Source organism: Arsenicicoccus bolidensis DSM 15745 (assembly GCF_000426385.1).
GTDB classification, from domain to species: Bacteria; Actinomycetota; Actinomycetes; order Actinomycetales; family Dermatophilaceae; genus Arsenicicoccus; species Arsenicicoccus bolidensis.
On sequence record NZ_AUFG01000029.1, the window covers coordinates 1 to 47,913 of the forward strand.

Sequence of the window (47,913 nt, forward strand, 5' to 3'; positions counted from 1 at the left end):
ACTTCCCGACCACCGCCGACTGGTCACTTCCCGACGACCGGGGACGTCCCTCACTGACCAGTCGGCAAGATGGGTGCGAGCGGGGACAACGAGAGGCCCGGCGCCATGACCCCGATCGGGGTGGCGCCGGGCCTCTCGGCATACGGCTGGTGAATCAGCCTGGGTTGGTCACATCAGCCTGGCGAACGAAGGCCGGTCGATGCCTCTACCCCCGGTAAAGGCATCAGCCTGGCGAACGAAGGCCGGTCGATGCCTCTACCCCCGGTAAAGGCATCAGCCTGGCGAACGAAGGCCGGTCGATGCCTCTACCCCCAGTAGGTCACTTGGCGGCGACGACGTCCAGCTTGACGTTGGCCGTGACGTCCGCGTGCAGACGCACGGTCGCCTCGTAGGCGCCGAGGGTGCGGATCGCGCCCTTGACCTCGAGCTTGCGACGGTCGACCTTGGGGCCACCGGCGGAGACGATCGCCTCGACGATCTGCGCGGTGTGGACCGAGCCGTAGAGGCGGCCGGCCTCGCCGGACTTGACCGGCACCTTGTAGGCCTTGACCTCGAGACGCTGCTTGGCGTCCTTGGCCTCCTCGATCGTCTTGTGCTCGCGCGCGGCGCGGGCCTTCTGGATCGCCTCGACCTGCTTCTCGCCACCCTTGGTCCACTGGGTCGCGAGACCGCGGGGCATCAGGTAGTTGCGGGCGTAGCCGTCCTTGACCTCGACGATGTCGCCGGGGGTGCCGAGGCCGGTGACCTCGTTGGTGAGGATGAGCTTCATGTCAGTTCGTCCTTTCCCGGGCTCAGCGAGCGGAGCTCGAGTAGGGAAGCAGCGCGACCTCGCGGGCGTTCTTGACGGCCCGCGCGATGAGGCGCTGCTCCTGGACGGAGACACCGGTCACCCGGCGAGCGCGGATCTTGCCGCGGTCGGAGATGAACTTGCGCAGCAGCGCGGTGTCCTTGTAGTCGATCGTCTCGATCTTGGCGGCCTTGAGCGGGTTCGCCTTCTTCTTGGGCTTGCGCACAACGGGCTTGGCCATTGTGGGACTCCTTGGGTTTGCGATGCGTGGTGCCGCTGGCCTGGGGCAGCGGCTCAGAGTGTGTTGTCGGTATGACGGGCGCGGGGCGCCGTCACCGACGGACGTGCTCGATCCGAGCGTGGTGCGAGGTGTCCGGGCCGATCAGAACGGGGGCTCGTCGTAGGACGGCGCTCCGCCGCCCCAGCCACCCTGACCGCCAGCCGCGGGCTGACCGCCGGAGGGCTGGCCCGAGGGAGCGGCGTTGCCGCCGCCACCGGAGCCACCGCCGGTCGACCAGGGGTCGTCGCCGGAGCCGGCGTTGCCGCCGCCCCAGCCACCGCCGGAACCGGCCGCGCCACCGGCGCCACCAGCCCCGCCCTGACCGCCGCCGAAGCCGCCACCCTGACCGCCGCCACCGCGCTGGGTGCGCGTGACCTTGGCCGTGGCGTAGCGCAGCGACGGGCCGACCTCGTCGACCTGCATCTCCATGACGGAGCGCTTCTGGCCGGACTCCTTGTCCTCCCACGAGCGGGAGACCAGGCGACCGGTCACGACGACGCGCATGCCGCGCTGGAGGGACTCGGCGACGTTCTCGGCTGCCTCACGCCACACGGAGCAGCGCATGAACAGCGTCTCGCCGTCCTTCCACTCGTTGGACTGGCGGTCGAACGTGCGCGGCGTGGACGCCACGGTGAAGTTGGCGACAGCCGCACCGGACGGCGTGAACCGCAGCTCCGGGTCCTGGGTGAGGTTGCCGATGATCGTCAGCGTGGTCTCTCCGGCCATGGATCTCTCCTCGTCGAGCGGGTGGTGGATCGAGCTGTGCGAGAACGACTCAGGCGCCGGGGCGCAGGAGCTTGGTCCGCAGGATGGACTCGTTCAGACCGAGCTGGCGGTCCAGCTCCTTGGCCGTGGCGGGCTCGGCCGTGAAGTTCACGACGGCGTAGTAGGCCTCGGCGTTCTTGTTGATCTCGTAGGCCAGGCGGCGCTTGCCCCACAGGTCGACGTTGTCGACGGTGCCCTTGTCCTTGGTGATGACGGTGAGGAACTTGTCCAGCGACGGCTGGATGGTGCGCTCCTCGAGAGCGGGGTCCAGGATGATCATCAGTTCGTACTGACGCATGCGTTAACCCACCTCCTCTGGTCTCGGCGGTCACGGAGTCTCCGTGACAGGAGGGTGTGCATGACGAACGTCCGGGCGCCCGCGACAGGCGTCACGAGCACACAGACGAGCCGTCCCAGCCTACACGACCTTGAGGAGGACCTGGTCGGGGGCGTTGCCGGCGACCCCCGCCACGGGGTCGCGCTCAGGACGGCCGGGTGCCTCGCGGTCCGGCGGCTCGTCGCGGGCCCGCCGGGTGACGACCCACGCCAGCCAGAGCCAGGCGGCGATGCGGGCCACGACCAGCACCGCGAACCAGCCTGCGGGCAGGCCCCGGTCGGGGTTGGTGCGGGCCGCGATGTGCAGCCACACCCCCACGAAGTAGGTCACCTCCACGGCGGCCCAGACGAGGTGGTCGCGCCACCGCACGCCGATCAGCGCCAGCAGCGGGCAGATCCAGAGGGCGGCCTGCAGGGGCAGGCTCTTGCCCGTGACGGCGACGAGCACGACCAGCAGGAGCGCCACCTCGGCGACGGTGGGCCGCCGGGCCGTGCCCAGGGCGAAGAACGCGGCGACCACGACGGCGACCACCCAGCCGAGCCCGGCGAGCACGGACGCCAGACCGGACGGGACCGCGACGCCGAGCGACGTGATGACGTGGGTGAGGGAGCCGTAGCCCGGCGCGGCCGACGCCCACCCGGTGTAGACGTCCAGCGCCTGGGGGCCGGACAGCGCGACCACGGTGCCCACCACCGCGACGAGGGTCAGCAGGGCCACGCCCGCGGTGAGACCCCAGTCGACGACGCGCCCGGCGCGCAGGCACACCAGACCGATCGCCAGGACGAGCAGGACGGCCGTGGAGCGGCAGCTGATCGCCAGACCCAGCAGGATGCCGGCCTGCACCGCGTGCCGTCGCCCCCACGCCACGAGACCGGCCACGCCCAGCGTCACCGCGAGCAGGTCGAAGCTGACCAGGCCGGCCGTCACCACGACCGGCGACAGGGCGAGGTGCGCCACCGCCCAGCGGGTGCGGGGCTGGATCCGGACGAGGAGGCCGACGAGCAGCACGAGCAGGATGGTGAGCAGCCCGGCCCAGGCCGCGACGTAGACCTGCGCGGCGGCCAGCGTGCGCCCCTGCTCGGGGCCGCCGGGGACGAGCAGCGACAGCGCCCACATCACGACGCCGGTGCCGGCCGGCTGACCCACACCGGACCCGTGGCCGTAGGCGAAGCCCCCGTCCGCCAGGCCGCTGCTCTGGTAGACGACGGGGATGTCGGAGTAGCAGGCGTGCCAGAACTGGTCCGCCGCGCGCCAGCCCCGCGTGAGGCAGTGGCCACGCACGAGGACGGACAGGGCCATCAGCACGGTCGCCGTGCAGGACAGCACGACCACGGCGGGACGCAGACCACGGCGACCGATGGCGGCATACCGCCCGACCGGACCACCCAGCCACTCGCTGGCGGCCCGGGCCACCGGGTCCTCGCGGGTGGGCGCGACGGTGCGGGTGGGGTCGCTCAGCTGCATGCGCCCATCATGCCCGGTCCGCGTCCGGTCAGCCGGTGCCCGCGGCGGTGGTCGCCCGGCCCGCCTGGCTCGGCGAGGGCGGAGCCGGCACCGACGGCTGCTGGCGCGCCGTCCGCGTGGGGACGGACGGCTGCGTGGGCTCGCTCGGCACCGTCGGGGTGCCCTGCGTCGGGGCGTCCGACGGCTCGGGTGCCGACGAGGTGGCGGTCGCGCTCGGGCGGCTGGTCTCGCCCGTGCCGGAGGTGCTGGGCGAGTCGGAGGAGCCGTCCGGGGTCGCGGTGGACGTCGACCGCGGGCGGGTGCCGATGTTCTTGCGGCTGTCGTCGTTGACGCCGACCCGCTCGGGGAAGTCCTTCTCCTCGACGCCGTCCATCACGGTGCGCATGAACTGCGTCCAGATCGGCACGCAGTACTTGTAGCCACCGACGTTGCGCCCCAGCGGGACGTTGGTCCTGCCGTCCTCGGACGGCTTGTAGATCGCGCACCCGGCGGCCAGCTGCGGCACGTAGCCGATGAACCAGACCTCCTTGTGGTCCTCGGCGGTGCCCGTCTTGCCGGCGGCCGGACGACGCACCCGCTGGGCGTATGACGCAGTGCCCTCGGTGATCGGGTGGGTCAGGGCCTCGGTGACGTCGACCGCGACGTCCCGGTCGATGGCCTGCGTGGTGCTCGTGGACGCCGTGTAGTCGACCTCCCCGTCGGTGCTCTTGACCGAGGCGATGATGTGGGGCGTCGCGCGCTTGCCCTCGGCCGCGATCGTCGCGTAGCCGTTGGTGTTGTCCAGCACGCTCGGCGTGGCGGTGCCGAGGGTGTTGGTGAGGTTCTCCTCGACGTTGACCTTGGTGTTGTCGGGGATCCCGGCGTCGACGGCGGCCTTCTTGGTCGCGGCGGGCGTGATGGCGTTGTTGAGGCGCACGAACGCCGTGTTGACGGAGTCGGCCGCGGCCTGGCGCAGGTCGATCCAGCCGTACTGCTGGTTGAACTCGTTCTCGATCTCGTCAGAGCTGCCCGGCACCTGGTAGGGCGAGGAGCCGCTCACGCGGGACCGCGTGGAGTAGCCGTTCTGCAGGGCACCCACCAGCGTGTAGGCCTTGAACGTCGAGCCGGCCGACAGGTGCGCGTCCACCGCGTTGTTGTAGGGACGCTTGGCGAAGTCGGTGCCGCCATACAACGCCTTGATGGCCCCCGTGCCGGGCTCGATCGCCGACATGCCGGTCTGCGCACCCTCGATGTCCTCGGCGGCGCCCCGGTCGGCGATCGCCTGGATCATCGCCTCCTGGTACTTCTGGTCGACCGTCGTGACGATGCGCAGGCCGCCCTTGGCGATGTCGTCCTCGTCCAGCTTGGCCCGGGAGACGAGCTCCTTCTTGGCCAGGTCGACCAGGTAGCCGTTGGTGCCGCCGGTGATCTCGATCGGCTTGGCCTTGGCCACGGTCGGATAGACGGCCTGGGACCGCTGCTGCGTGGTGAGCCAGCCCAGCTCGACCATCGCGTCGAGGATCCACGAGACGCGCTCCTTGCTGCGCGTCAGGTTGGTCGCCGAGCGGGAGGGGTCGTAGATGGAGGGCCCGCGGATGACCGAGGCGAGCAGGGCGCCCTCGGCCGGGGTCAGCTGCGAGACGTCCTTGCCGAAGTAGGCCTTGGACGCCGTCTGGATGCCGCTCGCGCTGCGCCCGAAGTAGATGGTGTTGAGGTAGTCCTCGAGGATCTGGTCCTTGCTCCGCTGCTCGTCCAGCTTGACGGAGATGATGATCTCCTTGAGCTTGCGCTGGATGGTCTGGTCGCTGGTCAGGAAGGTGTTCTTGACGTACTGCTGCGTGATGGTCGACCCGCCCTGGGTCGCACCGCCCTCCAGCGAGACCTTGATCGCGCGGGCGATGCCGCTCGGGCTGACGCCGTTGTTGGAGTAGAAGGAGCGGTCCTCGGCGGCGAGGAAGGCCTTCTGCACGTGGTCGGGGACCTTGGACAGCGGGACGTTCTCGCGGTTGGTGCCGCCGGTCAGCCGACCCATCTCGGTCTTGCCGTCGGCGAAGTAGACGGTCGAGATCTGCGCCTGCGACGCCGGGTTGGGCTCGGGGATGTCGATCGTCGCGTAGAGGTAGGCGACGCCCGCGGCGCCGAGCGCCAGCAGCGCGACGACCGCGAGGCCGAACCAGATCAGGAAGCGAGCCCATCCGCTGCGGCGGCGACGGGGCTTGCGCACCTTGCTCGGCGGGTTGCCCCCGGGGCCGACGCCGGCTCCGGCGCCCTGGGTCGTGGCTGGGCTCACGCGATCTCCTTGAGGGTCCGAGGTGGTCGATCCCACCTCCGGTCTGCCCTCCAGTATGACGACCCATCCTGGTCCTGGCCTGGAGCATCGCCGGGACCGGGCGTGCGGTGATGGGTCCGTGCGGACGCGCGGGTCGGGGTGACAACCTGCTCACCGACATGACAAAGTGCGTCTTTGTCATGTCGGTGACGGGCGGACGGCATACGAGCTGCTCCGGCCACGTGCCCCCGGCACCCAGCCATCCCCACGAGGAGCTCCCATGCCCGAAGTGCGCGTCGCCATCGTCGGCGTCGGCAACTGCGCGACGTCCCTGATCCAGGGCGTCCACTACTACGAGGACGCCAGCCCCGAGGACACCGTCCCGGGTCTGATGCACGTCATGCTCGGCGACTACCACGTGCGCGACGTGGCGTTCGTGGCGGCGTTCGACGTCGACGACAAGAAGGTCGGCAAGGACCTGTCGGAGGCGATCAACGCCTCGGAGAACAACACGATCAAGATCTGCGACGTCCCGACGCTGGGCGTCGAGGTGCAGCGCGGGCACACGCTCGACGGGCTGGGCAAGTACTACCGCCAGACCATCGACGAGTCGACGGCCGAGCCCGTGGACGTCGTCCAGGCGCTCAAGGACGCGCGCGTCGACGTCCTCGTGTCCTACCTGCCCGTGGGGTCGGAGGACGCCGACAAGTTCTACGCCCAGTGCGCGATCGACGCGGGCGTGGCCTTCGTCAACGCGCTGCCGGTGTTCATCGCCAGCGACCCGGAGTGGGCGGCGAAGTTCGAGGCGGCCGGGGTCCCGATCATCGGCGACGACATCAAGTCGCAGGTCGGCGCCACCATCACCCACCGCGTCATGGCCAAGCTGTTCGAGGACCGCGGCGTCGCCCTCGACCGCACCTACCAGCTCAACGTCGGCGGCAACATGGACTTCAAGAACATGCTCGAGCGCGAGCGCCTGGAGTCCAAGAAGGTCAGCAAGACCCAGGCCGTCACCTCCAACCTGCACGGCTCCCTGGCGGGCAAGACGAACGACCGCAACGTCCACATCGGGCCGTCGGACTACGTCGCGTGGCTGGACGACCGCAAGTGGGCCTACGTCCGCCTCGAGGGTCGCGCGTTCGGCGACGTGCCGCTCAACCTGGAGTACAAGCTCGAGGTCTGGGACTCCCCCAACTCCGCCGGCATCATCATCGACGCCATCCGCGCCGCCAAGATCGCCCTCGACCGGGGGATCGGGGGACCGCTGCTGTCGCCGGCGGCCTACCTGATGAAGTCGCCGCCCGAGCAGCGTCCCGACGACGAGGGGCGGGAGAAGCTCGAGGCCTTCATCGCCGGGTCCGAGCCGCGCTGACGACAGGGCCCGCGTGGCGCGTCAGCGACACGCGACCATGAGGAAGCGCGGCAGTCCGGTTCCGCCGCGCTGACCACAGGGCCCGCGTGGCGCGCGTCGGGCGACCGCGGAAACCTGGGCACCGAGGACGGTGCCCAGGTTTCCGCGATCACGGTGCCCAGGTCTCCGCAGCGTCCTGTGGCGGTCGTCTCGTTCGTCGCGTGGCACCGTCGCGAGGGGTCGCGCGGTGACCAGCTGGGGTCTACGGTCGAGCCATGCAGCTGGCCGAGGAACTCCTGCTCCTGCTCACCGACGACGAGACGGGCCGGATGAGCGTGCCCGAGCGCGTGCTGGACCTGGCCGTGGCCGGGGGGGCACTCAGCGAGCTGGGGGCGATCGAGCGCGTGCGCGTCGTCGATGAGGACGAGCACGTGGTCGGGTCGTTGGGCGAACCGATCCAGGCCGGCCGCCTCGTCATCGACGACGAGCTGACCCACGACGCCGATCCGGTGCTGGACGGAGCGCTCGAGACCTTCCGCGGGATGCAGGGGCGCAAGCTCACCAACGTCCTGCCGATCATGGGTCGCTCGCTGTACCCCGTCTTGCACCGTGACCTCGAGGCCAAGGGCGTGCTGCGGCGCGAGGCACCCACCCGGCGGTCCATGATCCCCAGCACGACCTGGGTGGCCGTCGACAGCAGCCACGAGGACTCCGTGCGCACGCACCTGGCGGACGTGCTGCTGCACGACGCCGAGCCCGACGACCGCGCGCGGCACCTCATCGGTCTGCTCCACGCGATCGGCGCCCTGACCGTGGCCATGCCCGAGCTCGAGGACGACCGCGAGCGCGCGCTGCAGACGGCGCTGGAGGTGCGGTCGCTGACGGACGTGCACGGGCCGTGCGGTCGCGTCCTCGCCGCTATCGACGAGCTGACGAAAGGGCGCGCGTGACGACGGAGTCGGCACGCGACCATGAGGAAGCTCGTCCACCAGCACAGCGCTGACACGAGAGGGCGCGCGTGACGACGGAGTCGGCACGCGACCATGCGCGGAGCTAGTCGGACGGGCCTGACTCGGGCTGGGTGGTCCACCACTCCTTGAGGCGCATCGCCGCCTCCTCGCGCCCGATCATCCCCTCGTCGAGGCGGACGGCGAGCAGGTGCTTGTAGGCCCGTCCGAGCACAGGTCCGGGCCGGATCCCCAGCACCTCGGCGATCTCGTTGCCGTCGAGCTCGGGGCGGACGGCGGCGAGCTCCTCCTGCTCCTGCAGCCGCTCGATGCGCTGCTCGAGGCTGTCATAGCTGCGTCGCAACCGGGCGGCCTTGCGGACGTTGCGCGTCGTGCAGTCGGCGCGGGTGAGCAGGTGCAGGCGCGAGAGCAGCGGCCCGGCGTCGGTGACATAGCGCCGCACCGCCGAGTCAGTCCACTCGCCGTCGCCGTACCCGTGGAAGCGCAGGTGCAGCTCGATCAGCCGTGACACGGCCTTGGTCGTGTCCTTGTCTAAGCGCAGTGCCTTGAGCCGCTTGGTCGCCATACGGGCGCCCACGAGCTCGTGGTGGTTGAAGGACACGCCCCCGTCCGGCTCGAACCGGCGCGTGGCGGGCTTGCCGATGTCGTGCAGCAGCGCTGCGAGTCGCAGGACCAGGTCGGGCCGTATGACGGGCCCGCCGTCGGCCGGGGCCGCCGACCCCGGCTGCTCCGACGTCTCGCTCGCCGACGCCTCGCTCGGCGACGACTCGTCCCCAGCCGACGGCAGCGGCCGCGAGGGGAGCTCGAGGTCGATGGCCTGCGCCAGCACGGTCAGCGAGTGCTCGTAGACGTCCTTGTGCCGGTTGTGCTCGTCGACCGTGAGGCGCATCCCGGACAGCTCGGGCAGCATCACGTCGGCGAGGCCGGTGTCGGTGAGAACCTCGAGACCGGGGCGGGGGTCGGGGGTGAGCATCAGCTTGACCAGCTCGTCGCGGATCCGCTCGGCCGAGATCATCTCGAGGGACCCGGCCCGCTCGCGCAGGGCGGCCTCGACCGCGGGGTCGAGGGTCAGGCCCAGCTGGGACACGAAGCGCGCCGCCCGCATCATCCGCAACGGGTCGTCGCCGAAGGACTCGGCCGGCGTCCCCGGCGTGCGCAGCAGGCCACGCGCGAGGTCGCCGAGGCCGTCGTGCGGGTCGACGAAGGTCAGGTCGGGCAGCCGCAGCGCCATCGCGTTGACGGTGAAGTCGCGACGGACGAGGTCGTCCTCGAGCCGGTCGCCGTAGGACACCTCGGGCTTGCGGCTGGTGCGGTCGTAGGCGTCCTTGCGGTAGGTCGTGATCTCGACCTGCCAGCCGTCCTTGCGCGCCCCGATGGTGCCGAACGCCCGCCCGACGTCCCACAGGGCGTCGCCCCAGCCCCGGAGCAGCCGCTCGGTCTCCTCGGGGCGGGCGTCGGTGGTGAGGTCGAGGTCCACGGAGTCGCGGCCGAGGAGCGCGTCGCGCACCGGGCCGCCGACGAGGGCCAGCTCGTGCCCGGCGCCCCCGAACCTCTCGCCCAGCTCGGTCAGGAGGCCGGTGACGGGCGCGAGCCGACGCGCCGCGGCGGCGAGCAGCTCGTCGGTGGTGGGGTGGGTGGTTCCAGGCACAGTTCCCCACCTTAGAAGACCGAGGGGGCCGACGTGGCACCGCGACCGACCGCAGCAGGTCTCGTTAGAGTGCTCAGGTGACCACTCCCCATCCGACCAGCCCGGCAGCGCGCTTCCCGCGTCGACTGCCTGCGGTGGAGGAGGTCTCGGCGGGTGGTGTGATCGTGCGGGTCGAGCGAGGTCTGGCGGAGCTGGCGATCATCGCGCGCCGCAACCGGGCCGGCCGCGTCGAGTGGTGCCTGCCCAAGGGCCACATCGAGGGCACCGAGACGCTCGAGGAGACCGCGGTCCGCGAGGTGGCGGAGGAGACCGGCATCGAGGGGCGGGTCATCGCCTCCCTGGGGTCCATCGACTACTGGTTCACCACCTCGGCCTCCCGCGTCCACAAGGTCGTCCACCACTATCTCCTCGAGGCGCTCGGTGGGCACCTGACGATCGAGAACGACCCCGACGCCGAGGCGATCGACGTCGCCTGGGTGCGCCTGGGCGACAACACGACCGAGCTGACCTTTCCCAACGAGAGGCGCATCGCCGCGGCAGCCTGGCAGCGCCTCGCGGGGGACCGGTGACCGGTCGGCTGGCTCGCGCCGGCGCGGCGGCTGTCGCCGCCTTCTCCCTGCTCGGCGGTATGCCGGGGGCGGCCGCCGCAACGCCGGATCGCTCTGTCGCCGCAGCCCCCGCACCCGCAGCCCGCCCCGGCGCGGGGGTACCGGACATCGCCGTGGCTGCGGCGCCGGAGGCTGCCGCGCCAGACGCCACGGTGCCTGGGCTCACCGTGCGGCTCGACGAGCTGTCGCCGGCCGTCGTCCGCCCCGACCAGGACGTCACGGTCCGGGTGACCGTCTCGTCCACGAGCTCTGGGGCGAGCGGGCCGCTGTCCGCCCGCGTGCTGCTGGGCGGCACGCCCTTCTCCCAACGACAGGCGCTGTCCGCGTGGCTGCACGACGCCCAGCCCCGCTCCCTGACCACGCGCGAGGTGGTGAGCCAGCCCATCGCCGCAGGGGTCGCCGCCCAGGGCACGACGTCGGTCACGCTGACCGTGCCCCGCGCAGCCCTGCGGCGCGGCACGCCGTTCGGGACCTACCCGCTGGCCGTCGAGGTGCGCAGCGGCAGCGACCGCGTGGCCCTGGCCCGCTCCGTGCTGCCCTGGGTCGGCGCCGACCAGGAGTACGAACCCCTCCGCCTCGCCTGGATCGCTCCCCTCACCCTCCCGGCCCGGCGCGACCTGTTCGCCGGCAGCGTCGACGAGGTGGGGCAGGCCTGGTCGCAGACCGTCGGCACGGGTGGCCTCCTGCGGCAGCGCCTGGACGCCGCGGTCGGCACACCCGTGACCTGGATGGTCGACCCGGCCGTCCTGACGCCCCCGAGCGCCACCGGTGGCCCCGTGACCGCGACCCCGCAGACGCCTGCGGCCACGACCTCCCCGAGCACGTCCCCCACGGCCTCGGGCGCCGCGTCAGCAGCCACGACCCCTGCTGCCACGACCCCTGCTGGGGGAGGCTCGACCTCCCCCGCGAGCCCGCCCACCGGCAGCTCCACGGCGTCGGCGGCGTCGTCGGCGTCGTCGGCATCCCCGTCGTCCACGCCCGCGAACCCTTCCGCTCCCGCGCAGACCCCCACCGCGCCGAGCGATCCGTTGGCCGCCGCCAGGACCGACGCGGACGCGCTCACCGCCCGCCTCGAGGCGCTCGGGGACGACCAGCCCGTCTGGTCGCTGCCCACCGGGGACCCCGACACCGCCGCGCTGCTCCGCGCCGGGCCCGATCCCGCGCTCAGTGCCGTCGTCTGGCCTGCGGGCACCAATCCCCTCACCAGGGCCGTCGGGCGCTCCGTCACCGACTCGATCGCCTGGCCGGCCGACGGCTCCTGGGCCGAGGGTCGGACCACCGCGTGGACCCGCACCACCGGTGGCTCGGCCCCCACGGCCGCCGTGGTGTCCACCGACGCGGTGGCCCCGCAGCGTCAGACCACGCCGGGAGCCGCGCAGCGCAGCCCGGACGGCACGCCGCTGCTCGCCTACGACGAGCGCCTCAGCGAGGTCACCGCGGGCGACCCCTCGTCCTCGGACACCCAGATGGTGCAGGAGTTCCTCGGCCAGTCGCTCACGCTGCTCGGCGAGCTCCCCGGCACGCGCCGCACGGCGCTGGTGGCCGTCCCGCGCCGCACCGCCCTGTCCGGACCGGCGCTGCGGCGGCTCTGGTCGGCCACGGCCTCGGCGCCGTGGCTGCGGCAGGTCGACGTGAGCAGCATCCTGGGGCAGGGCGCTCAGGCCAGGCAGGGGATCCAGGGCAGCCAGAGTGTCGCCACGACCACCGAGCCCTCGCGCCCCGCCTCTCCGCTGGACGGCCCGGCGGTGGACGAGCTCGAGTCGGACCTCGCGACGGTCAACGGGTTGCGCCGCATCCTGCCGGCCGACGCCCCCGGCGCCCGGGCCTGGACCGCCGCGATCCAGCAGCTGACCTCGGCCCGGTGGCGGGGTGGTTCGCAGGCCTGGACGCAGCTGCGAGGGGCGGTCGACGGATCCATCGACGCCGCGGCCCACGGGGTGCAGGTTCGCCCGAGCACGATCAACTTCCTGGCGGACTCCGGCACCATCCAGATCACCGTCAACAACACCCTCCCGTATGCCGTCCACGACGTCCGTCTCGAGCTGGTCCCCGGCAGTCCCAAGCTGCGGGTCACGCAGAGCACCAAGACGCTCACCATCGCCGCGGGCAGCCGCACGACCATCCAGGTCGAGGTCACGGCGCTCGGCGCCGGCACCGTCCCCCTGGAGGCGCGCCTGTCCACACCGGACGGCGTGGCCCTGGGCTCGGCGACCACCGTGGACATGAACGTCCGCCCGACCAGCGTGTGGGTGTTCGCCCTCGTCGCCGGTATCGTCGGCCTGATCCTCGTGCTCGGCCTCGCCCGCTCCCTGCGCCGTGGCCCCACCCGCGCCGAGCGCGAGCTCGGCGACCACGACGCGGTGGCCGACGCCGTGCTCGGCGCCACCCGCCCTGCCGGGGGCGACCGACCTGGCGGCGCTGACCGACCCGACAGCAGCGACAAGGACTCCTGATGAGCAGCACACGGCACGGCGCACCCCCACCCGGGGACGGCGTGGTCCAGGAGCAGAGCGTCCGGCGGGCCAGCGCCCTCATGGCCGCGGGCTCGATCGTCTCGCGCCCCCTCGGCCTCGTCCGGCAGCTCATGCTGGTGGCCTGCCTGGGCGTGACCGGCGCGACGGCCGACGCGTTCAACACCGCCAACCAGCTGCCCAACATCATCTACATGCTGCTGTCCGGCGGCCTGCTCACCGCGGTGCTCATCCCCCAGATCACCAAGGCGATGAAGCGGGAGGACGGCGGGCAGGAGGTCATCGACCGCCTGCTGACCATCTGCATCGGCGCCATCCTGGTCGTCACGGTGCTGGCGACGCTGCTCGCCTCCCCGCTCGTCACGATCTACCGCATCTCTCCCGCCACGCGCGAGCTCGCGACGGCGTTCGCGATCATCTGCCTGCCGCAGATCTTCTTCTACGGCCTGTATGCCGTCCTCGGCCAGGTCCTCAACGCGCGGGGGCGCTACGCGTCGTTCATGTGGACGCCCGTGCTCGCCAACCTCGTGCAGATCGCGGGCATGGCCGTCTTCCTCCAGCGCTACGCGCACGCGGCACCCCCTGACGCCTGGACCCCCGAGATGGTCTGGCTGCTGGCGGGCACGAGCACCGCCGGCATCGCGCTGCAGGCCCTCGCGCTGGTCCCCGACCTGCGGGCGAGCGGCTTCCGCTGGCGTCCCCGCTGGGGCTTCCGCGGCTACGGCTTCCGGTCGGCCTCCACGATGGCGGGCTGGGCGTTCGCCGCCCTCGTCGTGGCGCAGCTCGGCGGCTACGCGTGCGCCGCCGTCATGAACACCGTCGCCGGCTGGGCCCAGCACGACGGCCGGCAGGTCGCCGGCATCACCGTCTACCAGCTCGCCTTCCTCGTCTTCATGCTCCCGCACGGGATCATCACCACGTCGATCCTGACGGCCATCTACCCGCGGATGTCGCGCGCGGCCCACGACAGCGCGACCGGCGACCTGCGCCGCCTGCTGACCCGTGGTCTGACCCTGCCGTCCGTGGCCCTCGTCCCCATCACGGCCGCGGCGATCCCGCTGGCGGTGCCGGGCATGGCGATGGTGCCCCGGGTCAGCGGGGACGCCCTCAGCGAGACGGCCCTCGTCTTCGCGATCATGATCCTGGGCCTGATCCCGTTCGGCTGGACCACCCTGCAGCAGCGCTTCTTCTTCGCCCTCGAGGACGGTCGCACCAACCTGCACCTCCAGATCCTGCTCACCGCGATCCAGATCACGCTCGCGCTGCTGGCGCTCGTCGGACCCCGTGACCACGTCGTCGCCCTGATCGCGGCCGGCCAGACCCTGGGCAACCTCGCGGCAGCGGTGGCCTTCGTGGTGATCGCCCAGCGCCGCGTCGGCGGCCTGCCCCTGCGGCACGTGCTGCGCCTGCACGTCCGACTGGTGCTCGTCTCCGCCCTCGCCGCCCTCGCCACGTGGGGTGCGGTGGTGGGGCTGTCCGAGCTGCTCGGCACCTCCCGCCTCGACCACCTCGTGCAGCTGCTCGTCGGCGGCGTCCTGTTCGTCCTGGCCTTCCTCGGCCTCGCCCGCGTCTTTCACATCCGCGAGGTGGACGACCTGCTCGGACCGGTCGCCGCGCGGCTGCGTCGCCGGACCGGAGCCGCCCTCAGCGCCTAGGATGCGATGAGCACGACCGGCCAGCCCCAGGGGGACGCGATGCGGGTCACGCAGGACGACGAGAGGGAGTGACGGATGCCGGCAGTCGGACCGGGCACGTCGATCGGGGGGCGCTACCACCTGCGGCAGCGCCTCGAGCGCACGGACCGCGTGGAGCGGTGGGAGGCCGACGACACGACCTTCGGTCGCCGCGTCGTCGTGACCGTGCTCGACGCCGACGACCCAGCCGCCGAGGCCGCTCTGGACGCCGCCCGCCGCGCGTCCGCGCTCACCGACCCGCGCCTCCTGCCGATCCTCGACGCCGGTCGCGAGGGCGACCTGGTCCACGTCGTCGAGGCGGAGGTCCAGGGCAGCACCCTCACCGAGCTGCTGCGGGACGGCGGCCTCCCGGCCCCCGAGGCGCGTCGGATCGTGCTCGAGGTGGCCGAGGTCCTCGACCGGGCCCGCGGCCGTGGCCTGCACCACCTCGCCCTGACCCCCGACGACGTGCTCCGCGGCCGCGACGGAAGCGTCCGGCTGCGGGGGCTGGCCGTCCAGGCCGCGCTCCTCGGCCGCGACGGCGACAGCGACCAGGCCGCGTCCCGCACCGACGCGCTCGGCCTCGCGGCCCTCCTGCACGCGGCGACCACCGCCACCTGGCCCGGCAAGGACGCGACCTCGCTGCAGGCGACCCCCGTCGTGGCCGGCGCACCGGCCCCGCCGTCCGAGCTCGTCGCCGCCGTCCCGGACGACATCGAGGACCTGGTCCGGCGTGCCCTCGGCCGCGCTCGCGGGACGGACGACCAGCCTCAGGACCCCGGTGCCGTCGCCGATGCGCTGCGCCCGGCCACGCTCCCCGCGCCGTCACCCGGCTCCACCGGCACCTCCGACCGCTTTCCCGCGGATCCACCCACCTCGGACCCGTCCGCCGGCGACCGCTCCGGCCCGGTCACCGCAGCCACGAGCGACACCTCAGGCACCACGAGCCCCGCCGACGCCGCGAGCAGCTCAGGGGTCGCGAGCACGGCCGGGGTGATGGGCGGTGCTGGAGGCGCAGGGGCGGCCACCGGCAGCACGCCCCACCGCCTCGCGGACGACCTGCGCAAGGACGTCGAGCACGTGCCCTCCCGCGCCGAGGCCGCCGCGATCGCCGCCGCCGGGGCCACCGCGGCCGGGGCCAAGGCGGCTGCCCGGCGGGTCGGCGACCTGGTCGACGGCGCCTCCCGGCGGGCCGAGGACCGTCGCCGCGAGCGTGAGACGCGGCGCCTCGAGACCCAGCCCGCCCGCGTGCCCCTGTCGACGCTGGCGGACGAGCGCCCCCGCCGCGCCGAGCCCGTCGCCCCGATCTTCGTCAACGACGTGCCCACCGGCACCCCCTCGCGACGTCAGGCCAACTTCGTCCTGGCCCTGCTCGCCGCCCTCGTGGTGCTGGGCCTGGTGCTCGGCGTCGTCGGCGTCATGTCCATGGTCAACAACATCCAGCGCCAGCTCGACGCACCTCCGGTCGGCCGCACCTACACCGTGACGGCGCCGGCGGTCACCATCACCAAGGGCGCCGACGGCACCGTGACGACCAAGCCGGCGGCCCCCACCCGAGCACCGGGCGCCCCGATTGCCGTGGTGGGCGTGACGGCATACGACCCCGAGGGCCAGGACCACGCGGAGAACAACGACACGGTCGGCAACGTCCACGACGGGGACACGGCGACCTACTGGCGCAGCCAGCGCTACAAGACCGACGCGTTCGGCAACCTCAAGTCGGGGGTCGGCCTCGCGGTCTACCTCGGGGACGCCCACTCGGACGTCTCCCAGATCAAGCTCACGCTGCCCGACTCGGCCGGCGAGGACCTGACCGTCTACGGCAGCGACACCCCGACCAAGGACGGGGCGGCCGTGCTGGGCACCGCCAAGGGCGCCAGGGGCGAGGTCACGATCACGGTGCCGGCGGGCCAGGGCAAGCGCCCCTACATCGTCGTCTGGTTCACCAACAGCCCGAGGATGTTCGGCGGCAACTACGCCGCGCTCTCCGAGATCAGCCTGTCCTGACATGATCGCCGTCCTCGACCTCGCCGCGGCCGACGACCGTGCGCTCATGGCGGCGCACAACGACGGGGACCCCCACGCCTTCGGCGAGCTCTACCGCCGGCACCGCGACCGCATGTGGGCCGTGGCCATGCGCACCTGCTCCGACCGGGAGCTGGCGGCCGACGCCGTGCAGGACGCCTTCATCGCCGCGTTCCGTCGGTCGGCGTCCTACCGCGGCGAGGCCGCCGTCACCACCTGGCTGCACCGCATCGTGGTCAACGCCTGCCTCGACCGGCTGCGACGCGTCCGGCCGACCTCCGAGCTGCCGGAGTACGACCTCGCGGACGGTCGCGACGAGCATGCCTCTCTCGAGGTCCAGCTCGACGTCCGGCAGGCCCTCGCCAAGCTCCCCGAGGGACAGCGGCTGGCGCTGGTCCTGGTCGACATGCAGGGACTCAGCGTCGCCGAGGCCGCCCAGGTCCTCGACGTCGCGGAGGGCACCATCAAGTCCCGGTGCGCCCGTGGCCGGGCCGCCATGGCCGAGATCCTCGGGCTGCGACGAGCGGGCACATGACCGCCCCCACGTCCGCGGTCCGCCTGCGTGACCGCCGGGAACCAACGCCACGCACGGCACGTCCTACACATGGTGAAGGTACGCCCGGGCTCCTGAGGGTCCGCGCGTCCCGGCACCCGCACCAGGCCGTGGCACCCGACGGGTCGGACCACGACGCAGCCCCCTCGACCGCCCCGGGAGGTGTCCGGAGATGACCGCGACCCGATCGTCGCACGCATCCGGTGACGGCGACCACGACCCCACGGGTGTGCGCGACCTGCTCGGCTCCCTGCCCGACCCCGGTCCCATGCCCGGCGACCTCGTGGCCCGCATCACCGCCTCGCTCGAGGCCGAGTCGCGCGCCCGCCTCACGGCCTCCGGGCACGACCCCGCTCCCATCCCGCGTGCCGACGAGCACGGCCCGATCGCGGTCGTCGTCCCGCTGCACCCGGCCACCCGGCGGCCCTCCGGCCGGCGGATGTTCGGCCTCGTCGCCTCTGCTGCCGCGGCCGTCACCGTGTTCGGGATCGCGGCGACCTCCTTCATCCAGGCCTCCGGGGGTGACCTGAGCACCGCCGTCGCCAACCTCGGCTCGGGGCCCAACAGCTCCGCCTCCAGCGCCGTGGGCAGCGCGAGCGCGGCGTCGTCCGCCCCCGGCCAGCAGGGCGAGCAGCAGGGGCAGCAGCAGCAGAGCGGTCAGGGCACCGGTGACGTCGCTGACCCGGACGTCCAGATCCGCCTCGCCGCCGGTCCCCTCGCGGTCGGTGGGGCCGGGCTGGCGTCATACGGCCAGGACCTCCTCCGGCAGCGCTGGAGCCCGGCCACCCCGCACACCGTCGAGCAGCCCACGGTCGGCCCCATCGGCACCCCCGCCGGGGTCCGCGAGTGCCTCGGCGCCCTCGGCGGCACCACCACCGGCCGGGTCGCGGCCGAGATCACCACGTATGACGGCCGCCCCGCCGTCGTGATCGCCGCCCAGCAGGGCGCTGACCGGCGTCAGGTCGGGGTCTACGTCGCGGCGATGCCCTGCGGCCCGACGGGCGCGACGCTCCTCACCCAGGCGAGCAGCACCAGCACCCCCTGAGCGCCGCACGTTCCACGTGAAACGTCCACGTGTCGGGCGGGTGGAATGAACACGCCGCCCGCACGGTTTCCGCCCGTGCGCCCTGCGATGGGACAGTGGGTCTCGCACCCACCGCGTCTCGTCGCCCGGGCGCCGAGTCGGCTCGGCCGACGTCCACACCACCCAGGGATGAAGGACCTCATGACCAGCGACGTCCGCAACGTCATCATCGTCGGCTCCGGCCCGGCGGGCTACACCGCCGCAGTCTACGCAGCCCGCGCCAACCTCGAGCCGCTCGTCTTCGAGGGCTCGGTCACCGCCGGCGGCGCCCTGATGAACACCACCGACGTCGAGAACTTCCCCGGGTTCCGCGACGGCATCATGGGCCCGGACCTCATGGACAACATGCGGGCGCAGGCCGAGCGCTTCGGCGCCGAGCTGGTCCGCGACGACGTCACCGCCGTGGACCTGACCGGCGACATCAAGGTCGTCACGGACGGCGAGGGCAACGAGCACCGCGCCCACGCCGTCATCCTGGCCATGGGGTCGGCCTACCGCGAGCTGGGTCTGCCGGACGAGAAGCGACTGTCCGGCCGCGGCGTCTCCTGGTGCGCCACCTGCGACGGCGCGTTCTTCCGCAACAAGCCGATCGTGGTCGTCGGTGGCGGCGACTCGGCCATCGAGGAGGCGACCTTCCTCACGCGGTTCGGCGAGAGCGTCACGATCGTGCACCGCCGCGACGAGCTGCGCGCCTCCAAGATCATGGCCGACCGCGCCATGGCCAACGACAAGATCAGCTTCGCCTGGAACTCCGGGGTCGCCTCCATCAACGGCGACACCAAGGTCGAGTCCGTGACCCTGCGCGACACCGTCACCGGCGAGGAGCGCGTGCTCGAGACCTCGGCCGTGTTCGTGGCGATCGGCCACGAGCCGCGCAACGAGCTCGTCAAGGGCGTCGTCGACCTGGACGACGAGGGCTATGTCCTCACGCAGGCGGGCACGGCCACCAACCTGCCCGGCGTCTTCGCCTGCGGCGACCTCGTCGACCACACCTACCGCCAGGCGATCACCGCCGCCGGCTCCGGGTGCGCCGCGGCCCTCGACGCCGAGCGCTACCTCGCGGCCCGCGACGAGGCCGGCGCCCCGGCGACCGACGCGTCGCTGACCGCCGAGCCGCAGGCCACCGCGATGGCCCGCTGACCCACCTGCTCGTCTGCACACCTGCTCGTCTGCTTGCCTGCACCACCACCACCTCGACCATCCCGACCAAGGAGGAGCCCTCATGGGTGCCAACACCAAGGACACGACCGACGCGACGTTCGACCAGGACGTCCTGCAGAACCCCAAGCCCGTCCTCGTGGACTTCTGGGCGTCCTGGTGCGGCCCGTGCCGCCAGATCTCGCCGGTCCTCGACGAGATCGCCGGCACCTATGCCGACAAGATCGACGTCGTGAAGCTCAACGCCGACGAGAACCCCCAGACCACCGCGAAGTACGGCGTCACCGGTCTGCCGACCATCAACGTCTACGTCGGTGGCGAGGTCGTGAAGTCGATCGTCGGCGCCCAGCCGAAGCCCCGCATCCTCAAGGAGCTCGCGGACTACATCGGCTGAGCCGGCACACCCGCACACCCGCTGGAGCAGCACGCCAGCCACCAGCACATCACGGCGCCCGCCCGACCTCAGGTCGTGGCGGGCGTCGTCGTGCACGGCCGCCTCACGTGGCGGCCGGGGCCGTGGCGCGGTCCAACAACCACGACCGCACCGCAGCGGTGACGTCCTCGCGCACCGTGGCGACGGAGCGCAGGTCCAGCCGGAGCCGGGGGCACGTCGGGTGCTCGCGCACGACCGTGAAGCCCACACCGGTCAGCAGCGTGGTCGGCACCCGGCACACGTCCGGCGGCGGCCACGGCAGGTCGCTCTGGGTCACCGCGGCTGGTGACAGGCACCCCGGGACGACGGCGGGCCCGCCATACGCCTCGACCGCCCGGACCCGTCGCCGCAGGAGCTCCCGGCCGAGCGACTGGACGGCGACCTTGGTGAAGGCTCTGCTGCTCGACGACAGGGACAGGAGCAGCACGGCGTCGTCCGAGACGGGGGCCGTCGCCGGCAGACCCGCGCGCGGCACCAGCGAGGGGGGCGCCACGACGACGTGAGCGACCGTGCGACCGTCCTGGCGCACGAGCAGGCCGGGCGGCCCCCACTCGCGGGTCACCGTCTCGGCCCACGACCGCAGCCGCGGGCCCGAGTGTCGCGGCGACTCCTCGTGCGCCTCGACCGGGTCGCGCAGCCAGCGCACGCAGCCGCGACAGGACGGACGCAGCAGGTCCGTGGTCGCGGCCGTCAGCGGGACCACCTGACGACCGGTCATGGCTGAGATCCTCCCTGCTCGGGGCCCGGCGCGCCCGGACACTGCGACGCCGCCTCGGGTGGTCGTGCGAGGATGCAGACCTCACCCTGGTCCCAGGCTACGGGCCGATGCCGCTCGCCGTGCCCGGCCCACGACGAAGGAGCGCGCATGACCGACCAGCATCCCGTTGGCTCACGGCTGGATCCCTGGATCGAGTCCTATGCCGCACGCACCGCCGGGATGAAGGTCTCCGAGATCCGCGCCCTGTTCGCCGTCGCCTCCCGCCCCGAGGTGGTCTCCCTGGCCGGGGGTATGCCGAACATCGGCGCCCTGCCCATGAACCTGGTCGGGGACACGGTGCAGCGGCTGCTGCACGACCAGGGGCTCACAGCGCTGCAGTACTCCTCGGGCCAGGGCGACGAGCGGCTGCGCGACCAGCTGCTGGAGGTCATGGCGCTCGAGGGGATCGACGCCCACCCCGACGACATCGTCATGACGACCGGGTCCCAGCAGGCGCTCGACCTCGTGGCCCGCGTGTTCCTCGACCCGCGCGACGTCGTGATCGCCGAGTCCCCTTCCTACGTCGGCGCTCTCGGGGTCTTCGCGGCCTACGAGGCGGACGTGGTGCACGTGCCCTGCGACGCCGACGGTCTCGTCCCCGAGGCGCTCGAGGAGCACATCACCCGGCTCGAGACCGAGGGCCGCCGGATCAAGTTCCTCTACACCGTCCCGACCTTCCAGAACCCCGCTGGCACGGCGCTGTCCGACGAGCGTCGACCGCGGGTGCTCGAGATCTGTCGCCGGCACGGCATCCTCGTGGTCGAGGACAACCCCTACGGCCTGCTCGGGTTCGAGGGGCGGACCTACCCCGCGCTGAAGTCCATGGACGAGGACGGCGTCATCTATCTCGGGACCTTCTCCAAGATCTTTGCTGCGGGCCTGCGCGTCGGTTGGGCCGTGGCTCCGCACGCCGTCCGCGAGAAGCTCGTCCTCGCCAACGAGGCCGCGATCCTGTGCCCGAGCGCGTTCACCCAGGCGGTGGCGTCGCGCTACCTGTCCGAGATCGACTGGCAGGCCCAGACCGCGAGCTATCGCGCGCTCTACCAGGAGCGTCGCGACGCGATGGCGGACGCGCTGAGATCGCTGCTGCCGCAGGCCCGCTGGAACCTCCCCAGGGGCGGCCTCTTCTTCTGGATCGAGCTGCCCGAGGGTCTCGACACCAAGGCCATGCTGCCGCTGGCGGTCAAGGAGCTCGTCGCCTACGCACCGGGGACCGGCTTCTACGCCGACGGGACGGGACGCCGCAACGCCCGCCTCAACTTCTCCTACCCCACCTCCGAGCGGATCCACGAGGGTGTGCGCCGCTTCGCGACCGTCGTCGAGCGCGAGCAGGAGCTGCTCGACACCTTCGGGCCGTATGACGATTCCACCCGCTCCGGGGCTCGCCGAGTCCTCCTCCCCTCACCGGATGTGTCATGACCTCTGTCCTCGTCCTCGCAGGTGGCCTCTCGCACGAGCGCGAGGTGTCCGTCCGATCGGGACGCCGCCTCGCAGAAGCGTTGCGCTCCAAGGGCTTCCAGGTCACGATCGCCGATCTCGACCGAAACCTGCTGGGCACCATCGATTCTCTGCAGCCCGACCTCGTGTGGCCGACGCTCCACGGATCGCCCGGTGAGAACGGGTCGTTGCGAGATGTGCTGCAGCACCTGGGTTTTGCCTTCGTCGGGCCGCGAGGTCCGTCCTCGCGCATGGCGTGGGACAAGCCCATCGCCAAGGGCCTGGTGGCGCGGGCCGGCGTCGCGACCCCCGCGCACGTGACGGTCGCCCACAGCACCTTCCGCCAGATCGGCGCCGGGGCCGTCCTCGAGCGCCTGGCCCGCGACCTGGGCCTGCCGCTCGCGGTCAAGCCCGCTCGTGGTGGCTCGGCCCTCGGGTTCCACGTGGCCCGGACGGCGACGGACCTGGGCGCGGCTCTGGTGGACGCCTATGCCTATGACGACCTCGCGCTCGTCGAGCACGTCGTGGAGGGCACGGAGGTGTCGGTGACGGTCATCGAGCAGACGGACGGCGAGCTGTGGGCCCTGCCGCCGGTCGAGATCTGCCCGGTCGACGGGGTCTTCGACTACGACCACATGTACAACGCGGGCGAGACGGAGTACTTCACCCCCGCCCGGCTCTCCCCGGAGGCCACCGAGGCGTCGTTGCAGGCGGCCCTCACCGCGCACCGGGTGCTCGACCACCGGCACCTGTCCCGCACCGACCTGATCGTCGACGCCGACGGCATCCCGTGGTTCTTGGAGTGCAGCGTCTCTCCCGGCCTCACCGAGACCAGCCAGGTCCCCTTGGCCATCGCGGGCGCCGGCCTGGAGGCCGCGGACGTGTATGCCGACCTCGCCGAGCGTGTCATCGCGGAGTATCGCGCGGCCCGCGACGACGCTTAGGATCGCTCTCACACAATCCTAGACATGGCTAGATCAACTTAGCGCCCGCTAGCCCGGACTAGAGCGCCCGCCGTCGCGCACCTGGTGCGAGACGGCGGGCGTTCGGCCCACCGACGCTCATGCATCCCCACGGCGGGGCCGCTTGGGGGTGTGGGCCGGCGGGTCAGACCCCGGACGAGTCCAGCCCGCCCTCCTGACCCATCAGGGCAAGGATCCGCTGGAGGTCGTCGACCGAGGCGAACTCGACCGTGAGCTTGCCCTTGCGGCGCCCCATGGTGACCTGGACGCGGGTGTCGAAGCGGTCGGACAGGGACGTGGCGACCTCGTCGAGCTCGGGCTGCGGCTCGTGGGTGCGCGGCGCCCGCGGCGTGGGCTCGGACGACCCGTCGCCGCCGAGCGAGACGATCTCCTCGACCGAGCGCACCGACAGGCCCTCGGCGACGATGCGCTGGGCCAGCCGCTCCATCGCAGCGGCGTCGTCGAGGCCCAGCAGCGCCCGTGCGTGACCGGCGCTGAGGACGCCCGCGGCGACGCGGCGGGCGACCAGGGGCGGGAGCCGGAGCAGGCGGATCGTGTTGGAGATCTGGGGACGTGAACGCCCCAGCTTGCCCGCCAGCTCGTCGTGCGTGCAGCCGAAGTCCTCGAGCAGCTGCTGGTAGGCGGCGGCCTCCTCGAGGGGGTTGAGCTCGGAGCGGTGGAGATTCTCCAGCAGGGCGTGCCGGAGCATCTCGTCGTCGTCGGTGTTGCGGACGATCGCGGGCACGGTGGCGAGCCCCGCCCGCTGCGTCGCCCGCCAGCGACGCTCGCCCATGATCAGCTCGTACTCGGCCTGCGGGTGGTCTGCCGAGGGTGCCCCGCGCAGGGGACGCACGACGATGGGCTGCAGGACGCCCAGCTCGGTGACGCTGTGCACCAGCTCGGCCATGTCGTCCTCGTCGAAGACGGTGCGCGGCTGCTTGGCGTTGGGCTGGATCGCGTCGACCGGCACCTCGGCGTAGGTCGCGCCGGGGACCTGCTGGAGCCCGCCCTCGGACGCCATCGCCCGCTCGGAGGTGACCGAGGCGATGAGCCCCGCGTCGAGCGGTCGTCGACCGTAGCCGAGGCCGCGCAGGTCGTCACCGAGGGGGCTGGGGGGCTGCTGCTCCGGCGTCACCGAGTCGGCGGTGGCCACGTCCGTGGCGGGCTTCGCCGGCTCGGCATCGCGGAAGAAGACGTCGATCGGGCGGTCCCCGGCAGGAGCCTGCGGGATCAGCGCCCCGAGGCCGCGTCCGAGGCCGCGTCGCTTCTCACTCATCGGATACCTCCCTCGCCGGCACCCTGCCGTGCGATCTCGACCGCCGCGGCGGCATAGGACAGAGCACCACTGCTCGTCGGGTCATAGGTCATGACGGTCTGCCCGTGGCTGGGTGCCTCCGAGATCCGCACCGAGCGCGGGACCGTCGACCGGATGACCTGCTGCCCGAAGTGGCGGCGCACCTCGTCGGCGACCTGCGCCGAGAGCCGGGTGCGCCCGTCATACATCGTCAGCAGGATCGTCGAGACGTGCAGCGACGGGTTGAGGTGCGCCTTGATCAGCTCGATGTTCTTGAGCAGCTGCGACAGCCCCTCAAGCGCGTAGTACTCGCACTGGATCGGGATGAAGACCTCCTCGGCCGCCACGAAGGCGTTGATCGTGAGGAGCCCCAGGCTGGGCGGGCAGTCGATGAGCACGTAGTCGATCCGCTCGTCGCGGTCCTCCTGGTCCCGCAGGTAGGCGGTCAGGGCGCGACCGAGGCGCATCTCGCGCGCGACGAGGGAGACGAGCTCGATCTCGGCGCCGGCGAGGTCGATCGTGGCGGGAGCGCACAGCAGGTTGGGCACGTCGGGGCACGACTGGACGACGTCGCGCATCGGCGCACCGTCGACGAGGACGTCGTAGACGCTGGGTACCTCGGCATGGTGCGGGATGCCGAGCGCGGTCGAGGCATTGCCCTGGGGGTCCAGGTCCAGGACCAGCACACGGAGGCCAGCCTTGGCGAGGGCTGCGGCGACGTTGACCGTGGTCGTCGTCTTGCCGACGCCACCCTTCTGGTTGGCCACGGTCATCACGCGGGTGCGCCGCGGTGCCGGGAGGGCCTCGCCCTCGGTCTGCGCGCGGCCGGCGGGCGTGGTCGCCGGGGCCGGCGCGCTCGCGCGAGCGGCTGCGTCTGGGGCTGCCGTGGCGGGGGCAGCGGAGGGCACCGGGGTGACAGCGGGGGCCGGCGCGCCGACGGATGCCGTCATGGGCGTGGCCTGAAGGTCGGTCATGGCGTCCTGGTCCTTGTCTTCCTGCTGACGGAAGGTCTCCACGACGTCGACATCGCCGCTCTCGTTGCCCGTTTCACGTGAAACAGGGTCGTCGCTCGTGACGGCGGCGGCCACCTCGGCGAGCTCGTCCCGAGCAGCCACAGCCGTGTTGCCGAAGAGGGCGGCATCCGCCACCTGCCGGCTCGCCGGCTCCTCCCACGCCGACGCGAGGCGGCTCTTTCGGTCGTCGTGGGGGGCGGCCCCCAGGAAGCGGCTCTGCACGTCGGCGTTCGCGGCGGCCTCGGCGCCCCTTGCGCGGCTGGCCCGCAAGCGCTGCTCGGGCTGGTAGTCCTTGCCCGGGAGGTCCTGGCTCCAGGTCTGCGCCACCGACCCCAGGCCATCACCGAGCCCCTCGCCAGGCGGGGCCGACGGCCTCGAGGGTGCGGTCTCGACCCCGTTCAGCTCCCCCTCGGAGCTCTCCATGCCGTGGGCGCGGGCCTCCTCGGTGGCCGCCATCGCCCCGAGCGCCTCCCCGGCATCGGTCGAGCGGTCAGAGCCGGCGGGTACGAGCGACGGCTCGTCCGGCGCGGCCTCGGCCATCTCCCCGCCCTCAACACCATCGCCATCGACGTCAGCCCCGACAGCCGGATCGGCGCCCTCGTTGGCCGGCCCCGTGGACCGCACCCCCTCGGTCGCCTCGCGGACCTCAGTGCCGGCCAGCTCAGTGCCGGTGCGCACGGCGCCGGGCAGCACGGCGCCGGGCAGCACGGCGCCGGCCAGCACGGCGCCGCTCAGCTCAGCGCCGCTCAGCGCGGTGCCGGCGGAGTCAGCGCCGACGGGCTCAGTACCGACGAACTCAGTGCCGCGGACCCCAGAACCCAGGCCGTCACCTATGCCCTCATCAGGCCCGGCTTCAGCCTCGGGGACCCCTCTGGCCGAAAGGATCTCCGTGACGTCGGCGCCGTCATCCCCCGCCACGGCCAGCTCGCGGAGCCCGACGTTCGCGGGATCGTGCGCCTCGACGCGCGCCGTTTCACGTGAAACAGGTGACGGCCAACCCAGCCCCGAACCACCACCTGCCAACAGCTGCAGGTCAGGCCAACCCAACCCGGTCGTGACGCTCACACCTACTCCTCATGCCGCTCGACGATGCCAAGCGCCCACTCTAGACGTCCCCTCGGACGAGCCTCGCCAGGCGTCACCGCGCGGCGCCGTGCCCTTTGTCCGGATCGGTGGGAGGACGGTTTCACGTGAAACAGGCACGAACGTGTGGGCCAGTCCTCTACCGGTCCCTCAGACCCCAGTCGTCCACCAGCCCGTGTCCCACGCGGACGACGTCTGTTTCACGCGAAACAGGATCCGCGGCAACCCCCTGGATTCCAGCGAGGGCCTCGCGGTTCAATGTTCCGTCTGGTGTGCCAGTGACGGTATGGGCTGCCATGCCCCGTCTGGATCTGCACCTCGAGACGGGGATCGCACGACGAGACGGGGAACGGACGACCAGACCGTGCGGCCAAACCACCGAGGTGCAAGGCCGACGCCGCGGCGCCGTTCGTGACCGGCGGGCCGATCCCGGGCTAGGAGCCGGACCTCCGGCGACGTCCCTTGCCGGCCCGCCCACGCCGCGGGCCGGAGCCCTCGGGCACGATCGCGATCCCCGGCTCGTGGTCGTCCGCCAGGTACAGGCGGGCGACGGTCGTGGGCGTCTCGAGGATCTCGGCACCGCAGCTCACGATCTCGTGGTCGACCACGTGCGCCGCTCGCAGCGCCGCAGAGTCCTCCTCGAGCTCGGTGACCACGCTCACGCCCTTCAGCGCCAGCAGGGTCCCGCCGGCCGACGTGAGTGGGGCGCACCACTGCGCCAGCTGGCCGATGCGGGTCACCGCGCGGGCCGTCGCGACCGGGGCGACGACGGTGCCGACGACGTCCTGGGCCCGGCCCTGGTGGACGACGACGTTGTCGAGACCGACGGCGGAGGCGGTGGCCGTGAGCCAGTCGGTCGCCCGACGCCGTGGCTCGACGAGGTGCACCTCGCTGGCCGGGCAGGCGAGCGCCAGGGCGAGCCCCGGCAGCCCGGCACCCGACCCCACGTCGACGATCGAGGCGCCCCGGGGGACGAGCTCTGCCACGACAGCGCAGTTGAGCACGTGCCGCTCCCACAGCCGGGGGATCTCACGGGGGCCGATGAGGCCGTGGGCCACCCCGGTGGTGGCCAGGGCCTCGACGAACACCTGCGCCAGCGGGAGGCGGTCGCCGAAGACGACCTCGGCCGCGGCCGGCACATGCGGCAGCGCCGCCCCCGGGTCGGGAGCGGCGCCGTCGTGGTCAGTCTGGTCGTGCTGGTCGCGCTGGGGCGTCATCAGGCCGGAAGGACCACGACGTGACGCCGGGGCTCCGTGCCCTCGGACTCCGAGCTCAGCCCGGCCGCGAGGACCTCGTCGTGGACGACCTTGCGCTCGAACGCGGTCATCGGCTCCAGGGCCTTCTCCTCGCCGGACTCCTTGACCTCGCGCACAGCGTCACGGGCGAGCTCGACGAGCTCGTCACGACGCGAGGCGCGGTGCCCCGCCACGTCCAGCATCAGGCGGCTGCGCTCGCCCGTCTCGGCCTGCACCGCGAGGCGCGTGAGCTCCTGCAGTGCCTCGAGGACCTTGCCCTGGTCGCCGACCAGGCGGCGCGGGACACGGCCCTCGTCGGAGTCCACGATCGCCACGGACGCACGGTCGCCGTCCACGTCGACGTCGATGTCGCCGTCCAGGTCAGCGATGTCCAGCAGCGTCTCGAGGAAGTCGGCTGCGACCTCGCCCTCGCGCTCCAGCAGGGCGACCCGGCCCCCGGACCGGCGCCCGGGCTCGCGGCCCTGGTCCTCGGTCCGGTCCGTGTCCGTGTCCGCGTCCTGGCCCTGCTCCTGGTCCGAGCCCTGGCCCTGGTCCTGCTCCTGCTCCCGCTGCTCGGCCTGCTCGGTCTGGGTGCCAGAGACAGACTGGGCCTTCTGGTCAGGGGTGCCGTCCGTCTGTGGCTCGACGCCCTCGGTGGTGCTCGTGTTCATTGCGGTCAGCCTTTCTCATCGTGGCCGGCGGTAGGACGAGGGTCGTCCCGGAGGCGCCGGTCGGTGCTGGTGGGTGCGCTGGCGGCCGGTGACCTCGCGGTCAGTCCGTGCCCTCCGAGGTGGCCCGGGAGGCTCCTCCGGCGGTCCCGCCTGCAGGACCGGTGCCCTTGCGTCCCTTGCGCTTGGGCTGCACGCGCTGCCCGCTCGGTCGGGGAGAGGTGACCTCGCCCTCCACGGTGTCGGTGGCGGCGGCGCTGGTGCCACGGGTCATGCTGCTGGCGCCCGGCATGGGCTTGCCCTGGGCCTTGCGCTTGGCCTCGAGACGCTCGTAGGCCGGGGAGCCGGGGGTCGGCATACGACCGATGGTGTAGAACTGCTGGCCCATCGACCACAGGTTGGTGACCAGCCAGTAGATGAGGACACCGATGGGGAAGTTGATGCCCGAGACGGCGAAGATGACCGGCATGATGTAGAGCAGGATCTTCTGCTGCTTGAACATCGGGTTGTCCATGGCGGACGCCGGCATGTTCTTGGTCATCGCCTGGTGCTGCGAGGTGAACTGCGTGATCGACATCAGGACGATCAGCGCCACCGTGATGGCCTTGGCCGCCAGGTCCTCGCTGCCGACGAACTTGTCCGACAGCTGCACGCCGGCAAAGGTCGACAGCTCGGCCTGCTGGGCGACGGACGCCGTGATCGGCCCGACCGCGTCCCGTGCCCCGCTCGCGATCGACCCCAGCCCGTTGAGCACGTTGAACAGCGCGAAGAAGATCGGCATCTGCAGCAGGATGGGCATGCAGGACGAGAAGGGGTTGGTGCCCGAGTCCTTGTAGAGCGCCATCGTCTCTTCCGTCATCTTCTGACGGGACTCAGGGTCGGTCTTGCCCTTGTACTTCGCCTGGATCTTCTGCAGCTCGGGCTGGATCAGCGTCATCTTGCGCGAGGCGTGCAGCTGCTTGATGAACAGCGGCGTGATCAGGATCCGGATGACCACCACGAGCCCGACGATGGACAGCCCCCACGTGAGACCGCCCTCGGGGTCCATGCCGATGGTCGTGAACAGCTGGTGGAAGCCGTACATGATCCAGGCGACGGCGATCTCGATCGGCCGCAGCAAGATGTTGATGAAGTCCATCTCGTCCTCTGTGCTCAGGCGGTCGTCCGCCATGGGTGGTGCAGGTCTGGGTCCAGTCTGCCCTGTCGTCGGCCGGCCGCGGTCACGCGCGAGGCGACATCAGAGGGTGGCTGGAGGGGGGTCCTTCTCGGGAACGTGGTCGACGCCGCCCGGGTTCCACGGATGGCACCGCCCGAGCCGCCGCGCGGCGAGCCAGCTGCCCTTGATCGGGCCGAAGCGCTGGACCGCGGTCATGGCGTAGGCGGAGCAGCTGGGATAGAACCGGCACGACGGCGGGGTCAGCGGCGAGATCCACAGCTGGTAGAAGCGGATGAGACCGAGGGCCAGGGCCTTGAGCGGGCGCCGCCGCCACTCGGAGTGCCACGCCGGGGCCATCAGGGACGCACCTTGGCCAGGCAGCGGGCGAGGAGCCGGTCGAGCTCGGCGGCCAGCCGGGCGTGGTCCGCCTCGGCAGCCGGGGGGTTGGCCCGGACGACCACGTCCAGGCCGCGGGGCAGTGTCTCCACCCGGTCACGCATCGCGTGCCGCAGCCGACGCTTGGTGCGGTTGCGCACGACGGCGCCGCCGACGGCCTTGGACACGACGAGACCGACCCGCGGCGGCTGGGCCGCACGCGAGTCGGTCAGGTGGGTGTGCACCACGAGCAGCGGGCTGCCCGATCGCACGGACGTCCGTCCGCGCACCGTCGAGGCGAAGTCCGCGCTGTCGCGCAGGCGGTGCTGCTCCGACAGCACGGGAGGTCGGCTCTCAGGCGGACAGCTCGGAGCGGCCCTTGCGACGGCGGGCAGCCAGGATGGCGCGGCCGGCGCGGGTGCGCATGCGGAGGCGGAAGCCGTGCGTCTTGGCGCGACGACGGTTGTTCGGCTGGAAGGTGCGCTTGCTCACGGGACAACTCCGTTGACGGTGTCGGGCGGTCCACTCGTGGTGGACCCGTTGGGCGGGTGGTCTGCACGCCTGACGGGTCGCGGCCCCGCGATGACGAGACGGACGAGCGGGTGCCAACCGGCATGCAAAACGGGTCGGCGCGAACCGACCTTCCTCCAAGGTACGTCAGCCGGTCGAGGGCGGTCAAACCGCCGCGGCTGCACGTCCCCGGCGCGCACGACGGTGGGGCCCGAGGCGGGCAGCCGACGCCCCCAGCATGGGCGATGGCCTGGGACGGGATCCGTCGACACGCCGTGAGGGGGCGTCGGCATTCACCTTCTCGGCCCTCCGCTCCCTTTGTGGCGAGACACGGGGGTTGTTAGCGTGGTGGCACGGTCGGCGCGGCCCCGCTTGTCTATGCTCTTGTCCACAGCCTGTGGACAAAGGTGTGGACCACGGCGTCACCAGCGTCGATCCAGCGTCATCCACAGCCAGGACGCCCCGTCGTCCACAGGTCGTGCCAGCAGGCACGCAGCCGAGCAGCAGACCGTGAAACGAGGCACTTCGTGACCGACGCGCAGGTGGACGTCCCCCGCGTATGGCGAGACACGCTGCGCGCCCTCGAGTCCGGCGGCATCTCCGCCCAGCACCGCGGCTTCCTGCGGCTCAGCCGGCTCGTCGGTCTCCTCGAGGGCACCGCGCTGATCGCGGTCCCCAACGACTACACCCGCGACATCGTCGAGAAGCGCATCCGCACCGAGCTGGTCGCGGCGCTGCAGGAGCAGCTCGGCCGGGACGTGCGCCTCGCGGTCACCGTCGACAGCTCGCTGGAGCTGTCCGAGGCGGAGGACCGCGACGACAGCACCCAGCGCCCCGGCTCGCCCGGCGAGGTGCCGCACGTCGTGACGTCGTCCGACCCGGTGCGCCACGACGGCGAACGGGGTGGCTCGGACCCGCGCTCGACCTACGGACCCCGCCTGGTGCGCGACGAGCGCGTGCCGCGACCGGTGTCCACGGACGCCTCGTTCGGTGGGGAGCGGCCGTATGCCGACCCCGCCCGTCATGACGGCGGTCCGGGCCACGCCCCCGGCATACGGCCTGCTCAGGACGACGACGCGGACGACGACCGCGAGCTGCTCGCCGAGGGCGACGGGATCCGCGAGATGTTCCGCAAGCCGTTCGTGCCGGAGGACGGCCGCGACGCCAAGCTCAACCCCAAGTACACCTTCGACACCTTCGTCATCGGGTCCAGCAACAGGTTCGCCCACGCCGCCGCCATCGCGGTCGCCGAGGCGCCGGCCAAGGCCTACAACCCGCTGTTCATCTACGGCGGCTCGGGACTGGGCAAGACGCACCTGCTCCACGCGATCGGGCACTACGCCCAGCAGATCTATCCGAACGTCCGCGTGAAGTACGTGAACTCCGAGGAGTTCACCAACGACTTCATCAACTCGATCGGCGCCAACAAGGCGAGCGACTTCCAGCGGCGCTACCGCGACATCGACTTCCTGCTGATCGACGACATCCAGTTCCTGCAGGGCAAGGTGCAGACGCAGGAGGAGTTCTTCCACACCTTCAACACGCTGCACAACGCCAACAAGCAGGTCGTGATCACCAGCGACGTGGCGCCCAAGCTGCTGTCCGGCTTCGAGGAGCGCATGCGCAGCAGGTTCGAGTGGGGCCTGCTGACCGACGTGCAGCCCCCGGACCTCGAGACACGCATCGCGATCCTGCGCAAGAAGGCCGTCCAGGAGCGCATGACGGCTCCGGACGACGTGCTGGAGTTCATCGCCAGCAAGATCTCGACCAACATCCGCGAGCTCGAGGGCGCCCTGATCCGCGTCACCGCCTTCGCGAGCCTCAACCACCAGGGCGTCGACATGACCCTGGCCGAGGTCGTCCTCAAGGACCTGATCCCCGCGGACCAGACCAACCAGATCACGCCCGCGACGATCATGGCCCAGACCGCGTCCTACTTCGGTCTCACGGTCGACGACCTGTGCGGCACCTCCCGGTCGCGGGTGCTCGTGACGGCCCGCCAGATCGCGATGTACCTCTGCCGCGAGCTGACCGACCTGTCCCTGCCCAAGATCGGCCAGCAGTTCGGCGGCCGCGACCACACCACGGTCATGCACGCCGACCGCAAGATCCGTGAGCTCATGAGCGAGCGTCGCGCGATCTACAACCAGGTCACCGAGCTGACCAACCGGATCAAGTCCAACCCCAGCTGACACGGGCGTCCCGCCCGACGCCCTCTGCCCGCGAGGATCCCGCGGAGCTGGCTGTCCACAGGGTTGTCCACAGACCTGTGCATCGTGACGCATATAGCGACAAGTGTTACTCAGCGTCAATCCCCCCGGTCCCAGAAGATCACTCGCTCGGCCTATCCCCAGCTGTGGAAAACCCTGTGGATGATCGCTGGCCGTGTTGACCCGGGTGATGTCGGGCAGGTCCGGACGCCCTGTGGGCCGTCGGTGGATAACTCGGGCATAACCCCCCACCCCACCTGGGGACGAGCGGGCATCGTCGGTGGACGGGTTGTGGACGACCCGCCGTCGTCCCCAGGCAACGTTGTGTGTCCACCGATCGCTCCACAAGGAGTACACAGGCTCGTCCGGGCCCTGACGTGCGAGGACGGGAGTTGTCCACAGCGTCCACAGGCCCTATGACAACGATGAGACCTATTCACCTGGATCGATCCGCCCCGCGTACATCTGGGGACGAGGGTCGAGCGAGCGTCCGTCGAGCGATGCGAACGCCAGGCCAGGAGGGGCACGGGACAGGCTGGGGAGAACTACACGTCGCGGCGGTCGTTGCACTACTGTCGTGCGGGACTGGACGCGTGTGCGGTCCGAGTGGAGAGCAGGAGCAAGCGATGAGGAGTGACCGACGGTGAAGTTCCGACTCGAGCGTGAGGTCCTCACCGAGGCGGTCACCTGGGTGGCCCGCGCACTGCCCAACCGCCCGCCCACCCCGGTGCTGGCCGGTGTCCTGATCGAGGCCAAGGACGACGACACCGTCACGCTGTCGGCCTTCGACTACGAGATCTCCGCCCGGCTCACCATCGCGGCCGAGGTCACCGAGGCCGGGTCCGCCCTGGTCAACGGCCGCCTGCTCGCCGACATCTGCCGCAACCTGCCCGCCAAGCCGGCCGAGCTCGCCACCGACGGCTCCAAGGTCCAGCTCACCTGCGGCTCCAGCCGCTTCGCGCTCCTGCAGATGCCGGTCAGCGACTACCCCACCCTGCCCAGCAGCCCGGAGCCCAGCGGCTCGATCGACGGCACGACCTTCACCCAGGCCGTGGCCCAGGTGCACGTGGCGGCCGACCGCGGCGACACCCTGCCGATCCTCACCGGCGTCCGCGTCGAGATCGACGACGACAAGATGACGCTGCTGGCGACCGACCGCTACCGCCTGGCGATGCGCGAGCTCACCTGGAGCCCGTCCGCGCCCGGCACCGCCCACGTCGCGCTGATCCCGGCGCGCCTGCTCTCCGACACCGCGAAATCCCTCGGTGCGTCCGGCTCGGTCGAGATCGCCTTGGGTGACGCGGCCGGCGGCGACGGCCTGGTCGGCTTCGAGGCCGGCACCCGCCGCACGACGACCCGCCTGCTCGACGGCGAGTACCCCAAGGTCACGTCGATCTTTCCGTCCTCGGTCGACAGCGAGGCCGTCGTCGAGACGGCGGCGCTGGTCGAGGCCGTCAAGCGCGTCGCCCTGGTCGCCGAGCGCAACACCCCGGTGCGGCTGCGCTTCACCGACGGACAGCTCGCCATCGAGGCCGGCGCCGGCGACGACGCGCAGGCCAGCGAGGCGGTGCCGTGCACGATGACCGGCCCGGAGCTCGAGATCGGCTTCAACCCGCACTTCCTGCTCGACGGCCTCGGAGCCCTCGGCACCTCGCACTGCCGCCTGCAGTTCACCCAGCCCAGCCGCCCGGCCGTGCTCGTCGGCCAGGCCGACGCCGACGCCGAGCCGGACATGAGCTATCGCTACGTCCTGATGCCGGTCCGCTTCCCCGCCTGACCTGCCACCCCTGACCTGCCACCCCTGACCGATCACCACCGCACCCCACCAGCCCCGACCTCCTCGTCGGCGCCCACCGCGCCAGGAAAGGTTCTCCCATGCAGCTCGGACTCATCGGCCTCGGCAAGATGGGCGGCAACATGCGCGACCGCATCCGTGCGGCCGGGCACGAGGTCGTCGGCTACGACCGCAACCCCGACGTCAGCGACGCCACCTCCCTCGAGGACCTGGTGGGCAGGCTCGAGGCACCGCGCACCGTGTGGGTCATGGTCCCCGCCGGTGACCCCACCCGCGAGACGATCAAGCAGCTGTCCGAGGTTCTCGACGAGGGCGACCTCGTGATCGACGGCGGCAACAGCAAGTTCACCGACGACGCCGTCAACGCCGAGCTGCTGGCCGGCCAGGGCATCGGCTACCTCGACTGCGGCGTCTCGGGCGGCATCTGGGGCAAGGACAACGGCTACGGCCTGATGTGCGGCGGCGGCGACGAGCTCGTCGAGCGCGCGATGCCGATCTTCGACGCGCTGCGCCCCGAGGGCCCGCGCGAGGAGGGCTTCGTCCACGCGGGCAAGGTCGGCGCCGGCCACTACGCCAAGATGGTGCACAACGGCATCGAGTACGGCCTGATGCACGCGTACGCCGAGGGCTTCGAGCTGCTCATGGCCAAGGACATCGTCGAGGACGTCGAGGGCTGCTTCAAGGCGTGGACCCGCGGCACCGTGGTGCGGTCCTGGCTGCTCGACCTCATGGTCAAGGCGCTCGAGGAGACCCCCGACCTCGAGGGCATCAGCGAGTTCACGACGGACTCCGGCGAGGGTCGCTGGACCCTCGAGGAGGCCATCGAGCTCGCCGTCCCCATGCCGGTGCTCGCCGCCTCGCTGTTCGCGCGCTTCCAGTCGCGCCAGGAGAACTCCCCCGCCATGCAGGCCGTCGCCGCGCTGCGCGGCCAGTTCGGCGGTCACGCCGTGCAGATGCTCGAGGGCACACCCAAGTCCGACGTCCACCACGGCGCCGAGGTGAAGGGCGACGACACGGGCGCCAAGGCCGAGGGCCGTCAGGGTGGCGGGGACGAGTCCGGCACCCAGGACCTGCAGCAGCACTGAGGTGTACGTCCGGCACCTGTCCCTCGGCAGCTTCCGCAGCTACGAGACCGCGGAGCTGCCGCTGGGACCGGGTGTCACGACCTTCGAGGGCCTGAACGGCCAGGGCAAGACCAACCTGGTCGAGGCCATCGGCTACCTCGCGACGCTGGGCTCGCACCGGGTCGCGCAGGACGCGCCCCTCGTGCGTCATGGCGCCGAGGAGGCGATCGTGCGCGGCGTGGTCGTGCGGGACGGCCGCGAGACGCTGATCGAGCTCGAGATCACCCCCGGCCGGGCCAACCGGGCCAAGCTCAACCGCTCCCCCGTGACCCGCACCCGGGAGGTGCTGGGGTCGCTGCGGACGGTGCTCTTCGCCCCCGAGGACCTCGCCCTGGTCAAGGGGGACCCCTCCGAGCGCCGGCGCTTCCTCGACGACCTGCTCGTCCAGCGCCAACCCCGCTGGGCCGGGGTCCGCGCCGACTACGACAAGGTCGTCAAGCAGCGCAACGCCCTGCTCAAGTCCGCCGCACCGGTCCTGCGCAAGGGCTCGCGCCGGCGATCGGCATACGACCAAGCACCGGTGGAGGACTCCCGTGCGAGCGCCCTGCACACCCTGGACGTGTGGGACCAGCACCTCGCGCAGGTCGGGTCGAGCCTGCTCTATGCCCGGCTGCGCCTGCTGCGCGACCTCGGCCCCTATCTGGCGCAGGCCTATGACGAGGTGAGCGCGGGACAGTCCGACGCACGGGTCACCTATCGCTCGTCCCTGCACGAGGAGGCGGCCGCTCGCCTCGCCGAGGGCGAGGTGCCCGAGATCCCCGAGCTCGCCGAGCTGATCGTGGACTCGCTGGCCCGGGTCCGGGACCAGGAGGTCGAGCGCGGGATCACGCTGGTCGGGCCGCACCGCGACGACCTCGTCCTGGGGCTCGGAGACCTGCCGGCCAAGGGCTACGCCTCCCACGGCGAGTCCTGGTCCTTCGCGCTCGGGCTGAGGCTCGCGGCCTTCCAGCTGCTCCGCACGGACCTGCGCGAGGACCCGGTCCTGATCCTCGACGACGTCTTCGCCGAGCTCGACGCCGGACGACGCTCGCGGCTCGCCGGTCTCGTGGCGGACTGCGAGCAGGTGCTCATCACCGCGGCAGTCGGTGACGACATCCCGTCCGAGCTCGGCGAGAGTGCGCGGTTCCACGTGAAACGCGGGGAGGTGAACCCCGTTGAGCAGCCAGCCTCCTGACCAGCCGTATGACGGGGCCCCGCCCGACGACGCCGCGGGCCGTGCGGCCGAGCGGGACGATCACGCCGACGAGCCGGACCCCCGCCTGGACCCGGACGCGGCCAGAACGGCAGCGTCCGCCGCGCTGCTGCGGGCCCGGACGGTGGCCAAGGGCAAGGGCCTGCGCCCCGGCTCGATGGCCAAGCGACGTCGCCGTCCGTCGGAGGTGATGCTGAGCGGCTCGGCCGCCGAGGTCGACGGACGAGACCCGCTCCTGCTCGGGGACACCCTCGAGCGCCTGGTGGCCGGCCGGGGCTGGCAGTCGGACGTCAAGGTCGGGTCGGTGATGGGGCGCTGGCCGCAGGTCGTGGGGTCCGACGTGGCGGAGCACAGCGAGCCGGTGACCTTCGACGAGGGGGTGCTGACGGTGCGGGCGTCGTCGACGGCGTGGGCCACCCAGCTGCGGCTCATGGCGTCGACGATCCTCGGGCGGTTGTCGGCCGAGGTGGGCGAGGGGGTCGTGGAGGAGCTGCGGGTCGTCGGGCCGAGCGCCCCGCGGTGGGGGCACGGGCGCCGACGCGCCACGGACGGGCGGGGCCCGCGGGACACCTACGGCTGAGCCACTGACCTCAGGGGGCGGTCGAGTAGGTCGCGACGACGACGTCCATGACCTTCTTGACCGTGGCGGCGTCGGCCGCGCCGATCGCGATCACGTCCTGCTGGCCCTGGCTGGTGACCGCGAGCTGGGAGCCGTGCAGGACGGTGCCGTCGACGGTGGCGTGGTAGTCGCCGCGCACGCCCGGCCCCACCGCGGTCTGCGGCTTGCTCTGGGCGTCGAGGGTGCCGGTCTCGCCGCGGGTGCCGGAGGTGAGCTGGTCGCCGTCCTCGAAGGTTCCCCCGCCGATGGCGCGGATCAGCAGGTTGGGCGCCGTCTCCCCGGTGTTGGGCCCCACCGCGATCGCGAACGCCCCGGACGACACGAGACTCGTGAGCTCCGTCTCGGTGTAGCCGAGGTCCGCCGCGGCCTTGGCGTAGGCAGGCGTCCCCTTCTGGTCGCGCAGGGTGGCGACGTCCAGGGCCTTCCAGGTCGTGGGGATGGCGAGGCGGGTGCCGAGCGCGGGCACCGTCAACCACTGGTGACCCTTGGGGAGGGCGACGGCTGCGGCGGGGGTGCTGGCGGTGCTGGCGGTGCTCGTCGCGCCGCTCGACGTCCCTGACCCCGACGCCGAGGCGGATGCGGAACTGGGAGAGGCGGTGGTGGAGGCGGTGGTGGAGGTCGTCGCGGCGCCGGAGCCGCCCGAGCAGGCGGTCACCAGGGCGATCGAGGAGGCGAGGGCTGCGAGGGCGAGACGACGATCCATGCCTTCACGGTAGACGACTAGTCAGACGACAGGACAGACGACAGGATGCGTCACCCGTGCTTGCGCACGTGCTCCGACCCCGCGACGAGCAGGCCCTGCAGTGGCAGCCGGCCGTAGGCGATGGCCTGCAGCTTGGCCGGCTTGCGCCGCCAGTTCCACGCCATCTGCACGTTGGCCGGGAACACCGCGACGAACAGCGCCGTCGCCGCCGCGCCACCCAGCCGGCGGGTCTGCGGCACCGCCAGCAGCGCCGCGGTGGCGAGCTCCGCCACGCCGGAGCCGTAGGTGTACCACCGAGCCGGCCCGGGCAGCGCCGGCGGCACGATCGAGTCGAAGGGGCGCGGCTTGCGGAAGTGCTGGACCCCCGCGACGGTCAGCAGGCCGACCAGGGCGAGCGTCGTTCGGGGGGCGTGGGAGGCGGCGTCGGGCGTCATACGGCAGACCCTAGGTCCTCGCCCGAGGTCTCAGGAGCCCTGGGCGGGGGCAAGTCACGAGAATGACCTTCCTCGACACTCTCGGCGTCACCGGCAGCGACCCCTCGGCCACGGACCGTCCCGGTGACGACGCCGGGCTGCGCGTCACGCCCACCGACGAGCACAGCAACGTCAACGGCGGCGTGCACGGCGGGCTGCTCGGCACCCTCCTCGACTCCGTCATGGGCGACGCCGTTCGCTCCGACCTGCCCGACGGCAAGAGCGCCGTGACCGTCTCGCTCACCGTGACCTTCCTCTCCGGGGCCAAGGTCGGCGAGGAGCTGCTCGCCAGCGCCGAGGTCCGCAAGCAGGGAGGATCGCTCGTCATGGTCGAGGGCGACGTGGTCCGCGCCGAGGACGACAAGGCCATCGCCCACGGCGTCGCCACGTTCTCGGTGATCGACGTGACCGACGGGGACTGACGCGCGGGATGATGGTGGCGATGAGCTCTCCCAGCCTGCGCCGCCACACGCGCACGATCCTGCGCCTCAACCCCTCACCGCCGCGATGGCCGGTCGCGGTCAAGGCCGCCGTGGCCATGGCGGTGCCCCTGTCCGTCGGGCAGCTGGCCGGGCACCTGTCCCTCGGTCTCGTGGCGAGCCTCGGGGTCTTCACCATCCTGTATGGCGCCACCGCGCCCGGCCGCTTCCGGGCCCGGGTCATGGCGCTGGCCGCCCTCGGCCTGACCGGGGCGGTGGCGCTGGGGGCGATGACGGCGGGCCACCCCGTCGTGACGGTCGCGGTGCTCGTGGTGGTGGCGATGGTCGCGGCGTTCGTGTGCGTGGCGCTCAAGGTCGGGCCACCCGGCTCCTACTTCTTCGTCCTGGTGCTGGGCGTGGGCAATCTCGCGGTCACCCACGGCGCGGCTCCCTGGAGCGTGGTGGCGCTGACCTTCGCCGGAGCGGTGTCGGCGTGGGTGATCGGCATGGCGGACCTGCTCGTGGCGCCGCACCGGGCCGAGCAGCGGGCGACCGAGGCGGCGGAGGGCGCCATACGGGCGTTTGCCGCCGGTGTCCCCCAGGACCCGGCTGACCCGGCCCCAGAGCCCGGCAAGGACGACGACGGCGACCTCGAGGCGCTGCGAGCGAGCGCCTCGGGCGCGCTGCACCGGGCCTGGACCGCCGTCACCGACGGTGGTCGGCCCCCACGGCTGGTGGAGCGCCTGGAGCGCGCCCAGCTCACCTATGCCGCCGCGAGCGCACGCCTGGCCGGGGCCCGGCTGGGCGTCGAGCCCCGACCGTGGGGATCGGTGGACGACGAGGCCGCCGATCACGACGTCCGGAGCGGCGAGCAGGAGCCACTCGTCGATGCGGCCGTCGACGCCGAGCAGCTGCGCGACACCGCCCTCGGTCGACCCGGTGCGGGCTACCTGCTGCGGGAGGCGGCGCGATGGCCGTCAGAGGTGCTGCTCATGGTGCTGCGCGTGGGTCTGGCCACCACGTTCGCCGGTCTGGTCGCGCACGTCCTGCACCAGGGCCACGTCTACTGGGCCGTCTGCTTCGCCGCGCTGGTCCTGCACCAGGGCGGCACCCGCGAGGTCCAGACCGTCCGCGGCGTGCATCGCACCCTCGGGACGCTGGTCGGGCTCCTGATCTTTGCGGGGCTGCTGGCGCTGGACCCGCAGGGCTGGTGGCTGGTGGTCGTCGTGGCCGGCATGCAGCTGGTCGTGGAGCTGCTCATCACGCGCAACTACGCGCTCGCCGTGGTCGTGATCACCCCGCTCGCCCTCACCATCGGTATGGCGTCCGCCCCGGGCGAGCCCGTGTCCTCGGTGGTGGCGGACCGCCTGGTCGACACGCTCGTCGGCGTGGCGTGCGCCCTGCTCGTGCTCTGGGCGACGGGTCGACGGGCGCCGGAGGTCGTGCTGCGAGCGCACGCCCGGCGGGTCGTCGTCGCGACCGAGCGCGTCATGGTGGACCTCGCCGCCGGCGCCCTCGAGACGCGGGACGCGCTGGACCACAGACGCAACCTCTACTACGAGCTGCTCGAGTCCGACGTCGTCGCCCGACGAGCGCTGGCCGACAGCCGCGACGCCGTCGGTCCCTATCACCGGATGGAGCGCTCGCTGGCCGCGCTCGGCTATCTCGTGCTCGGGGCGTGCTGGCACCCGGACATCCGCCGGGCGCACGCGGCCTTCGACCGGGCGCGGGGCCCGCTGGAGCGGATCATGGCCGACCCCGTCACCACGCCGCGCCCCGCCGAGGCCATCGAGCGCGACGTGCGTGAGGTCGAGGAGCTCGTGCTGAGCCTCCGCTGACGCCCCCCTGCCCCCACCCTCTCCCGCCCCGGCTCGCGCCATTGGTCACCAATGACGCTCCACGGGGATATGTGAACGATCCAAAGGATCATTGGTGACCAATGGCGGGCAGGGTGACGTGGGATCCGGGTGCCGTCGCTGACCAAGGCGAGGCGAGGCGAGAGCCGTGGGCGGGGCGGAGATGGCGGCCCACAGGGGCCTCTCGCGACCCCGTCCGTGAGGGGGACCATGCAGATGGCGCAAAATTTCCGCCGACATGGCTTCCAGGGCCTCAGGAGGCGTGTTTTACCTCCCGCGACCGATAGACTGACGGACGGTCAGCCAAGGTGGCGACCGGTGTCCGGCCTCATCACGGCACGCGCATGACGCGGCCGAGGGCGTGACCCTTCCCCGCATCGACGGGGCAGGGTCGTGCGGGAGGTTCCCGGCATACGCGCGATCGTTTGTGAGGAGCACTGTGGCCGACGTCGAGGAGCCCACCGGTCCCGAGGCCGTCGAGAAGCTCGCCGAGGACCTCGCCCAGCAGGCGCCGGCCCCCAGCGGCGACTACGACGCCAGCTCGATCCAGGTGCTGGAGGGGCTCGAGGCCGTCCGCAAGCGCCCGGGCATGTACATCGGGTCCACCGGTGAGCGCGGTCTGCACCACCTCGTGTGGGAGATCGTGGACAACGCCGTGGACGAGGCGATGGCGGGGTTCGCCGACCGCGTCGACGTGACCCTGCTCGCCGACGGAGGGGTGCGCGTCGTCGACAACGGGCGCGGCATCCCCACCGGCAAGAACGAGCAGTACGGCATGAGCACCGTCGAGCTCGTCCTCACCCAGCTGCACGCCGGCGGCAAGTTCGGCGGCGGTGGCTACAAGGTGTCCGGCGGTCTGCACGGCGTGGGCTCGTCGGTGGTCAACGCCCTGTCCACCCGGCTGGTCGCCGAGGTCCACCAGCTGGGCCACGCCTGGCGCGTCGAGTTCGACCACGGCGAGCCCGTCGCCCCCCTGGCCAAGGAGGAGGCGTCGGACCGCAACGGCACGACCATCACCTTCTGGGCCGACGACAAGATCTTCGAGACGACGACCTACGACTTCGAGACGATCCGGGCCCGCTTCCAGCAGATGGCCTTCCTCAACAAGGGCCTGACCATCGTGCTCACCGACGAGCGCCCCCAGGCGCAGGCCGACGCCGACGCGGACCTCGAGGCCGAGGAGATGGGCGCGGTCGACAGCGTCGAGACCGAGGCCGGCGAGGGCGCCGACGAGGGCGCGCAGGAGGAGGTCGCCAAGGACGGGGCCGGCAAGGCCGAGGGTCGCTCGGTCACCTACCGCTACGACAACGGCCTGCTCGACTACGTCAAGCACCTCAACACGTCCAAGCGTGCCGACGTCGTGCACGACGACATCATCGACTTCGAGCTCGAGGACCAGGGCAAGTCCCTGTCCGTCGAGATCGCCATGCAGTGGACCAACGCCTACTCCGAGTCGGTCCACACCTACGCCAACACCATCAACACCCACGAGGGCGGCACCCACGAGGAGGGCTTCCGAGCCGCGCTGACCCGCATGATCAACGACTTCGCGCGCAAGCAGAACCTCCTCAAGGACAAGGACGAGAACCTCACCGGCGACGACATCCGCGAGGGCCTCACCGCCGTCATCTCGGTCAAGCTCGGCGAGCCGCAGTTCGAGGGCCAGACCAAGACCAAGCTCGGCAACTCCGAGGTCAAGGGCTTCGTGCAGGGCGCGATGACCGACCGGTTCGGCGACTGGCTCGAGCGGCACCCCACCGAGGGTCGCGAGATCGTCCGCAAGGCCGTGCAGGCGTCCGCAGCGCGCATCGCCGCCCGCAAGGCCCGCGAGGCGACCCGCCGCAAGGGGCTCATGGAGTCCGGCGGCCTGCCCGGCAAGCTCAAGGACTGCCAGTCCAAGGACCCCTCGGTCTCCGAGGTCTACATCGTCGAGGGTGACTCCGCCGGCGGCTCCGCCGTCCAGGGCCGCAACCCCTTCAACCAGGCGATCCTCCCGATCCGCGGCAAGATCCTGAATGTCGAGAAGGCCCGCATCGACAAGGTCCTCGCCAACCAGGAGGTCCAGGCCCTCATCTCCGGCTTCGGCACCGGCGTCGGTGAGGACTTCGACATCACCCGGGCGCGCTACCACAAGATCGTGCTCATGGCCGACGCCGACGTCGACGGCATGCACATCCGCACGCTGCTGCTGACGCTGCTGTTCCGCTTCATGCGCCCGCTGATCGAGGCCGGCTACGTCTACCTCGCCCAGCCCCCGCTCTACCGCCTCAAGTGGTCCAACCGCGAGCACGAGTTCGCGTTCAGCGACCGCCAGCGCGACGAGATGGTCGCCGCCGGTCAGGCCAACGGTGGCCGGCTCCCCAAGGACGCCCCCATCCAGCGCTACAAGGGCCTCGGCGAGATGAACTACCAGGAGCTGTGGGAGACCACGATGGACCCCGACCACCGGGTGCTCCTGCAGGTCACCCTCGACGACGCGGCCGCCGCGGACGAGATCTTCTCCGTGCTGATGGGCGAGGACGTCGAGTCGCGGCGGTCGTTCATCCAGCGCAACGCGCGGGACGTGCGGTTCCTCGATGCGTGATCTCGCGCAGGACGACGGTGGAGCTTCACTGCTGGGCGGCGGGCCTACCATCCGCCGCTCGTTCCTCGCGGCTCCCGCCAAGCCCTCCACGGCCCGCCGCCCAGCCGTTCCGCTCCGGGCCGGTCTCCCTGCGGCTCGTGACCACCAGCACCCTTCTTGCACCTTCGCCCGACGAGAGGCCGTTGACGCATGAGTGAGCAGACTCCTCCTACTGTTGATCGGGTCGAGCCGGTCGACCTGAACTCCGAGATGCAGCGCAGCTACATCGAGTACGCCATGAGCGTCATCGTCAGCCGCGCGCTCCCGGACGTGCGGGACGGGCTCAAGCCCGTGCACCGTCGCATCGTCTACGGCATGTATGACGGGGGTTACCGCCCCGACCGGGGCTACAACAAGTGCTCCCGCGTCGTCGGTGACGTCATGGGTCACTACCACCCGCACGGCGACTCGGCGATCTACGACGCCATCGTGCGGCTGGTGCAGCCGTGGTCGCTGCGCTACCCGCTGATCGACGGGCAGGGCAACTTCGGGTCGCCGGGCAACGACGGCGCGGCCGCGCCGCGATACACCGAGTGCCGCATGATGCCGCTCGCCATGGAGATGGTGCGCGACATCCACGAGGAGACCGTCGACTTCAAGGACAACTACGACGGCAAGACCCGCGAGCCCGAGGTCCTGCCGGCGCGGTTCCCCAACCTGCTGGTCAACGGCTCGTCGGGCATCGCGGTCGGCATGGCCACCCAGATCCCGCCGCACAACCTGCGCGAGGTCGCGAGCGCGGTGGAGTGGCTGCTCGAGCACCCCGAGGCGTCTCGCGAGGACCTGCTCGAGGCGTGCATGCAGCGCATCAAGGGCCCGGACTTCCCCACGGGCGCGCTGATCCTGGGCCGTCGCGGCATCGAGGACGCCTACCGCACGGGTCGCGGGTCGGTCGTCATGCGGGCGGTCGTCAACGTCGAGGAGATCCAGGGCCGGCAGTGCCTGGTCGTCACGGAGCTCCCGTACCAGGTCAACCCGGACGCGCTGGCGCTCAAGATCGCCGAGCTCGCCAAGGAGGGCCGCCTGCAGGGCATCGCCGACATCCGTGACGAGACGTCCGGCCGCACCGGCCAGCGCCTCGTGATCGTGCTCAAGCGCGATGCCGTGGCCAAGGTCGTGCTCAACAACCTCTACAAGCACACGCAGCTGCAGCAGTCCTTCGGCGCCAACATGCTGGCGCTGGTCGACGGGGTGCCGCGCACGCTGCCGGTCGGCGCGTTCATCCGCTACTGGGTGGAGCACCAGGTCGAGGTCATCGTGCGCCGCACGAAGTACCGCCTGCGCAAGGCCGAGGAGCGCATCCACATCCTGCGCGGCCTGCTCAAGGCCCTCGACGCCCTCGACGAGGTCATCGCCCTGATCCGCGCCTCGCGCACGGTCGAGGTGGCGCGTGACGGGCTGATCGACCTGCTGGAGATCGACGAGATCCAGGCGATGGCGATCCTCGACATGCAGCTGCGTCGCCTCGCCGCCCTCGAGCGGCAGAAGATCATCGACGAGCACAACGAGCTCCAGGCCAAGATCGACGACTTCAACGACATCCTGGCCAAGCCCGAGCGGCAGCGGCAGATCATCAAGGACGAGCTCGGCGAGCTGGTCGACAAGTATGGCGACGCCCGCCGCACCGAGATCGTCCCCTACGACGGCGACATGTCCATGGAGGACCTGATCCCCGAGGAGGACGTGGTCGTCACCATCACGCGTGGCGGCTACGCCAAGCGCACCGTCACCCGTGAGTACCGCTCGCAGCACCGCGGTGGCAAGGGTGTGCGTGGCGCCTCGCTGCGGGGTGACGACATCGTGGAGCACTTCTTCACGACGACGACGCACCACTGGTTGCTGTTCTTCACCAACCTCGGTCGCGTCTACCGGGCCAAGGCCTACGAGCTGCCGGAGGGCTCGCGCGAGTCCAAGGGTCAGCACGTCGCCAACCTCATGGCCTTCCAGCCGGGGGAGAAGATCGCGCAGGTCCTGGCGATCCAGGACTACATCAACGTCCCCTACCTGGTCCTCGCGACCCGCAACGGCCTGGTCAAGAAGTCCCGCCTGGACGACTACGACTCCAACCGCTCCGGCGGCCTCATCGCGATCAACCTGCGCGACGGGGACGAGCTCGTGGGCGCCTCCCTGGCGTCGGCGGCTGACGACCTGCTGCTCGTGTCGGTCAAGGGTCAGTCGGTGCGGTTCACGGCGACCGACGACACGCTGCGGCCGATGGGTCGCTCGACCTCGGGCGTGACGGGCATGAAGTTCCGCGACGGCGACTCGCTGCTGGCGATGAACGTCATCGAGGACGGCACCGACCCGGACGTCTTCGTGGTGTTCGAGAACGGCCTGGCCAAGCGGACGCTCTCGTCGGAGTACCCCGTCAAGGGCCGCGCGACGCTCGGGGTGCTCGTGGCCAAGGCCTCCGACCGTGGCGGCGACCTCGTCGGCGCGCTGGTCGTGTCGCCGGAGGACGAGGTCATGCTCGTCATGGAGAAGGGCCGGATCGTGCGCTCCCGCGTGGACGAGGTCCGCTACACCGGGCGCAACACGCAGGGCGTGACCTTTGCCAACCCCGGCAAGAACGACGCCATCGTGGCCGTGGCCCGCAACGTCGAGCGCGCCGCGGAGGAGGAGCTCGAGGACGCGGGCGAGTCCGCCCCCGGGGGTGGTGACGACGCCGGTATGCCGGGCGCCGGCGCCTCGGACGGCACCGACACGGGCGCCGGCGACGGCGCTGCGAGCACGACGGAGCCGTCCGCAGGCACTAGCGTGGCCGGGGAGAGCGACGAGACGGACGTGTCCGGCGACGCGACCACAGCCGAGGACCCGCAGGAGGACGACCAGTGAGCAGCTCGAGCAGCTCGGCATCCGACCGCACCCAGGCGATGGACGCCGTGAACGACACGGCGGTGCGCGAGCCCGTCCGCACCACGTCGGGCGGTTCCGTCCCGGCGGCGGGCTCGGGCACGGGCAGCGGCCGGCAGGCCAAGCTCCGCGTGCAGCGGGTCGACCCGCTGTCGGTGCTCAAGCTGGCGTTCCTGCTGTCGGTGGCCGCGGGCATCGCGGGGGTCGTGCTGATCGCCGTGCTGTGGATGATCCTCAACGGCATGGGCGTCTTCTCGTCGATCAACGAGATGGTGCTCGGGCTCCTGCCGCAGGGCAAGGAGTTCGACCTCATGGACTACGTCGGCTTCAGCCGCGTGCTGTCCCTGTCGATCGTCATCGCGTTCATCAACATCCTGCTGCTGACGGCGCTGGCCACCCTGGCGGCGTTCCTCTACAACATCTGCGCCGGCCTGGTCGGCGGCGTGCGTCAGACGCTGACCGACGACTGACGAGCCGCGAGCCTGGCAGACGGCCGCCCGTTTTGGCCGCAGCACCGGGCATGCGGTAGCGTTACTCCTCGCGTCGAGCACCTTGTCAAGGGGTCCTCGAGGCGGGTGCGGGCCTATAGCTCAGACGGTTAGAGCGCTTCCCTGATAAGGAAGAGGTCACAGGTTCAAGTCCTGTTAGGCCCACCACGTGAGGAGCCACCAGTCCCCGAGACGGTGGCTCCTTTCGTCGTCCGAGCATGATCGCCAGGCACCGCCGCCGGCCCGCCCCGCCTGTCCGCCGCCCCGGATCGTCACGGTGGCTAGGCTGGAGCCCCCGACCCAGGAGGTAGTCATGCGCAAGATCATCGCCGGTCTGCTCGCCGTCGGCGCCGCCGTCGCCCTCACCGAGCGCGAGCGTCGCCGTCGGGCCGAGGACGAGCTGTGGGCCGAGGCCACCAAGCCGGTATAGTCGGCCGAGCGCCTCGCGGCGCATCCGGGGCCTTGGCGCAATTGGTAGCGCACCTGCTTTGCAAGCAGGGGGTTAGGGGTTCGAGTCCCCTAGGCTCCACCCCACGCACAAGGCTCGAACCCTTGCCAACGGAAACGTTGGTGGAGGTTCGGGCCTTGTGTGCGTCTGCGGCCCAGGTCAGAGCGTTGGCGTTGACCTGCGGATCGAGGAGCATTTCGAAGGGCCGGTTGTGCTCGACGCGCAGCTCGTTGTCCTCGTCGATGTAGACCTTCGTGAAGAACGCCTGGTTGCATAGCCGCCGGTTGGTGTCGTCGCAGCGGGCGTAGATGTCGGCGCAGTTGGCGAGCAGTCCGAGGGCGTCGTCGAGGTGGGCGCGGGCGTCGGCGTAGTCGCCGAAGTGGGCGTCGATACGTCGGGTCACCTTGTCGAGTTCGGCGACGATTCGGTCCTGCTCGCGCTTGAGCACGGTCAGTGAACCGCCCCGGGTTTGGTGGAGGGTTCTGACCTCTTCAGGGAGGCTGGAGTTATGCCCGCACCGAGGAAGTACAGCGATGAGCTGCGTGAGCGCGCCGTGCGCATGGTCGAGGAGACGTTGAAGGAGAGTCCTGGGTTGGCGCACAAGCGTGCCTGCACGCAGGTGGGTGACCAGCTGGGGATTCCGGGGGCGACGCTGCGGAACTGGTTCCGCAGCGGGGTCGCCGGGTCCCGCTCGCCTCAGGCGGTGGTCGTCACCGACGACCCGGTGGCCCGGATCGCTGAGCTGGAGAAGGAGAACCGGGAGCTGC

Annotated in this window: 42 protein-coding genes and 2 tRNA genes; 26 read left to right on the forward strand and 18 right to left on the reverse strand. The window is 71.6% G+C overall.

Annotated features, from left to right (window positions below; translation table 11 throughout):
- Positions 1-319: 319 nt before the first annotated feature.
- From rplI to K313_RS0114235, 6 genes are all read right to left on the reverse strand, one after another.
- Positions 320-769: a 50S ribosomal protein L9 gene (gene rplI, locus K313_RS0114210; RefSeq protein ID WP_029212167.1), complete on the reverse strand. Its 450-nt coding sequence runs from the start codon at positions 767-769 to the stop codon at positions 320-322.
- A 22-nt stretch (positions 770-791) separates the two neighbouring features.
- Positions 792-1,028 (reverse strand): 30S ribosomal protein S18, encoded by a 237-nt coding sequence (gene rpsR, locus K313_RS0114215; protein WP_019286881.1) that lies wholly within the window; start codon positions 1,026-1,028, stop codon positions 792-794.
- Positions 1,029-1,169: 141 nt separating this feature from the next.
- Positions 1,170-1,793, reverse strand: coding sequence for a single-stranded DNA-binding protein (locus K313_RS0114220; RefSeq protein ID WP_029212168.1), 624 nt, complete (start codon positions 1,791-1,793; stop codon positions 1,170-1,172).
- Between the two features lie 49 nt (positions 1,794-1,842).
- Positions 1,843-2,130, reverse strand: a complete 288-nt coding sequence (gene rpsF / locus K313_RS0114225; protein ID WP_019286883.1) for a 30S ribosomal protein S6 — start codon at positions 2,128-2,130, stop codon at positions 1,843-1,845.
- A 120-nt stretch (positions 2,131-2,250) separates the two neighbouring features.
- Positions 2,251-3,633, reverse strand: coding sequence for a glycosyltransferase family 87 protein (locus K313_RS0114230; RefSeq protein ID WP_029212169.1), 1,383 nt, complete (start codon positions 3,631-3,633; stop codon positions 2,251-2,253).
- Positions 3,634-3,661: 28 nt separating this feature from the next.
- On the reverse strand, positions 3,662-5,902 hold the full coding sequence (locus K313_RS0114235) for a transglycosylase domain-containing protein (protein ID WP_029212170.1): 2,241 nt from the start codon (positions 5,900-5,902) through the stop codon (positions 3,662-3,664).
- Positions 5,903-6,161: 259 nt separating this feature from the next.
- On the opposite strand from K313_RS0114235, the gene K313_RS0114240 reads away from it, so the two are divergent.
- Complete coding sequence (locus K313_RS0114240) at positions 6,162-7,253, forward strand: inositol-3-phosphate synthase (RefSeq protein ID WP_029212171.1); 1,092 nt, start codon at positions 6,162-6,164, stop codon at positions 7,251-7,253.
- A gap of 254 nt (positions 7,254-7,507) precedes the next feature.
- On the forward strand, positions 7,508-8,182 hold the full coding sequence (locus tag K313_RS22530; RefSeq protein WP_029212172.1) for a GOLPH3/VPS74 family protein: 675 nt from the start codon (positions 7,508-7,510) through the stop codon (positions 8,180-8,182).
- 103 nt (positions 8,183-8,285) lie between these two features.
- Here K313_RS22530 and K313_RS0114250 read toward each other — a convergent pair whose 3' ends face one another.
- Positions 8,286-9,848: a tRNA nucleotidyltransferase/poly(A) polymerase-related protein gene (locus tag K313_RS0114250; RefSeq protein ID WP_029212173.1), complete on the reverse strand. Its 1,563-nt coding sequence runs from the start codon at positions 9,846-9,848 to the stop codon at positions 8,286-8,288.
- Positions 9,849-9,925: 77 nt separating this feature from the next.
- Between K313_RS0114250 and K313_RS0114255 the strand changes: the two genes are divergently transcribed.
- The 8 genes from K313_RS0114255 to trxA all read left to right on the forward strand — a co-directional run bounded on the left by K313_RS0114255 (position 9,926) and on the right by trxA (position 19,814).
- Positions 9,926-10,417 (forward strand): NUDIX hydrolase, encoded by a 492-nt coding sequence (locus K313_RS0114255; protein WP_034253333.1) that lies wholly within the window; start codon positions 9,926-9,928, stop codon positions 10,415-10,417.
- Positions 10,414-12,909, forward strand: coding sequence for a DUF6049 family protein (locus tag K313_RS21245; protein WP_156911409.1), 2,496 nt, complete (start codon positions 10,414-10,416; stop codon positions 12,907-12,909). The genes K313_RS0114255 and K313_RS21245 overlap by 4 nt, the downstream gene beginning before the upstream one ends.
- Complete coding sequence (gene murJ / locus K313_RS21250) at positions 12,909-14,582, forward strand: murein biosynthesis integral membrane protein MurJ (protein WP_051274153.1); 1,674 nt, start codon at positions 12,909-12,911, stop codon at positions 14,580-14,582. Before K313_RS21245 ends, murJ begins: the two co-directional genes overlap by 1 nt.
- A gap of 75 nt (positions 14,583-14,657) precedes the next feature.
- Positions 14,658-16,607, forward strand: a complete 1,950-nt coding sequence (locus tag K313_RS0114280; RefSeq protein WP_029212177.1) for a protein kinase family protein — start codon at positions 14,658-14,660, stop codon at positions 16,605-16,607.
- A 1-nt stretch (position 16,608) separates the two neighbouring features.
- A complete protein-coding gene (gene sigM / locus K313_RS0114285; RefSeq protein ID WP_029212178.1) occupies positions 16,609-17,160 on the forward strand; it encodes an RNA polymerase sigma factor SigM in 552 nt (183 codons plus the stop codon).
- A 190-nt stretch (positions 17,161-17,350) separates the two neighbouring features.
- On the forward strand, positions 17,351-18,223 hold the full coding sequence (locus K313_RS23635) for a hypothetical protein (protein ID WP_029212179.1): 873 nt from the start codon (positions 17,351-17,353) through the stop codon (positions 18,221-18,223).
- Positions 18,224-18,403: 180 nt separating this feature from the next.
- The gene (gene trxB, locus K313_RS0114295; protein WP_205621881.1) at positions 18,404-19,402 is read left to right on the forward strand and encodes a thioredoxin-disulfide reductase; all 999 of its coding nucleotides are present in this window, start codon (positions 18,404-18,406) and stop codon (positions 19,400-19,402) included.
- Between the two features lie 82 nt (positions 19,403-19,484).
- Positions 19,485-19,814, forward strand: coding sequence for a thioredoxin (gene trxA, locus K313_RS0114300; protein ID WP_019286001.1), 330 nt, complete (start codon positions 19,485-19,487; stop codon positions 19,812-19,814).
- A gap of 103 nt (positions 19,815-19,917) precedes the next feature.
- Here the strand turns inward: trxA and K313_RS21260 are convergent, their stop codons facing one another.
- The gene (locus K313_RS21260; RefSeq protein ID WP_029212180.1) at positions 19,918-20,571 is read right to left on the reverse strand and encodes a hypothetical protein; all 654 of its coding nucleotides are present in this window, start codon (positions 20,569-20,571) and stop codon (positions 19,918-19,920) included.
- A 147-nt stretch (positions 20,572-20,718) separates the two neighbouring features.
- Between K313_RS21260 and K313_RS0114310 the strand changes: the two genes are divergently transcribed.
- Together K313_RS0114310 and K313_RS0114315 are read left to right on the forward strand one after the other, a co-directional pair.
- Positions 20,719-22,029, forward strand: coding sequence for an aminotransferase-like domain-containing protein (locus tag K313_RS0114310; protein WP_029212181.1), 1,311 nt, complete (start codon positions 20,719-20,721; stop codon positions 22,027-22,029).
- Complete coding sequence (locus K313_RS0114315) at positions 22,026-22,991, forward strand: D-alanine--D-alanine ligase family protein (protein ID WP_029212182.1); 966 nt, start codon at positions 22,026-22,028, stop codon at positions 22,989-22,991. Before K313_RS0114310 ends, K313_RS0114315 begins: the two co-directional genes overlap by 4 nt.
- 163 nt (positions 22,992-23,154) lie before the next feature.
- Here K313_RS0114315 and K313_RS0114320 read toward each other — a convergent pair whose 3' ends face one another.
- The 8 genes from K313_RS0114320 to rpmH form a co-directional block, all read right to left on the reverse strand.
- A complete protein-coding gene (locus K313_RS0114320) occupies positions 23,155-24,285 on the reverse strand; it encodes a ParB/RepB/Spo0J family partition protein (protein ID WP_029212183.1) in 1,131 nt (376 codons plus the stop codon).
- Positions 24,282-25,277 (reverse strand): ParA family protein, encoded by a 996-nt coding sequence (locus tag K313_RS21265; RefSeq protein WP_276203039.1) that lies wholly within the window; start codon positions 25,275-25,277, stop codon positions 24,282-24,284. Before K313_RS21265 ends, K313_RS0114320 begins: the two co-directional genes overlap by 4 nt.
- 1,556 nt (positions 25,278-26,833) lie before the next feature.
- A complete protein-coding gene (gene rsmG / locus K313_RS21270) occupies positions 26,834-27,616 on the reverse strand; it encodes a 16S rRNA (guanine(527)-N(7))-methyltransferase RsmG (RefSeq protein ID WP_029212185.1) in 783 nt (260 codons plus the stop codon).
- Entirely contained in the window at positions 27,616-28,305 is a 690-nt protein-coding gene (locus K313_RS0114335; protein ID WP_029212186.1) for a Jag family protein, read from the reverse strand. Before K313_RS0114335 ends, rsmG begins: the two co-directional genes overlap by 1 nt.
- A gap of 100 nt (positions 28,306-28,405) precedes the next feature.
- Complete coding sequence (yidC, locus tag K313_RS0114340) at positions 28,406-29,473, reverse strand: membrane protein insertase YidC (protein WP_240483993.1); 1,068 nt, start codon at positions 29,471-29,473, stop codon at positions 28,406-28,408.
- Positions 29,474-29,539: 66 nt separating this feature from the next.
- Positions 29,540-29,815: a membrane protein insertion efficiency factor YidD gene (yidD, locus tag K313_RS0114345; protein WP_029212188.1), complete on the reverse strand. Its 276-nt coding sequence runs from the start codon at positions 29,813-29,815 to the stop codon at positions 29,540-29,542.
- Positions 29,815-30,174, reverse strand: a complete 360-nt coding sequence (gene rnpA, locus K313_RS0114350) for a ribonuclease P protein component (protein ID WP_029212189.1) — start codon at positions 30,172-30,174, stop codon at positions 29,815-29,817. Before rnpA ends, yidD begins: the two co-directional genes overlap by 1 nt.
- A gap of 13 nt (positions 30,175-30,187) precedes the next feature.
- On the reverse strand, positions 30,188-30,325 hold the full coding sequence (gene rpmH, locus K313_RS0114355; RefSeq protein ID WP_013885212.1) for a 50S ribosomal protein L34: 138 nt from the start codon (positions 30,323-30,325) through the stop codon (positions 30,188-30,190).
- Positions 30,326-30,870: 545 nt separating this feature from the next.
- Here rpmH and dnaA point away from each other — a divergent pair.
- From dnaA to K313_RS0114380, 5 genes are all read left to right on the forward strand, one after another.
- Positions 30,871-32,535: a chromosomal replication initiator protein DnaA gene (dnaA, locus tag K313_RS0114360; protein ID WP_029212190.1), complete on the forward strand. Its 1,665-nt coding sequence runs from the start codon at positions 30,871-30,873 to the stop codon at positions 32,533-32,535.
- A 661-nt stretch (positions 32,536-33,196) separates the two neighbouring features.
- The gene (gene dnaN, locus K313_RS0114365) at positions 33,197-34,330 is read left to right on the forward strand and encodes a DNA polymerase III subunit beta (RefSeq protein WP_029212191.1); all 1,134 of its coding nucleotides are present in this window, start codon (positions 33,197-33,199) and stop codon (positions 34,328-34,330) included.
- A gap of 98 nt (positions 34,331-34,428) precedes the next feature.
- Entirely contained in the window at positions 34,429-35,433 is a 1,005-nt protein-coding gene (gene gnd, locus K313_RS0114370; protein ID WP_029212192.1) for a phosphogluconate dehydrogenase (NAD(+)-dependent, decarboxylating), read from the forward strand.
- A gap of 1 nt (position 35,434) precedes the next feature.
- Positions 35,435-36,646 carry a DNA replication/repair protein RecF gene (recF, locus tag K313_RS0114375; RefSeq protein ID WP_029212193.1) on the forward strand — a complete coding sequence of 404 codons (1,212 nt, stop codon included), beginning with the start codon at positions 35,435-35,437 and terminating at the stop codon, positions 36,644-36,646.
- The gene (locus K313_RS0114380) at positions 36,627-37,244 is read left to right on the forward strand and encodes a DciA family protein (RefSeq protein WP_019285986.1); all 618 of its coding nucleotides are present in this window, start codon (positions 36,627-36,629) and stop codon (positions 37,242-37,244) included. Before recF ends, K313_RS0114380 begins: the two co-directional genes overlap by 20 nt.
- Positions 37,245-37,254: 10 nt before the next feature.
- Here the strand turns inward: K313_RS0114380 and K313_RS0114385 are convergent, their stop codons facing one another.
- Both K313_RS0114385 and K313_RS0114390 read right to left on the reverse strand, forming a co-directional pair.
- Positions 37,255-37,986, reverse strand: coding sequence for a hypothetical protein (locus K313_RS0114385; RefSeq protein ID WP_029212194.1), 732 nt, complete (start codon positions 37,984-37,986; stop codon positions 37,255-37,257).
- 50 nt (positions 37,987-38,036) lie between these two features.
- On the reverse strand, positions 38,037-38,420 hold the full coding sequence (locus tag K313_RS0114390) for a DoxX family protein (protein WP_029212195.1): 384 nt from the start codon (positions 38,418-38,420) through the stop codon (positions 38,037-38,039).
- 62 nt (positions 38,421-38,482) lie between these two features.
- Here K313_RS0114390 and K313_RS0114395 point away from each other — a divergent pair, with 62 nt between their 5' ends.
- The 9 genes from K313_RS0114395 to K313_RS23640 form a co-directional block, all read left to right on the forward strand.
- Positions 38,483-38,881, forward strand: a complete 399-nt coding sequence (locus K313_RS0114395; RefSeq protein WP_019285983.1) for a PaaI family thioesterase — start codon at positions 38,483-38,485, stop codon at positions 38,879-38,881.
- A gap of 20 nt (positions 38,882-38,901) precedes the next feature.
- Positions 38,902-40,716 (forward strand): FUSC family protein, encoded by a 1,815-nt coding sequence (locus K313_RS22535; protein ID WP_156911410.1) that lies wholly within the window; start codon positions 38,902-38,904, stop codon positions 40,714-40,716.
- Between the two features lie 457 nt (positions 40,717-41,173).
- On the forward strand, positions 41,174-43,318 hold the full coding sequence (gene gyrB / locus K313_RS0114405; RefSeq protein WP_029212196.1) for a DNA topoisomerase (ATP-hydrolyzing) subunit B: 2,145 nt from the start codon (positions 41,174-41,176) through the stop codon (positions 43,316-43,318).
- A gap of 189 nt (positions 43,319-43,507) precedes the next feature.
- Positions 43,508-46,192: a DNA gyrase subunit A gene (gyrA, locus tag K313_RS0114410; protein ID WP_029212197.1), complete on the forward strand. Its 2,685-nt coding sequence runs from the start codon at positions 43,508-43,510 to the stop codon at positions 46,190-46,192.
- Positions 46,189-46,680 carry a DUF3566 domain-containing protein gene (locus K313_RS21280; protein WP_029212198.1) on the forward strand — a complete coding sequence of 164 codons (492 nt, stop codon included), beginning with the start codon at positions 46,189-46,191 and terminating at the stop codon, positions 46,678-46,680. Before gyrA ends, K313_RS21280 begins: the two co-directional genes overlap by 4 nt.
- Positions 46,681-46,789: 109 nt before the next feature.
- Positions 46,790-46,866 (forward strand) — tRNA-Ile (locus tag K313_RS0114420).
- 145 nt (positions 46,867-47,011) lie between these two features.
- Complete coding sequence (locus K313_RS24570) at positions 47,012-47,128, forward strand: DLW-39 family protein (protein ID WP_230082589.1); 117 nt, start codon at positions 47,012-47,014, stop codon at positions 47,126-47,128.
- A gap of 26 nt (positions 47,129-47,154) precedes the next feature.
- Positions 47,155-47,227: transfer RNA gene (locus K313_RS0114430), tRNA-Ala, on the forward strand.
- 427 nt (positions 47,228-47,654) lie between these two features.
- Positions 47,655-47,913: transposase (locus K313_RS23640; protein ID WP_029212199.1), on the forward strand; the 259-nt coding region annotated here is incomplete at its 3' end.

What these genes read in the sequence shown, in the direction of transcription:
- rsmG (WP_029212185.1), bottom strand. Translation starts at nt 27,616, where the DNA reads ATGACGCCCCAGCGCGACCAGCACGACCAGACTGACCACGACGGCGCC.
- K313_RS0114335 (WP_029212186.1), bottom strand. Translation starts at nt 28,305, where the DNA reads ATGAACACGAGCACCACCGAGGGCGTCGAGCCACAGACGGACGGCACC.
- trxB (WP_205621881.1), top strand. Translation starts at nt 18,404, where the DNA reads ATGACCAGCGACGTCCGCAACGTCATCATCGTCGGCTCCGGCCCGGCG.
- trxA (WP_019286001.1), top strand. Translation starts at nt 19,485, where the DNA reads ATGGGTGCCAACACCAAGGACACGACCGACGCGACGTTCGACCAGGAC.
- murJ (WP_051274153.1), top strand. Translation starts at nt 12,909, where the DNA reads ATGAGCAGCACACGGCACGGCGCACCCCCACCCGGGGACGGCGTGGTC.
- K313_RS0114395 (WP_019285983.1), top strand. Translation starts at nt 38,483, where the DNA reads ATGACCTTCCTCGACACTCTCGGCGTCACCGGCAGCGACCCCTCGGCC.
- K313_RS0114315 (WP_029212182.1), top strand. Translation starts at nt 22,026, where the DNA reads ATGACCTCTGTCCTCGTCCTCGCAGGTGGCCTCTCGCACGAGCGCGAG.
- sigM (WP_029212178.1), top strand. Translation starts at nt 16,609, where the DNA reads ATGATCGCCGTCCTCGACCTCGCCGCGGCCGACGACCGTGCGCTCATG.
- gyrA (WP_029212197.1), top strand. Translation starts at nt 43,508, where the DNA reads ATGAGTGAGCAGACTCCTCCTACTGTTGATCGGGTCGAGCCGGTCGAC.
- rplI (WP_029212167.1), bottom strand. Translation starts at nt 769, where the DNA reads ATGAAGCTCATCCTCACCAACGAGGTCACCGGCCTCGGCACCCCCGGC.
- K313_RS23635 (WP_029212179.1), top strand. Translation starts at nt 17,351, where the DNA reads ATGACCGCGACCCGATCGTCGCACGCATCCGGTGACGGCGACCACGAC.
- gnd (WP_029212192.1), top strand. Translation starts at nt 34,429, where the DNA reads ATGCAGCTCGGACTCATCGGCCTCGGCAAGATGGGCGGCAACATGCGC.
- K313_RS0114390 (WP_029212195.1), bottom strand. Translation starts at nt 38,420, where the DNA reads ATGACGCCCGACGCCGCCTCCCACGCCCCCCGAACGACGCTCGCCCTG.
- K313_RS0114320 (WP_029212183.1), bottom strand. Translation starts at nt 24,285, where the DNA reads ATGAGTGAGAAGCGACGCGGCCTCGGACGCGGCCTCGGGGCGCTGATC.
- K313_RS22530 (WP_029212172.1), top strand. Translation starts at nt 7,508, where the DNA reads ATGCAGCTGGCCGAGGAACTCCTGCTCCTGCTCACCGACGACGAGACG.
- yidC (WP_240483993.1), bottom strand. Translation starts at nt 29,473, where the DNA reads ATGGCGGACGACCGCCTGAGCACAGAGGACGAGATGGACTTCATCAAC.
- yidD (WP_029212188.1), bottom strand. Translation starts at nt 29,815, where the DNA reads ATGGCCCCGGCGTGGCACTCCGAGTGGCGGCGGCGCCCGCTCAAGGCC.
- K313_RS21265 (WP_276203039.1), bottom strand. Translation starts at nt 25,277, where the DNA reads ATGACCGACCTTCAGGCCACGCCCATGACGGCATCCGTCGGCGCGCCG.
- K313_RS0114310 (WP_029212181.1), top strand. Translation starts at nt 20,719, where the DNA reads ATGACCGACCAGCATCCCGTTGGCTCACGGCTGGATCCCTGGATCGAG.
- K313_RS0114280 (WP_029212177.1), top strand. Translation starts at nt 14,658, where the DNA reads ATGCCGGCAGTCGGACCGGGCACGTCGATCGGGGGGCGCTACCACCTG.
- K313_RS0114385 (WP_029212194.1), bottom strand. Translation starts at nt 37,986, where the DNA reads ATGGATCGTCGTCTCGCCCTCGCAGCCCTCGCCTCCTCGATCGCCCTG.
- K313_RS21260 (WP_029212180.1), bottom strand. Translation starts at nt 20,571, where the DNA reads ATGACCGGTCGTCAGGTGGTCCCGCTGACGGCCGCGACCACGGACCTG.
- rpsR (WP_019286881.1), bottom strand. Translation starts at nt 1,028, where the DNA reads ATGGCCAAGCCCGTTGTGCGCAAGCCCAAGAAGAAGGCGAACCCGCTC.
- K313_RS24570 (WP_230082589.1), top strand. Translation starts at nt 47,012, where the DNA reads ATGCGCAAGATCATCGCCGGTCTGCTCGCCGTCGGCGCCGCCGTCGCC.
- rpsF (WP_019286883.1), bottom strand. Translation starts at nt 2,130, where the DNA reads ATGCGTCAGTACGAACTGATGATCATCCTGGACCCCGCTCTCGAGGAG.
- K313_RS0114230 (WP_029212169.1), bottom strand. Translation starts at nt 3,633, where the DNA reads ATGCAGCTGAGCGACCCCACCCGCACCGTCGCGCCCACCCGCGAGGAC.
- K313_RS0114240 (WP_029212171.1), top strand. Translation starts at nt 6,162, where the DNA reads ATGCCCGAAGTGCGCGTCGCCATCGTCGGCGTCGGCAACTGCGCGACG.
- K313_RS22535 (WP_156911410.1), top strand. Translation starts at nt 38,902, where the DNA reads ATGAGCTCTCCCAGCCTGCGCCGCCACACGCGCACGATCCTGCGCCTC.
- K313_RS0114220 (WP_029212168.1), bottom strand. Translation starts at nt 1,793, where the DNA reads ATGGCCGGAGAGACCACGCTGACGATCATCGGCAACCTCACCCAGGAC.